At 37.3% G+C, this 44,628-nt stretch carries 31 protein-coding genes, 2 pseudogenes and 1 CRISPR repeat array; of the genes and pseudogenes, 12 read left to right on the forward strand and 21 right to left on the reverse strand.

The annotated features are described in order from the left end of the window. Window positions 1–226: 226 nt before the first annotated feature. From F6K40_RS04170 to F6K40_RS04180, 3 genes and pseudogenes are all read right to left on the reverse strand, one after another. Complete coding sequence (locus F6K40_RS04170) at window positions 227–442, reverse strand: ATP-binding protein (protein WP_293131798.1); 216 nt, start codon at window positions 440–442, stop codon at window positions 227–229. A 158-nt stretch (window positions 443–600) separates the two neighbouring features. After that, window positions 601–759: pseudogene (locus F6K40_RS04175) on the reverse strand (ATP-binding protein); the annotation flags it as partial. 375 nt (window positions 760–1,134) lie between these two features. Then, the gene (locus F6K40_RS04180; RefSeq protein WP_293131801.1) at window positions 1,135–3,630 is read right to left on the reverse strand and encodes an ATP-binding protein; all 2,496 of its coding nucleotides are present in this window, start codon (window positions 3,628–3,630) and stop codon (window positions 1,135–1,137) included. A gap of 394 nt (window positions 3,631–4,024) precedes the next feature. Between F6K40_RS04180 and F6K40_RS04185 the strand changes: the two genes are divergently transcribed. After that, on the forward strand, window positions 4,025–4,216 hold the full coding sequence (locus F6K40_RS04185) for a hypothetical protein (RefSeq protein ID WP_293131804.1): 192 nt from the start codon (window positions 4,025–4,027) through the stop codon (window positions 4,214–4,216). A gap of 18 nt (window positions 4,217–4,234) precedes the next feature. Here F6K40_RS04185 and F6K40_RS04190 read toward each other — a convergent pair whose 3' ends face one another. After that, entirely contained in the window at window positions 4,235–4,816 is a 582-nt protein-coding gene (locus F6K40_RS04190) for a thioredoxin family protein (protein WP_293131876.1), read from the reverse strand. Between the two features lie 948 nt (window positions 4,817–5,764). Here F6K40_RS04190 and F6K40_RS04195 point away from each other — a divergent pair. Both F6K40_RS04195 and F6K40_RS04200 read left to right on the forward strand, forming a co-directional pair. Continuing rightward, a complete protein-coding gene (locus F6K40_RS04195; RefSeq protein WP_293131807.1) occupies window positions 5,765–6,169 on the forward strand; it encodes an NIL domain-containing protein in 405 nt (134 codons plus the stop codon). Between the two features lie 6 nt (window positions 6,170–6,175). Further along, window positions 6,176–6,601, forward strand: a complete 426-nt coding sequence (locus F6K40_RS04200; protein ID WP_293131810.1) for a hypothetical protein — start codon at window positions 6,176–6,178, stop codon at window positions 6,599–6,601. 659 nt (window positions 6,602–7,260) lie between these two features. Here the strand turns inward: F6K40_RS04200 and F6K40_RS04205 are convergent. The 5 genes from F6K40_RS04205 to F6K40_RS04225 all read right to left on the reverse strand — a co-directional run bounded on the left by F6K40_RS04205 (window position 7,261) and on the right by F6K40_RS04225 (window position 11,849). Continuing rightward, window positions 7,261–7,815 (reverse strand): shikimate kinase, encoded by a 555-nt coding sequence (locus F6K40_RS04205; RefSeq protein ID WP_293131813.1) that lies wholly within the window; start codon window positions 7,813–7,815, stop codon window positions 7,261–7,263. 408 nt (window positions 7,816–8,223) lie between these two features. Beyond that, window positions 8,224–9,498: an RNA-guided endonuclease IscB gene (gene iscB, locus F6K40_RS04210; protein ID WP_293131816.1), complete on the reverse strand. Its 1,275-nt coding sequence runs from the start codon at window positions 9,496–9,498 to the stop codon at window positions 8,224–8,226. 517 nt (window positions 9,499–10,015) lie between these two features. Then, window positions 10,016–10,720, reverse strand: coding sequence for a hypothetical protein (locus F6K40_RS04215; RefSeq protein ID WP_293131818.1), 705 nt, complete (start codon window positions 10,718–10,720; stop codon window positions 10,016–10,018). After that, a complete protein-coding gene (locus F6K40_RS04220; RefSeq protein WP_375340545.1) occupies window positions 10,713–11,345 on the reverse strand; it encodes a flavin prenyltransferase UbiX in 633 nt (210 codons plus the stop codon). The genes F6K40_RS04215 and F6K40_RS04220 overlap by 8 nt, the downstream gene beginning before the upstream one ends. 282 nt (window positions 11,346–11,627) lie before the next feature. Then, window positions 11,628–11,849, reverse strand: coding sequence for a four helix bundle protein (locus F6K40_RS04225; protein WP_365670126.1), 222 nt, complete (start codon window positions 11,847–11,849; stop codon window positions 11,628–11,630). Window positions 11,850–12,038: 189 nt separating this feature from the next. Between F6K40_RS04225 and F6K40_RS04230 the strand changes: the two genes are divergently transcribed. The 7 genes from F6K40_RS04230 to F6K40_RS04260 all read left to right on the forward strand — a co-directional run bounded on the left by F6K40_RS04230 (window position 12,039) and on the right by F6K40_RS04260 (window position 25,321). Beyond that, on the forward strand, window positions 12,039–12,317 hold the full coding sequence (locus tag F6K40_RS04230; protein WP_293131821.1) for a hypothetical protein: 279 nt from the start codon (window positions 12,039–12,041) through the stop codon (window positions 12,315–12,317). A gap of 124 nt (window positions 12,318–12,441) precedes the next feature. Continuing rightward, a complete protein-coding gene (locus F6K40_RS04235; RefSeq protein WP_293131824.1) occupies window positions 12,442–17,697 on the forward strand; it encodes an AAA family ATPase in 5,256 nt (1,751 codons plus the stop codon). A 243-nt stretch (window positions 17,698–17,940) separates the two neighbouring features. Further along, the gene (locus F6K40_RS04240) at window positions 17,941–23,202 is read left to right on the forward strand and encodes an AAA family ATPase (protein WP_293131827.1); all 5,262 of its coding nucleotides are present in this window, start codon (window positions 17,941–17,943) and stop codon (window positions 23,200–23,202) included. A gap of 60 nt (window positions 23,203–23,262) precedes the next feature. After that, the gene (locus F6K40_RS04245) at window positions 23,263–24,156 is read left to right on the forward strand and encodes a TauD/TfdA family dioxygenase (protein ID WP_293131830.1); all 894 of its coding nucleotides are present in this window, start codon (window positions 23,263–23,265) and stop codon (window positions 24,154–24,156) included. Between the two features lie 210 nt (window positions 24,157–24,366). After that, window positions 24,367–24,561, forward strand: a complete 195-nt coding sequence (locus F6K40_RS04250; RefSeq protein WP_293131833.1) for a hypothetical protein — start codon at window positions 24,367–24,369, stop codon at window positions 24,559–24,561. 11 nt (window positions 24,562–24,572) lie between these two features. Beyond that, entirely contained in the window at window positions 24,573–24,866 is a 294-nt protein-coding gene (locus F6K40_RS04255) for a hypothetical protein (RefSeq protein WP_293131836.1), read from the forward strand. Window positions 24,867–25,015: 149 nt separating this feature from the next. Continuing rightward, complete coding sequence (locus tag F6K40_RS04260) at window positions 25,016–25,321, forward strand: type II toxin-antitoxin system PemK/MazF family toxin (protein ID WP_293131839.1); 306 nt, start codon at window positions 25,016–25,018, stop codon at window positions 25,319–25,321. A 289-nt stretch (window positions 25,322–25,610) separates the two neighbouring features. Here F6K40_RS04260 and F6K40_RS04265 read toward each other — a convergent pair whose 3' ends face one another. Continuing rightward, window positions 25,611–25,847 (reverse strand): type II toxin-antitoxin system Phd/YefM family antitoxin, encoded by a 237-nt coding sequence (locus F6K40_RS04265; RefSeq protein ID WP_293131842.1) that lies wholly within the window; start codon window positions 25,845–25,847, stop codon window positions 25,611–25,613. A 21-nt stretch (window positions 25,848–25,868) separates the two neighbouring features. After that, window positions 25,869–27,080: a CRISPR direct-repeat array (repeat unit 36 nt; unit sequence GTTTCAATCCCTAAATAGGGATTAGGGTTTGCAAAG). A gap of 927 nt (window positions 27,081–28,007) precedes the next feature. Then, window positions 28,008–30,152, reverse strand: a complete 2,145-nt coding sequence (gene glgX / locus F6K40_RS04270) for a glycogen debranching protein GlgX (protein ID WP_293131845.1) — start codon at window positions 30,150–30,152, stop codon at window positions 28,008–28,010. Window positions 30,153–30,673: 521 nt separating this feature from the next. Here glgX and F6K40_RS04275 point away from each other — a divergent pair. Next, on the forward strand, window positions 30,674–31,141 hold the full coding sequence (locus F6K40_RS04275) for a universal stress protein (protein ID WP_293131848.1): 468 nt from the start codon (window positions 30,674–30,676) through the stop codon (window positions 31,139–31,141). A gap of 459 nt (window positions 31,142–31,600) precedes the next feature. Here F6K40_RS04275 and F6K40_RS04280 read toward each other — a convergent pair whose 3' ends face one another. The 9 genes and pseudogenes from F6K40_RS04280 to F6K40_RS04320 form a co-directional block, all read right to left on the reverse strand. Next, window positions 31,601–32,380: a Uma2 family endonuclease gene (locus F6K40_RS04280; RefSeq protein WP_293131851.1), complete on the reverse strand. Its 780-nt coding sequence runs from the start codon at window positions 32,378–32,380 to the stop codon at window positions 31,601–31,603. A 385-nt stretch (window positions 32,381–32,765) separates the two neighbouring features. Next, entirely contained in the window at window positions 32,766–33,509 is a 744-nt protein-coding gene (locus F6K40_RS04285; RefSeq protein ID WP_293131854.1) for a Uma2 family endonuclease, read from the reverse strand. Between the two features lie 273 nt (window positions 33,510–33,782). Next, window positions 33,783–34,520 (reverse strand): Uma2 family endonuclease, encoded by a 738-nt coding sequence (locus F6K40_RS04290; protein ID WP_293131857.1) that lies wholly within the window; start codon window positions 34,518–34,520, stop codon window positions 33,783–33,785. A gap of 216 nt (window positions 34,521–34,736) precedes the next feature. Further along, window positions 34,737–34,931 (reverse strand): annotated as a pseudogene (locus tag F6K40_RS04295) (DUF5615 family PIN-like protein); the annotation flags it as partial. 34 nt (window positions 34,932–34,965) lie between these two features. Further along, a complete protein-coding gene (locus tag F6K40_RS04300; RefSeq protein WP_293131859.1) occupies window positions 34,966–35,283 on the reverse strand; it encodes a DUF433 domain-containing protein in 318 nt (105 codons plus the stop codon). 88 nt (window positions 35,284–35,371) lie between these two features. Then, window positions 35,372–35,599 carry a type II toxin-antitoxin system HicA family toxin gene (locus tag F6K40_RS04305; protein WP_293131861.1) on the reverse strand — a complete coding sequence of 76 codons (228 nt, stop codon included), beginning with the start codon at window positions 35,597–35,599 and terminating at the stop codon, window positions 35,372–35,374. Further along, the gene (locus F6K40_RS04310) at window positions 35,592–35,804 is read right to left on the reverse strand and encodes a type II toxin-antitoxin system HicB family antitoxin (protein WP_293131863.1); all 213 of its coding nucleotides are present in this window, start codon (window positions 35,802–35,804) and stop codon (window positions 35,592–35,594) included. Before F6K40_RS04310 ends, F6K40_RS04305 begins: the two co-directional genes overlap by 8 nt. Window positions 35,805–36,336: 532 nt before the next feature. Beyond that, on the reverse strand, window positions 36,337–38,343 hold the full coding sequence (locus F6K40_RS04315) for a tetratricopeptide repeat protein (RefSeq protein WP_293131865.1): 2,007 nt from the start codon (window positions 38,341–38,343) through the stop codon (window positions 36,337–36,339). A 158-nt stretch (window positions 38,344–38,501) separates the two neighbouring features. Further along, complete coding sequence (locus F6K40_RS04320; RefSeq protein ID WP_293131867.1) at window positions 38,502–39,944, reverse strand: NB-ARC domain-containing protein; 1,443 nt, start codon at window positions 39,942–39,944, stop codon at window positions 38,502–38,504. Between the two features lie 861 nt (window positions 39,945–40,805). Between F6K40_RS04320 and F6K40_RS04325 the strand changes: the two genes are divergently transcribed. Next, window positions 40,806–41,084 (forward strand): hypothetical protein, encoded by a 279-nt coding sequence (locus F6K40_RS04325; protein WP_293131870.1) that lies wholly within the window; start codon window positions 40,806–40,808, stop codon window positions 41,082–41,084. A 157-nt stretch (window positions 41,085–41,241) separates the two neighbouring features. On the opposite strand, the gene F6K40_RS04330 is transcribed toward F6K40_RS04325, so the two are convergent. Beyond that, on the reverse strand, window positions 41,242–43,863 hold the full coding sequence (locus tag F6K40_RS04330; RefSeq protein ID WP_293131873.1) for a DNA gyrase/topoisomerase IV subunit A: 2,622 nt from the start codon (window positions 43,861–43,863) through the stop codon (window positions 41,242–41,244). Window positions 43,864–44,628 lie beyond the last annotated feature (765 nt).

Below are 44,628 nucleotides of genomic sequence, written 5' to 3' on the forward strand. Positions count from 1 at the left end.
AAATAAATTAGAGTTAACTTTTTCACTAATTCTTCCCCCATTGTCTACTATCAAAATTTATATTTAATTGTTTTCTATTACTTAAGTTTTCAAGGGAACACTTAATAGGAAACAGGGAACAGTTGGAAAAACATTTCCGGGATTTTGATTGAGTATCAGTAATTTTAAAATGCTAATTCTTTCTGAGCTATAGCATCTGAAATGGTAAAAAATTTGTCATAGTTATCTAATTCAAGTTCATCGGAATTTTAATTATAAATTCTGTACCTTTTCCGAGCTGAGAATAACATTCTAGTTTTCCTTGATCTTGTTCCACAATAATTTGATAACTAATCGAAATTCCTAATCCAGTTCCTTTTCCAATAGGTTTGATTTTCAAGAAAAGTTCAAATAAATTCGACCTAACTTTTTCACTAATTCCTCCCCCATTGTCTAATATCAAAATTTATATTTAATTATCTTCTATTACTTGAGTTTTCAAGGGAACAGGGAACAGTTACAAAAAAATTTCCGGGATTTTGATTGCTCATCAGTAATTTTAAAATCCCAATTATTTCTGAGCTATAGCATCCGAAATGGTCGAAAATTTGTAATAGTTATCTAATTCAAGTTTATCGGAGTTTTAATTATAAATTCTGTACCTTTTCCCAACTCAGAATAGCATTCTAATTTTCCTTGATGTTGCTCCAAAATAATTTGGCAACTAATCGAAAGTCCTAATCCAGTTCCTTTTCCAATAGGTTTTGTTGTCAAGAAAAATTCAAATACAGCGCTTTTCAGTTGAGTAGACCACTAAATTCATTGTTAGGAGTCAGGAGTCAGGAGTCAGGAGTCAGGAGTTAGGAGTCAGGAGTTAGGGGTTAGGAGTCAGGAGGCACGGAGTTAGGAGTCAGTATCATTGTGGTTTATTCATATGAAAACCGCTGTAAATTAGAGTTAACTTTTCACTAATTTATACCCCATTGTCTACTATCAAAATTTATATTTAATTATCTTCTATTACTTGAGTTTTCCAGGGAACAAGAAACAGTTGGAAAAAAAATTCCGGGATTTTGATTGCTCATCAGTAATTTTAAAAGGCAAATTTTTTTTGAGTTATAGTATCCGAAATGGTCGAAAATTTGTAATAGTTATCTAATTCAAATTCATCGGAATTTTAATTATAAATTCTGTACCTTTTCCCAACTCAGAATAGCATTCTAGTTTTCCTTGATGTTGTTCCACAATAATTTGGTAACTAATCGAAAGTCCTAATCCAGTTCCTTTTCCAACAGGTTTTGTAGTAAAGAAAGGTTCAAATAAATTCGACCTAACTTTTTCGCTAATTCCTCCCCCATTGTCTGCTATTAAAATTTCTACCCAATTGTCTTTTATTACTTGAGTTTTAATCCAAATACAATCAGCGTCACACTGTTTTTCTTGAGAAGATTGAGCATTTTCAATTGCATCAATGGCATTACCGATAATATTCATAAATACTTGATTAAGCTGTCCTGCATAACAGTTAATACTAGGAAGTTGACTATATTCTTTAATCACTTCAATACCAAGAAATCCTGGTTTAGGTTTGAAGCGATTTTGTAAAATCATTAAAGTGCTATCAATTCCTTCATGGATATCGACTTCTTTAATTTCTGCTTCATCCAAACGGGAAAAAATTCGTAGTGATTTGACAATTTCTATAATCCGCTCTGTTCCACTTTTCATAGATTTTAGCATTTTTTTGATATCTTCTTGGAGGAAATTTAATTCAATAGCTTCAATTTCTTCCTCAATTTCTGGATGGGGATGGGGATAATAATTTTGATAGAGTTGAAGTAAATTGAATAAGTCTTGAGTATAACTTGTTGCATAAATAATATTTCCATGAATAAAGTTAACCGGATTATTAATTTCATGGGCAACCCCGGCAACCATTTGACCTAAACTCGACATTTTTTCACTTTGAATGATCTGAGTTTGAGCCCATTTCAGTTCTTGTAAAGTTTGCTGTAGTTCTTGTTTTTGTATTCTTAATTGAGCTTCTGATTTTCGTAGAGCATTCTCGGCAAGTTGGCGATCGCTAGCTTCAATTGTTAGAGAAACTAGGTTAGCAATTGAACGGACAAAAAATTCATCTTCAAGAGTCCAATATTTGATTTGACTGCACTTTTCTATACAAATAACACCCACTACTTCTCCACGAATCAAAATCCCAGCGTCAAGCATAGAAAAAATATCTAAAGGTTTGAGGTAATTCTCAGAAAATTCCTTGGTTCTAGGATCGTTGCGAGCATCATTAGCTGCAATAATATTATTATCTTGTAGTGAGCTAATCGCTTGAAAATAACTAGGATAATCCTTGAAATTAAGATTTATTTCTCTAATGTGTTCATTGAGTTTGTTTTGGTACAAATCTAGAGATTTTAAATAATTTTTCGAGTCGTCATACAGCCAAATTCCCACTCGCTCAACCTCTAATATTTTGGCTGTAGCTTCTGTAATTGCTTCTATACCTGTTGACAAATATCCTTGATTTACAGCTCTATTTTGAGCAAGTTCTATTAATATTTTATTCTGATTTTGTAGCCTAGTTTGGCTTTGTTTTCGATCGCGAATTTCCACAAGTAACTGATGTTGAGTATATTTTAACTCCTGTAAAGCCTGATTTTTTTCTTCTAGTTGTTGCTCCAGTTCATCAGTTTGAATAATTACTCGATCAGTTAATGGATGTAGTAGTAGAATCATTCCACAAGTACCCAAAAGACTTAAGAATATTATGACAATTCCAATAGTAATAACCTGACGATTCACTGGAGCATATAATTCCTGACGTTCGATGGCGATCGCGAGTCCCCAATTTACATTGGATACAGGTTCAAAAGCAATTATTTGACCATAAATCCCATACTTAGATTTAACAACTATTACTCCAGACTCTTGAGAAAATAATGTTTTTTCCAAGGCTTTAGCAATTGATTCAGATAAATTTTTGCTTTCATTTTTAGAAGATAAAAATAATTTTAACTGTTGTTTTTCTAAAGTTCCTAAAAAGACTTCTCCAGTTTTACCTAGCCCCGCATTATCTGTAATAATTTTTTCTAAACCCTGGATTTTAAACAACACCAAATCTGTACCTACTTGTTGTTTTTTTGAGTTAATAATTGGTTGGCTAATAATGATATAAGATTCATTCTTTAGGCGAATTTGATTGCTAATTTTAGGTTTTTGAATAGGCAATTTCCAAAATTTTTGAGGGATAGGTAAACCTAGTTGAACCACCAATTGATTATCTCGATCTAAGCGAGTAATTCCAACTACATCTTCAGTCTGATTAAGAGCATCAGTGAGAATCCGAGTCAGATTAGAAACAGCAGAATTGCGATTATTTGGACTACGGTTATAAACTTCTAATTCCCGTTTTGCTTGAGTACGACTAGAAATTTGTGCAGCAATATCCTTAGCTCTTGAAACAAATTGTTCCACTGCTAAACTTCTACTTTGTAACGTTGACTGTAAGTTGCTTTCTTCATTTATTCTGAGTTGTTTATCAAGGGGGAATATACTTATTATTGCTACTAATACACTGATAATAAATATTCCTAAGGCAGAATAAAATATTAACAACCGTTGTAATTGTTTAGAGTTCATTCTTTTACTAAAAAATTGGGAGATAACTTACCAAAGTAGAGGAGTGGGGGAGATGAGGAAATAGCAAATTGCAAGTGTATTGGAGTACTTTTCAACCTTGTTCTCCTATTACCTAATTTCCGTAGATGATTCCTGACTCAAAAATTTAATCGCTGGCATTGATACAAAATGGCTTTTATTAACTATGTTCGGTTAAGATAAATCTAAATGCTGGCTGAAAAACCTATATTTTCCTTGAAAAATCTTTGGCATTCCAAATTCAAAACAGGAGCATTGATTTTCAACTATCATGTATTGAGAAAATACTGATTATTAAGGCAATTTGAATCTCTCCTCCCCTTGCCGAGGGTCAATTTATTGTCACCAGAGAAAAAAGTTAAGAGAAGGTGGGGAGGTGTTGGAGGCGTGGGAAGTGTGGTCCGTGTGGGGAGGATGGGAAGTGTGGTCCGTGTGGTCTGTGTGGTCCGTGTGGCACAAAAGTCCACTTTTATTCATGCAGCTTACGTATCCCCATCCTCCCCATCCTCCCCATCCTCCCCATCCTCCCCATCCTCCCCATCCTCCCCATCCTCCCCATCCTCATTAAATTGGTTTAGCCACTCAACTATTGTACTTGACTACCGTGAACCCGAGGATCTGCTTGACTTGCTTTAATTGGTGCTACTGGAGCATTAAATTCAGAACCTTGACCAACTGTACCATTATATGGTAATAAACTTCCGGCAACTAAAGCTTCTATATTTGCTGCCATAACAGACTTCGGCACTTCTCCAATAGTCTGACCAACTTCAGTCCCTTCTCGATCCATAAACACAAAGTGGGGAATACCATCTACCCGATATTTAACCAATTCTGGTAACCACTTGCTATTATCCACATTCAACATTACAAAGTTGGCATTCCCAGCATACTGTTGCCTAATTTCCTCCAACTCAGGAGCCATAGCTTGACAAGTCGTACACCAATTAGCATAAAATTCAACTATGCTAGGCTTATTATTAGTTAATGCTATATCTAGAGGTGTTGAAGTTTCAGCCATTTCATTTAGGGAAACGGAGACCGTCTCAGTTCGTAATCCGATAAAAATGGTTACTGATAAAGCGATCGCGACCGACACAATAATAAAATTTCTCCAGCGCACCGCCAAAGAGGAAATATTTTTAGGGTCAGATGGATTTACATTCATTGTCATAAAATTAAATAATTATTACAATTACTGAAAAAGGGTTGAGAGCAATGTCTCTTTTAGAGCTGAGATGAAAACAAGGTAATTGTTAAACCCAGACAACTAAAGTCATCTTCCTATATAAATTTTAGTTGCTCAAACTTTAGATAGCTAAAGCACATAGTAAAAATATAACTTTTTTAGGGACGCTCGATAGAACGTCCCTGCTGTATTCTAATTACAATAAAAATTGTTGTAATACCAAGTGCGATAAATGTTTGCTACAAATATTTAGGCTATTTATTAAGAGTCAGGTAGGATAAGCGTCTGCTTGGCGACTACAGAAGTCAGTAGTCAGAATCAATAGCTTAAATAATCAGGACTTACACAATACCACTATATATAGTGTAAATTTGGTCATAGTTCCTAACATCACCACTATAATTAGTGCCGTTGCGTAAGTCCTGATAATATAGCGTTTCTCAGCAATCGTGAGGTACACCTATCTTTATTTGTTCCTATTTCCTATTCCCTGTTTCCTATTCCCTATTCCCTATTCCCTGTTCCCAGTTAAGTGTTCCCTGTTCCCTAAAACCAAGGAATTTTGTACCTCACGCTTCTTGGGAATTGCTATATTTCTGAGTGAGAAACTTCTCTTTTTAGTCAAAGGTACATTTAACTCAATTGTTTCAATTATTCTGATTATTTGTAACATTCTTTATTTTGAATACGGTATGACTAAATAATTATGGCAATTTTAATACTTGTGAGGAGAAAAATTCGTTTGTTTTAGGGAGTAGAGAGTAAGTTGGAGGTAGGGACTAACCATGCTTAGTCTGTACAAAGTAGTAATTTGCTAAACAGGGAATCGAAAAGAAAAAAAACAACTGTACCTCAGTAACTTGAGAAACCCTATAAATAAATGATGAAAAAATCAGTTTTATAATTAAGAATATAGAGGATTAACCCGTGAAAAAACGAGTGACGTTAACATTTCCACAACGGTCAATTCATATGCCAATTACCTATAAATTAGCAAAAGATTTTAATGTTGCTGCTAATATTATTCGTGCTCAAGTAGCACCAAATCAAATAGGTAAATTAGTGCTGGAATTATCAGGAGATATTGATGAGTTAGAAGCTGCAATAGAGTGGATGAGACTCCAAAATATAGATGTATCTCTCAGTAGCAGAGAAATTTTAATCAATGAAAATAGCTGCGTAGACTGTGGTTTATGCACTGGTGTATGTCCTACAGAAGCTCTAACTTTACAACCTGATACCTTTCGTCTCAATTTTTTCAGATCCCGTTGCATTGTATGTGAACAATGTATTCCTGCCTGCCCAGTTAAAGCAATTTCTACTAACCTATAAAATAATGTGAAACCAATACCTTTACTTTCTTCGACTCTACTTTTAATAACTTATGGCATTTTTGGCTGGAGTCTAGCTAATGCTCAAGCTTCTGTGTTTTTATATTTAGTTGTTATAGCGGGTATTTTTTTATTAGATGCAATTTTAACTTTTCGTTTCCTGAATTTGAAAACAATAATTCCCTGGTTTAACTCTGAACTTTATACTTTTATTTCTGCAATTGTTACTGCTTTTTTCTTTGTAGTTATAATTAGGTGGATTAACATTTTTACCCATAGTTTAGTGTTAATCTCTGCCGGGATATTAGTAAGATTAGATACTCAAATTTATGGTCTAAAAAACTGGCATTCTTTTGGAATTTTACTCATTATTTCAGAGGGGGGTTTGGGTCTGGGAGTTGGACTTTACTTATTGCTCAAAAATCATACATAGAAATTCTATTTCTTCCTGTTTTAATATTTTATATAATATCAAATCCGCTTGGCAACGGAAGTGTTATAAGAAACCGGGTCTATGGCAGGTATATTTTAGTCTGGAGAAGCATTTAATATAGACCTGGTTTCTCTGCTTTTTTTACATCAATATTTATTAAAAAGCTGAAAGCTGACAGCTAATAGCTGAATGCTTACCATAACTTTTATATTACAATTAGCAATTGAACTTAGGAATTCGTAACAAGATCAAGTATAGTTGCAATAAACGTTTAAAAAATTGTCACAAATAAATCTAACAAAAATACTTAATTTATGAGATAATATGAAAAATAAGCGTTTAACTGTCCTTGACCCCTGCCTCTCCATGGAGGGGTTTTTTATTGACTTAAAATTTATAGTACCTAAATTCAAAAATCTCAAATATTCTGAAATTATTACTAATGTTTCATTTTGCTCAACTACCGTGTTTTTTTCAAAGATATTAATTCATACTCTTTTAATCCTTAAATATTGGGATGAATAGTTTAATAACGAATAGACAGAGGCGTGAAAATCAAAACTAAAATTAATTCTTATCCAGAAATTATCAATTACTTCTTCCTGTTCCCTGTTCTCTGTTCCCTATTTTTTGGAGATGTCTAATCAATAATTAAACGACTACCGATAAGATGACTTTACCACCTTTTTAATTTCTTCCAGCACCAACATTGTTACTTGTTCAGGGGTATCTTGACTATTAACATTAATATGAACATCTGCATTTGCGTAAAGCGGTCTTCTTTCCTCCAAGATAGCCTGAAGTTTATCCAAAGGCTTACTATTCTGAAGTAAAGGTCTAGTCATATCCCCTTCCAAGCGACTATATAAAACTTCTGCTGGCACATCTAACCAAACCACTATGCCATGGTGCAAATAACTCCAGTTAAATTGACTCACAACAATACCACCACCTGTAGCAATAGTCAAATTTTTGTAACTAGATACTTCTGACAATACATTTGTTTCCAATGCCCGAAAAACTGCTTCACCCTCAGTAGCAAAAATTTCGTTAATTGACTTGCCTGCAGCTTGAGAAATTAAATTATCTGTATCGAGAAAACTATATCCTAAGCGTTGTGCAAGTAAATGTCCCACAGTTGTTTTACCAGCACCCATCATCCCGACTAGATAAAGATTTACTCCCTGTAATAATTGCCTATTACTAATATCCATACTAATGAGTTATGCCAAATCTCAATAAGTTGACTACATATCGTGAAAAAAGGTTTTATATCAAGTCTGATTAATTAGCCATAATAAAAATCTTCTTTTCTTACGCGCCAGAATATTTTTCGCTCCTTCCCCTTATTCCCTACTACCTACTTTGTACAGACGTTGCATGAACGTCCCTACCTAAATTTTTTATAGTGGTTATTCACGCAAGACATAATATTAGGCGGCATAAGGTTTTGGAAAAATACCCTTGGTATAAACAAGTAATTGTCACTACTTAGGGACTAGCAAAAAAATAGACTACCATTTAATTGTATAGAGTAGAGATTGCTACTCTGCGATAAGGCTTTCCTTAAGGAATGCTATCGCAAACGCCTACGGCTGACTTGATTCTTAGAAAAAATCTACTCAAAACGAGTAATTGTATCCATCTCGTCTGTGAACGGGTTGGATATGGTTTCGAGAAACAGACAAAATTTCATCTTGATGTCGGATATCAAAATTGCCTTTACTTCTTACAGTTTTAATCCTGACTCCTTTTAGTCCAATATTTTGGCCTTTTACGACATTGATAATATCTCCAGTTTTCCAACCAGGGACAGGTTTTGTAGCCTTATAACCTTTGCGGGGAAAACCATATTTATCCATTTGTACCATCTGCCTGCAACCGTGTCCCATTGCTGTAACAATCAATGGTTGAGCCGTAAGAATTGTTAATTTTTCTACTTCCCCAACGCACGCTGCATCTATCCAATGTTCTTTTGGTAAATCCAATCGACGACGATTGTACTTGGTTTGCGCACCACTCCCGGTAACAACGGGTAGTTCTGTCTTTTTTAAAGTTTCAAAGATTTTCCAACGAGTTGCATTAACTGCTGCTGCATCTTTTAATGGCGTTTTGGCTTGTTTCAAAACTCGTTCCAAAAGAGATGGTTTATCCTTCAAAAATTCTCTAATATCCATAGCACCCTTATCTTTGTTGCATTGATGACAAGCAATAACTAGATTCGACACCCTATTGCTTCCACCTTTTGAACGGGGAGTTGTATGCTCAATTTCTAAGCGAGTATCTTTTGCGCCGCAATAAACACATTTGCGATTAAACTTTAAGAGCAAATATTCGCGAAGATCGTATCCCGATAAAGTTCCTTGCTGGTATTCAATTCCAGAGATTTCGGGATTTTCAACTTTTTGGGTATCGAACTTTACTAATTCCATTGCTAGGGAATTAATGGGTGCTAAGAAGCATAATTTGTTAACCCAAGCTTCTACAGTTAAAACTCTGTGCATTAAACTTGGTGGCAGCCATCCTTTTTTACGCTTTCTGTTAAGAAAACGCGGTTGTCGATAGCGGGTTTTTCGACGGCGGCGACCTCGCCGAAGATTTCGCCGCCTAAGCATAGCGTTTTTTATTTGTTGACCTCGATGGATTAAGACCATCGCCCAAATAACTTCCCCTTCTTGAGTTACTAAAGCAAAACCTGTTTGCTTAGACCCAGGGTCAATTTTTAGCTGTAAATCCTGATGTTTTTCTGCTACCAATTTATTGAGAATTATGCTGAATGGATAGCGCCTAAAAACCTTGGCTTTACCTGCTTTTAATAATGACCTTGCCATTCCTGCCTTGCATGGTGCTAAAGGCTTTTTATTTGCATCAAGTACAAATACATAATTGGTGGACATTGTTGCGTCCCTCCTATAGAAATGTAAAGTTGGCCTCGCCCGGTTATTTTGGCTTGTTAGGCTCGACACACTAGCTTTTCAAGTCTCTTTGCCTGTTTAATGCCGAGCAATAGAGGTCGGAACTGGCCGCGCATTCCGACGTATTGTGACCAAAATAACGTTTACCTTAAAAAAGTAGGCTGGACTAACCATTTAAACACAAATAAGCGTTTTGATTAGATTTGTGGTTAGTCTTTATTATTGAGGTTGAGTCTAAGATTGCCGCCTTGCTTCGGACAGGTACGGGGATTTTTCCCCATGAATAATTGGTACTTTATTAACGTGCAAATCTCTTACAATACAAAAACACTATCAAATTTCAGTACACTTATTTGAGTTACTAATTGCCTGATTGATTTATCAAACAGGATTGGGTCTAAAACCCCGCCTTGATTATTGGCGAAATATTTTTGGAGCGTTGCTCTAATCCCTGTTACAAAAACAACTTCTGACCTCTGAATTCTGACTTCTGACTTCGTTAATGTTCTGGAGGAACCTCCTCATCATCTTTTTCTTGAGTAGGTGTAGATTGATCTTGAGGTGGCGGTGGGGTAATCACCCGATAATCAGCATCATAGACAGATTCAGTTTGACCAACCCCTGAACCACTAGGTTCGCGATAACCATAAGAATAAACCGAACCAGACCAAGACTCTGTTTTTGGTTCTTTTTCCACTTCATAACTTTTCTCTGTAGAATCTTGACTAACAGACTCTTGTGACTCTTCAATATCTTGTTCTCTTGTACTACCGTCCCAAGAAGGACTAACTTTAGGAGGTCCTTGTTTCCAGTCATCAAAGTTTTCATCTTCCTCCCTTGGTTCCGAATCTTTATTTAGGTTAAAAGAGCTTTGGGAATTTGATATTCCTTGAGACTGTGAAGCTCTATCCCTACCTTGCCCAGCTTGATTTTGATGCTGAGATTGTCTAGGGCGAGGTCTGGAAGGTTGTAAATTTTGTTTAAACAGGTAATTTGAAAGTTCAAAAATACCATAGATCGACAAGTAAGTAATTACACCTGCAACAAGAGCAGCTAAAATCCATATAGAAACAGGTAGAGGTATAGACTTTAACCCTAGAAAAGTTAAGTCCAAACTGGGGGACCAATTTTGCCAAGTAAATAAGGCAAGCCCACCGAGGACTACAATTAAAACTATTAATAGTAAATTCCGACTTCTATTCATGGCCTATCCACCGTTTAATAGGAACACAATCTAGACCAAATTGATCTAAAGCACGAGCTACTACAAAGTCTACCAAATCCTCTATAGTTTGGGGATTATGATACCAGGCCGGGATGGCCGGGACAATTCTTGCTCCTGCTTCTGCTAGAGTAGTCAAATTTCGTAAATGAATCAAGCTAAAAGGTGTTTCCCGAGGTACTAATATTAGTTTACCTCCTTCTTTTAATTGTACATCTGCAGCCCGTTCTAGTAAATCTGAACTAAATCCAGCGGCTAATTTACTTACTGTTCCCATACTACAGGGAATAATTATCATACCCTGAGTTCGATAGGAACCACTTGCAATATTTGCTCCTACATCTTGCCAAGGATGACAATGGAGTTTGCCTTTGTTTTCTTCTCCAGCTTTCTCTCGCCAGAATACTTCTTGTTTAGTTGGTTCAGCAGGCATTCTAATATTTTGCTCTGCTTGCCAGACTGAATATGTAGCTTTTGATGCTACTAAGTCAATGGTGTAATTAGCTGCCAGTAAATATTTAATGCTTCTGACAGCGTAAATTAGTCCTGATGCTCCTGTAACTCCAATAACTATCGGTAGTTGAGGAGTAGATATAAAATTAGTCACGTTTTTTTCACTTATCAGCCTTTTCAGTTATCAGTTATCAGCCTTTTCAGTTATCAGCTTTTTTAGTTTTTTCAGTTTTTTTTTATAATGGAAAATAAGATTTTGCTAATCTCATCTGCATCCTGATGGATACTTTCAAAGGCTTTTTATTCCATATAGTTAGTATCTTTTTTCAGTGAACAGTGAACAGTTATCAGTTATCAGTTTTTTCTGTTTTTTAATTATGGAGAACAAAATTTTACCTACCTAATCTACATCTTCATCAATACTCTCAACAGCTTTTTATTCAAGATAAAAAGCTAAGAATTGATTTAGTTTTGTTGTAGAAATATAAACTATCAACCTGTTACTGATAACTGATAACTGAATAGATGTTCCACTTCTTAACAGTTCTTTAGATAATACATACTCCTTTTTTTCCTCTGCTAAGTATTTGTAAGCTTTGACTACTCTAATGGCAAATTGATCAGCTTTTTGATAAACAATACTGTTATTTATATCTATAAACTTCTGAAAAAGCTAAAAACTAATAACTATAAGATATGATAACTGATAACTGTTCACTTCATACTTTCGAGTGCGAACTTTAGGTAGAAAAAACATAATGAGTGTTTATACTTATTTTTATTTAACTTCTTTTATGTTATCTTTTTTTAAACACCTAACTATTGGTCAACAGTTAAGGAGGAAATCATGCGTACTAGAGAAGCGTCTTTTTTATTAGGTATCTCTCGTCAACGTTTATTAGTCTTACTCGCTCAAGGAAGAGTCAAAGGAGCCGACAAAAAAGGTAGATTCTGGGAAATTCCAGCATCTCCGAGCGGTATGCCTGTAATAATTCCCGCTCGGCGCGGTCCGAAAGGTATCTGGCACAAGCAAGAAACCAAGGTACCTCAAATGATTCACGTTAATCAACACAACATTAGAGATAATATAGGTAAGCCTCCAGAGGAAATGCGGAGTAAGGAGTAAGGAGTAAGGAGTAATATCAAATCCGGTTGAATACAAGAGTGTATTGTTGGGGGAGATGGTCCGATTGTCCGATTTAATAATGAACATATACTATATAACCGGATTCTATATTATCTATTATATTATGGTAACTCTTGCCGGATACAACAATTTTTACCCCATTCACAATAGTACCAACTCTCAAGTTTATCGTGCCCGACGAGTTGATGATCATCAACCTGTCATCCTCAAATTTCTTAACCAAAACTATCCTACCTCAGAACAAATTAGACGCTATAAACAGGAATATTATCTGACTTGCCAGTTAAAATCTCCAGGTATTATCAAAGCTTATGATTTGCTAGAATGGCAAAGGAGTTATGTAATAGTCCTCGAAGACTTTGAAGGAATTTCCCTCCAAGAATTCTTGCAAGGACGAGAAAAACTCACCCTAAAAGAGTTTTTGTTTTTGGCGATCGCCATCGTTGAAAGTTTGGGAGAAATTCATAACCAACATATTATTCATAAAGATATCAATCCAGCAAATATCGTTTTTAATCCCCAAACTCAAGAACTAAAAATTATTGATTTTGGCATTTCTACCCAACTAAGTCGAGAAAATCCTACTCTCAAAAATCCTAATGTTTTAGAAGGGACTTTAGCTTATATTTCCCCAGAACAAACTGGGAGAATGAACCGTAGTTTAGACTATCGGACAGATTTTTATTCCTTAGGGGTAACATTCTATGAAATGTTAACCAAACAACTGCCTTTTACTACAGAAGATGCCTTAGAATTAGTTCACTCTCATATTGCTAAAAAGCCAATTTTACCCTCAGAAATTGACAGTTCGATTCCCTGGATAATCTCACAGATAATAATGAAATTAATGGCGAAAAATGCCGAAGAGCGCTATCAAAGTGCCTGGGGATTAAAAGCGGATTTAGAAAATTGTTCTGAGCAATTAGAATTAGTGGGAAATATTGAAGTTTTCCCTTTAGCAACTCAAGATATTTCAGAGCGCTTCTCTATTCCTCAAAAACTCTACGGACGAGAAGCAGAAATTGCCACTTTACTTTCCACATTTGAGCGAGTTGCAAAAAGTGGAAAAGTCGAACTGATGATGGTGGCAGGTTATTCTGGGATTGGCAAATCATCTCTGGTACAAGAACTTTATAAACCCATTACTGCCCGTCGGGGTTATTTTATTTCTGGGAAATTCGACCAATTTCAAAGGAATATTCCTTATAGTGCGATCGTGTCTGCTTTTGGAGGATTAATTAGGCAATTATTGGGAGAGACTAAAGCGGGGTTAGGAATCTGGCGAGAAAAATTATTAAAAGCTTTGGGAAATAACGGACAAGTTATTATTGATGTAATTCCTGAAGTGGAACTGATTATTGGCAAACAACCACCAGTTCCAATATTAGGAGCGAACGAAACGCAAAATCGTTTTAATCTTGTCATTAGTAATTTTATTTATGCTTTTTGCACTGAAGAGCATCCTTTAACTTTATTTCTCGATGATTTGCAATGGGTAGATTTGGCAACTTTAAAACTAATGGAACGGATGTTAGTTGAAAAGCAAACTGAATATTTGTTGCTCTTAGGTGCTTATCGCGATAATGAAGTAAATGTCGGTCATTCTTTGGCAATTTCTCTGGAAAAACTTAGACAAAATAACAATGCAATTAATCAAATTAGCTTAAAAAATCTATCTTTAAATCAAATTACTTGTTTAATTACCGATACCTTTAGTCAGACTAAACAAGTTTCCCATTTAGCTCAGTTAGTCTGGGAAAAAACCGGAGGAAATCCTTTTTTTGTTAATGAATTCTTACAGACATTATATGACAAAAAAATGTTGGAATTTGATCGTCAAGAGAGAACTTGGCAATGGGATATTGAAGCGATCGCTGCTAGGAATTTCACCGAAAATGTAGTGGAATTAATGATAGAAAAACTGCAACAATTGCCAGAATGCAGTCAAAAAACTTTATCCCTTGCTGCTTGTTTAGGAGCCGAATTTGACTTAAAGATACTAACATGGATTGAAGAAAAATTGCCGTCAGAGATTTTTGAATTATTGAAAATCCCTCTAGAATTGGGTTTTATTTTTCCCCTATCAGAAATGGATGAAAATCTACTGATTCAGTCCTATAAATTCGGGCACGATCGTATTCAACAAGCTGCTTACGCTCTAATTCCTGACGACGAAAAAGCAACACTCCATTACCAGATAGGAAAAGTATTGCTGCAAAAGCTCTCAGAAGAAGCAAGAGTCGAGAACATTTTCGATTTAGTCCGTCAATTAAATTACGGTATAGAGCTAATTACCGAACAAAAAGAACGAGACGAACTTGCCCAACTCAATCTTATTGCCTGTCGCAAAGCTAGAAATACTAGTGCATATCAGGCTGCTCGCGAATATGCTGATATGGGATTATCTATACTTGGAGAAAACTCTTGGCAGCGGCAATATGAAATGAGTCTAGAATTACATGAATTAAAGGCTGAGTTAGCATGGTTATGTGGCGACTTTGAGGAAATGGAGCAGTTTATTGAGATCGTTATTGCCAAAGCACAATCTTTACTAGAACAGGTTAACGTTTGCAAAATTAAAATTATCTCAAATTACTCCCAGAATAAACTAACTGAAGCGATCGCTACTGCCCTAGAATTTTTACAAAAGCTAGGAGTCTCCTTTCCCGAAGCGCCAACCGACAGCGATATTCAATCCAGTATTGCAGAAATTGGCGAATTGATAGGAGATACAGAAATAGAGGATTTAGCGGATTTACCCATAATGACAGATCGGGAAAAAATTGCCATTCTCCAAATTTTTAATAGCGTTATACAGGCACTATACATCCTTGGTTCTTCTTTATGGCCTTTGCTAGTGGCTTTGTCAGTAAAATTATCCATTCAATACGGAAATTCAGAAGCTTCCGGTGTCGCTTATGTTCTTTATGCTATTATTACTTGTGATTTTTTAAAAGATGTCGATACAGGAGTTAAATTCGGTCAACTGGCACTTAAGGTTGTCTCCAAACTGGATGCTAAAACTGTGAAATCCCAAGTATTACATTTGGCTGGGATGTTTCTCTTGCACCGTCAATATCACTATAAAAGAGTGCTACCGCTCTGGGAAGAAGCTTATGCAGTCGGACTGGAAGTAGGAAATTTAGAACCCCTCGGACCTATTGCCGCTGGTTTTTGTGGTGTTTCTCTTTGGAGTGGTCGGTTTCTTACTACTTTGGAGCAGGAGACTCGCCTCTACTGTAATAGATTAATACAACTGAATCAATTGACAGGACTAAATTGGAATCGTCTTCATTGGCAACTTATGTTAAATTTACTCGGAGCAAGTGCAGAGCATCCAAGTATTTTATCTGGGGAAGCGTTCCAAGAAACTGAATTACTTCCACAACTCTTGTCTGCTCGCGATCTTGTAGGGTTGTACCTTTTTTACCTATATAAGCTGATGCTTTGCTACTTATTTGGAGAAATCAAATCTGCTAACAGTCATGCAGCAAAGTGTAAAGGCAATTCAACAGTTAACATGGGAAGTCCAGGAGAAGCTATATATTACCTTTATGATTCTTTGACTGCTTTAGCGCTCTTGAGTTTGCAACCAGACAAAACATCAGAGTTATTTCAACGAGTGGAAGAAAACCAAGGGAAATTACAGCAAAGATTGGCAGACTATGCTCCAATGAATTACCAACATAAGGTAGATTTAGTAGAAGCTGAAAAATGTAGATTCTTGGGGAAAAAGGCAGAAGCTATTGAGTTATACAACAAAGCGATCGCTCTCGCTCAAGAAAACGAATACATCCAAGAAGAAGCTCTAGCTAACGAACTCGCTGCCAAATTTTATCTCGACTGGGGTCAGGAAAAACTTGCCGGCTTTTACATGACAGACGCACATTACTGTTATTCTCTTTGGGGTGCAATAGCAAAGGTAAGGCACTTAGAAGAAAACTATCCTCAATTATTTCAGTCCCAAACCACAAAAAAACGTGTTCCAAAAACCCTGAAGACTCCCACTACAAACAATTATACTGATGGTACAGAATTAGATTTAGCCACGGTTATTAAATCCACTAATGCTATTTCTAGCGAAATCGTTTTAGATAATTTGCTGGCAACTTTAATGGATATTCTGGTAAAAAATGCTGGAGCGCAACGAGGCATTCTGATTTTGCCCAGGGGCGAAAGTTTATTCATCGAAGCTACCAAAGAAGCAGAGTTGTCAGCAGTTTCAGTCTTGCAGTCTCTGCCCCTAAATAAGTTTGAAAAGCTATCAGAAAAGATTGTCCGTTATGTTGCCCGCACTCGTGAAACTGTAGTTCTCAACAATGCCTCAACTGAAGGTGACTTTACCGAGGATGCCTACATTCAAGAGTATCAATGTCAGTCTATCGCTTGCACTCCTCTGATTAATCAAAATCAACTCCAAGGTATTATCTATTTGGAAAATAATCTGAGCGCGGGAGCTTTTACCCAAGAGCGCATGGCACTCTTGCGTACCCTCGCTGCTCAAGGTGCGATTTCTTTGGAAAATGCTCGACTATACGATGCTTGTCAGCGTTTTGTACCGGAACAGTTTCTCAGTTTCTTAGAAAAAAAGAGCATTATTGATGTGGAATTAGGAGAGCAAGTGGAACGGGAAATGACGGTGCTGTTTTCCGATATCCGAGGTTTTACCACCATCTCGGAACAGATGACACCGGGAGAGAACTTTGCTTTTATTAATGAGTATCTCGGTTACATGGAACCTCAAATTCAAAAACATGGCGGTTTTATTGATAAATATATAGGTGATGCAATTATGGCGCTGTTTCCTAATTCTGCTGATGATGCTCTTAAGGGAGCGATCGCTATGTTGGAGGAGTTGAAAAAATACAATTTATCTCGACAGCAAAAGAATATCAACCCCCTGCGTATTGGTATTGGTTTGCATACAGGGAAGTTAATTTTAGGAACTGTGGGCGGTTTGAGACGCATGGATGGAACTGTGATTGGGGATGCGGTTAACCTGTCTTCGCGCGTGGAGGGGTTGACTAAAACTTATGGGGTTTCTCTGTTAATTACTCATCAAACTTTGGCACGTTTGAATAATCCTGTGGAATATGACTTGCGGTTTATTGAGCAAGTGAAAGCTAAAGGAAAAGCTAAAGCGGTTGGTTTATTTGAGGTGTTTGCTGCTGATGTGCCTGAATTGCGAGCAGCAAAGAACGCTACTAAGGAAAAGTTTGAAAAGGCAGTTATTTTATATCATCAGAAGTCTTTTGTGGAAGCAGGGCGTTTATTTGAAGAATGTGTGGCGGAGAATGGTGGCGATCATACTGCTTCTAGTTATCTCGAACGGTGTGGGAGTATGGAAGTGGGACAGTAGTGGAATAGGGGAAGGGTGGGAAGATGGAACATTTTTTGTAGCAAATTAAGGGGATTTGATCTGACTCGTCAAAACTCAGGAATTAATGCATGAGTAAGTTTGAGCATTTATCAATGTCAGCGCCATATTTGTGTAGTGCTATAATTGTAAAAATAAATAAGGGTAAAATTATACTAAAATATTTCTATTTTAGTTACAAGGACAAAATCTCTTGTCCATTACCTATTATCTATTATTTTTTTTATGGTAACTCTTGCCGGATACAACAATTTTTACCCCATTCACAATAGCGCTAACTCTCAAGTTTATCGTGCTCGACGAGTTGATAATAATGAATCTGTCATTCTCAAATTTCTTAATCAAGACTATCCTACCTCAGAACAAATTAGACGCTATAAACAGGAATATCATCTGACTTGCCAGTTAAAATCTGCAGGTATTGTCAAAGCTTACAGTTTGGTAGAATGGCAAAGGAGTTATGTAATTGTCTTAGAAGACTTTGGAGCAATTTCTCTCCAAGAATTCTTGCTTGAACTTGAAAAACTATCTCTGGAAGAGTTTTTGTTTTTGGCGATCGCCATCATCGAAAGTTTGAGAGAAATTCACACCCAACGCATTATTCACAAAGATATCAATCCAGCAAATATCGTTTTTAACCCCCAAACCAAAGAACTAAAAATTATTGATTTTGGCATTTCTACACAACTAAGTCGAGAAAATCCTACCCTGAAAAATCCCAATGTTTTAGAAGGTACTTTAGCTTATATTTCCCCAGAACAAACTGGGAGAATGAACCGTAGTTTAGACTACCGGACAGATTTTTATTCCTTGGGGGTAACATTCTATGAAATGTTAACCAAACAACTGCCTTTTACTACAGAAGATGCCTTGGAATTAGTTCATTCTCATATTGCCAAAAAGCCAATTTTACCCTCAGAAATTGACAGTTCAATTCCCTGGATAATCTCACAGATAATAATGAAATTAATGGCGAAAAATGCCGAAGAGCGCTATCAAAGTCTCTGGGGATTAAAAACGGATTTAGAAAATTGCTCTGAGCAATTAAAATTAGTGGGAAATATTGAAGTTTTCCCTTTAGCAACTCAAGATATTTCAGAGCGCTTTTCTATTCCTCAAAAACTCTACGGACGAGAATCAGAAATTGCCACTTTACTTCAAGCATTCGAGCGAGTTGCAAAAAGTGGAAAAGTTGAATTGATGATGGTGGCGGGTTATTCTGGCATTGGTAAATCATCTCTGGTACAAGAACTTTACAAACCCATTACTGCTCGTCGTGGTTATTTTATTTCTGGGAAATTCGACCAATTTCAAAGGAATATTCCTTATTCAGCTATTGTTGCTGCTTTTGGAGGATTAATTAGGCAATTATTGGGAGAGACTAAAGCGGGGTTAGGAATCTGGCGAGAAAAATTATTAAAAGCTTTGGGAAATAACGGACAAGTTATTATTGATGTGATTCCCGAAGTAGAACTGATTATTGGTAAACAACCTCCAGTTCCAATATTAGGAGCAAACGAAACACAAAATCGTTTTAATCTGGTGATTAGTAATTTTATTCGTGCTTTTGGCAGAAAAGAGCATCCTTTAACTTTATTTATCGACGATTTACAATGGGTAGACTTAGCTAGTTTACAACTGATAGAACGGATATTAATCGAAGAAAAAACCGAGTATTTATTGCTGTTGGGTGCTTATAGAGATAATGAAGTTTCAGCGGGTCATCCTTGGGCTATTTCTCTAGAAAAACTCCGGCAAAATAACAACGCAATTAACCAAATTACTTTAAATGCTTTACCTGTTGAAGAAATTGCTTATTTAATCGGTGATACCCTGAATAAGACTCCAGAAGCAGTTCTTAATTTAGCTCAATTAGTCAAGGGAAAAACTGGAGGTAATCCGTTTTTTGTCGAGCAATTTTTACAAGCATTGTATGGAGAAAAATTGCTACAATTTAATTTTCAGTCGCGAAGTTGGCAATGGAATTTAGCAGCAATTAAAGCCAGAGGTTTTACCGATAATGTGGTGGAATTAATGGTGGAAAAATTGCAAAAATTACCGCCATCGGTACAAGAAATTTTATTTAAGGCTGCTTGTTTGGGAGCAGAATTTGAATTACAAATTTTGCAGTGGGTGGAAAAAAAACCTGAACAAGAAATCTTTCAATTATTAAAAATAGCTATTTCTCGCAACTTGATCATTCCTCTCTCCGAACTAGACGAAAACCTGCTAATTCAATCCTATAAGTTTGGACACGATCGCATCCAACAAGCTGCTTATACTCTAATTCCGGAAGAGGAAAGAGCTATTAAACACCTAGAAATAGGACGAACTCTCCTCAAAGAGATTCACGAAAGTGAGCAAGAAGATAAGTTATTCGATATTGTCGAACAATTGAATCGCAGTCTGGAACTCGTAAGCGATTCAGGCGAACGGGAAAAATTAGCTCGTTTAAATTTGCAAGCGGGACGCAAAGCTATTGACGCCAATGCTTATGCCGCAGCGATCGCTTACTTCGATGCGGGAATGTCTCTGCTGGATGCAGGCGGTTGGCAGACTCAATACGAATTAACTCTCAGTTTGTATCAAGAAGCCACTAAAGCCGCTTATCTGAACACAGAAATCAAGCGGATGGAACAATTAGCAGGGATAATCGCCAAGGAAGCGAAAACACCTCTCAATCGCCTCGAACTGGGGAAAATTCAAGTTGATGCTTATAGCAATCAAGAACGATTTGTCGAAGCCCTAACTGCTGGTTTGGATAGTCTTGCCTCCTGTGGTATCGAATTTCCTGAAGAAGTATCTCAGGCAGATTTTGCAGTTGCCTTGCTCAACATCAAAACCCTCATAGGCGATCGCCAACCTACCGAACTTGCTAACTTACCTCAAATGCAAGACCCTCTCATCCACCAAGTTTTAGCCCTTTTAGTCCAACTTGTTTCCGTGACATATGTAGGAGAACCAACCTTATGTAGCCTGATTATTTTAAAACAAATCGAACTCTCCCTCGATTATGGAAATGCACCAGCATCTGCTTTTAGCTATGCAACTTACGGGATGATTCTTTGTGGTGCTGGGGAATTCCGACTCGCTTACGAATACGGTCAACTAGCTTTAACTCTCCTTTACCAGTTTAACGACAGACAGTTTGAAACGGCTATTTTGACGGTGGTTTATGCCTTTATTAATCTTTCCAATGCTCACCCGAGAGAGTCACTAAAACCATTACAACAAGCATTTCTATTGGGTTTAGAAACAGGAGATTTTACCTACGCAGGTGGTGCTAGCAACAATTATTGTGGTTGCTTGTATTTCAGAGGCGAGGAGCTTTCTGAGGTGGCGCGAGAAATAGAAAGTCATAATAAAATCCTAGAGACGATAGGTCACAAACACATAATCAACTATAACCGACCTTTGTTGCAAGTAGCTTTAAACTTGCAGGGACGATCGGAGCAACCAGATCGGCTAGTGGGGACAGTAATGGATGAGGAATCCTTAATTCTCTATTTTGAGAAAAACCAAAATCACCCCGGATTATGGATGATTTATATTTTAAAAGCAATGCTTTACTATATTTTTGAAAAATTTGATGAGTCCCTTGTTGCCAGCACCGCAGCCGAAAAATATTCAGCCACTGTAAGGGGCGGTTCTTGGTTCATACCCTTAAGGCATTTTTACAGTTCCTTGGCACGGTTGGCTCGGGTAAAACATAATGTAATTGAAAGCGAAGAATTGTTAGTGAGCGAAAGTCTAATTCAACAAGTACGAGAAAACCAAGAAAAAATCAAGCATTGGGTGGATTGTGCACCCATGAATTATTTGCATAAGTTTTATCTTGTGGAAGCCGAATATTATCGAGCTATAGGAGAAAAGTCAAGGGCGATTGAATTTTATAACTTGGCAATTGCAGGAGCAAAAGAAAACAAATATATCCAAGAAGAAGCCCTGGCCAACGAACTCACCGCAAAATTTTATCTCAACTGGAACATGGAAACAGCAGCCCGTGCTTACATGATAGAGGCCCATTACTGTTATTCTCTGTGGGGGGCAACTGCAAAAGTTAAGCACCTGGAAGAAAACTATCCTCAATTGTTCCAGTCCCCAACCACATTAAGTTCTAGTTCCACAATCTTGAATACCCGCACCACGAGCAATTCTACGGATGGTGCAGAATTAGATTTAGCTACTGTCATCAAATCCACTAATGCTATTTCCAGCGAAATTGTTTTGGAGAATTTGTTGGCAACTTTAATGGATATTCTGGTAGAAAATGCCGGAGCGCAACGAGGCATTCTGATTTTGCCCAGAGGCGAAAGTTTATTCATAGAAGCTATCAAGGAAGCAGAGTTGGAGGAAGTCTCGGTTTTGCAGTCTGTTCCCTTAGAGCAGTTTGAACAGCTCTCGGAAAAGATCGTCCGTTATGTCGCGCGCACTCGTGAAACTGTAGTTTTCAACAATGCTGTAACTGAAGGTGACTTTACCGAGGATGCCTACATTCAAGAGTATCAATGTCAGTCTATCGCTTGCACTCCTCTGATTAATCAAAATCAACTCCAAGGTATTATCTATTTGGAAAATAATCTGAGCGCGGGAGCTTTTACCAAAAATCGCATGGCACTCTTGCGTACCCTCGCTGCTCAAGGTGCGATTTCTTTGGAAAATGCTCGACTATACGATGCTTGTCAGCGTTTTGTTCCGGAACAGTTTCTCAGTTTCTTAGAGAAAAAGAGCATTATTGATGTGAAATTAGGAGAGCAAGTGGAACGGGAAATGACGGTGCTGTTTTCCGATATCCGGGGTTTTACTACCATCTCGGAACAGATGACACCGGGAGAGAACTTTGCTTTTATTAATGAGTATCTCGGTTACATGGAACCTCAAATTCAAAAATATGGCGGTTTTATTGATAAATATATAGGTGATGCAATTATGGCACTGTTTCCTAATTCTCCTGATGATGCTCTCAAAGGAGCGATCGCTATGTTGGAGGAGTTGAAAAAATACAATTTATCTCGACAGCAAAAGAATATAAATCCCCTGCGTATTGGTATTGGTTTGCATACAGGGAAGTTAATTTTAGGAACTGTAGGCGGAATGGGGCGTATGGATGGAACTGTGATTGGGGATGCGGTGAACCTGTCTTCGCGCGTGGAGGGGTTGACTAAAACCTATGGGGTTTCTCTGTTAATTACTCATCAAACTTTAGCGCGTTTGAATAATCCTTTGGAATATGACTTGCGTTTTATTGAGCAAGTGAAAGCTAAAGGAAAGGCTAAAGCGGTTGGTTTATTTGAAGTATTTTCTGCTGATGTGCCTGAATTGCGAGCAGCAAAGAATGCTACTAAGGAAAAGTTTGAAAAGGCAGTTATTTTATATCATCAGAAGTCTTTTGTGGAAGCAGGGCGTTTATTTGAAGAATGTGTGGCAGAGGGTTGTGGCGATCGTACTGCTTCTTTTTATCTTGAGCGGTGTCAGAGTAGGGATTAGGATTGGGTTTGACAAATTTAAAAAAGTCTGATATCTTGTCCGGTAGAATAGGAGATAAATATGTTTACAAAAACAAAGATAGAAATACAACCCTTCTCTGAAAATTTAGGTAGAAAAATTATTAATACAGAGAATACAAGTCTTTTAGACATCGACAAAGAAGAGATAATTAATCTGTTTAAGTATTATAGTTTCTTACTATTTAGAGGTTTTGAAACTAATGTTGATACTTTTGCAAAATTTAGTAATTCACTGAGTAAAGATTTTATGGATTACACTGGAGGTGTGATAAATCGGAGAATAATTAATGAGGATGGAACTATATTAACTGTTAATGACTTTAAGGATGAAATGAAACTACATGGAGAAATGTACTATATCAACAAACCTCCCCAGATAGTTTGGTTTTTTTGTGCTAATCCACCTTTAAAAGATGGAGAAACAACAGTATGTGATGGTCGGCAATTCTTCAATGAACTTAGTAATTCAATGCAAGATTTATTGAGTAGGAAGAAATTAAAATTTCCTGGTCATTTAAAAAAAGAAGATTGGCAGAAAAAATACAAAACTAATGATTTGAATGTCGCCAAAGAGATATGTAAAAGTCAAGGCAAGGAAGTTCAAGTTAACGAAGATGAATCAATTAATTTTAAATTCATTTGTTCAGCAATACATAAAAGTAGAACTGAAAAAGATGATGTTTTTATTAATAGTTTATTACAGGCAAAAAAGGTAAACCCAAAAAGCGTATGCTTTGAGGATGATTCAGAAATAACTGATGAGATAATGTCAGAACTAAATGAGATTGCTGAGAGAATAACTATAGAAATAAGCTGGCAAAAGGGGGATATTCTGATGATTGATAATACGAGAATTATGCATGGTAGAAGAGCCTTTTATGATGACCAACGAGATATTTATACTCGGATGTGTTTTCCAGCATTTCCATTTTAAAGTTTCAAAAGCTGAATTATATCAAATCCTTTAACATTGGCATAATTAGATAATTGATTAGGGAGTCAGGAGTCAGGAGTCAGGAGTCAGGAGGGAAGAGAATTTAGGAGGACTTGTGAATTGCTGAAGATCAAACATTTTTTTATACCGATAAGAGCGGATTTGATATTATTTAGGGGTAAGAATTATTAAGCTTATTGTTACAGAAAAATGGTATTAATTCTGAAACAGTCCTACCCCTCTTGGGCGACAGCAGGAAATACTAATGAGCGATCGCTCTTCCAAAACCAACCAGGTTTGAGGAGCGATCGCTCATTTTTTAATCAATGGTTGACAAAAACTTTCTGTCTCTGCTACCCTGATGATATTAACCAACATAATTATCAATTATCAATTATTAATTAATGAAAGTGATTATGAAACAAACACACTATTTAACGACAAAAGTTTTAACAGGTAATCGAATTGATATTTGCCTCTCTAATTTACCTGTAGGAGAAACTATAGAAGTTATTTTAATTGTACCTGAAGCTGCATCAAAAGCTGCATCAAATATGTCAATTAAACGCCAAGCTTTTCGACAACTTCCCATAGAGGAACGTCATCGTATTTTAACTGAACAAGCAGAAACAATGAAAGAATATTATCAAGAAGACAAAGATTGGAAAGATTGGATAAGCTTTGATAACAGAGAAATTTATGAAGATTAATCCTAAGCGGGGTGAAATTTGGCTGATTAACTTAGACCCAACAATTGGTGCTTCAATAATTAACAATTAATAATTAATAATTAATAATTACCTCTTCTTAAAAAGGAAATTTTTTTCTTTTTTCTCCTTTACAGGAGAGACTTTAAACCTTGATTTTTCGGGAAATTAAAAAAACTCGACCAGCAGTAATCGTTAATTCAGATTATATTGGTAAACTTCCTCTGAAGTTAGTTGTACCAATTACCAACTGGCAATCATCTTTTTCTAGTAATCTCTGTCATATTTATCTAACACCAACCTCAGACAATGGGTTAAGTAAACTATCATCTGCTGACGCATTACAGTTAAGAAGCGTTGATCTAGAAAGATTTATTCGTAAATTAGGATTTTTATCAACCTCTGAATTAGAAGAAATAATAACAGCAATTGCCATTATAATAGAAAGCGATCGCTGACGAGAGGTTGGAAATCTCAATTGAGAGGTTTCTAACTCCAACCGAGAAGTTAATTTACTAATTTTGCCATCAAAACAACAACAGATCGCGGCTCAACCCGATACCTCACACCAATAACCTCGATCGCTGCATCCAAATTATTGCAGCGCTTTTCAGATTGATGAACCACATCGACACAACAAAAACCTTGTAGGGACGTTCCATGGAACGTCCCTACTGTGATCTACTGAAATGAAAACTGCTGTAAAATCTCTAGTCCACTACTGGACTACTAATAAATATAAATAACTCATTTTGACAACTCAATATCATCTAAGGGTAATAATCCTTCATCTATATCTGGAAAGTCTTCATCTAAAGGTTCAAGGTTAGAAAGAGTTTGCAGGAGGGATTTTTTCTTGACAGGGGAAATAATAGCAAAGGGAATACCATTTTCGATGATAGTTAAGGGTTCACCTGTCTTTTGTGCTTGGTTAATTAGGTTTTTTATGGATTCGGGAAATTCTGCAAGGGGTATCTGTTTCATTGATTAGTTATGGGGTTGGACGTTTCAATCCCTAAATAGGGATTAGGGTTTGCAAAGTTAAAGCTATCAACATAGCAAAAGTTGATTATCTGAAGTTTCAATCCCTAAATAGGGATTAGGGTTTGCAAAGTGGTGATTTAGTACGAGATTCTTGGGGGTGCATTACTGTTTCAATCCCTAAATAGGGATTAGGGTTTGCAAAGTTATACTGGTGAACTTATTGACCTTACTCAGCATCGTGTTTCAATCCCTAAATAGGGATTAGGGTTTGCAAAGGTACTCTAGTGGTTTAGCAAATTTTGCTTGCCACCTTAGAGTTTCAATCCCTAAATAGGGATTAGGGTTTGCAAAGGTTGAAACTCCTGTAATTGAAGAATTCCTACCAGATGTTTCAATCCCTAAATAGGGATTAGGGTTTGCAAAGCAATGCCAACCAAAACTTCATTGGTTTAACTGAAAGTTTCAATCCCTAAATAGGGATTAGGGTTTGCAAAGGTTTGCGATGTGGAATACAACCATTTGGAAGGACAATGGAAGTTTCAATCCCTAAATAGGGATTAGGGTTTGCAAAGTTTTTGAGTTGCTTAACAAAAAGCATCTGAAAGCAATGTTTCAATCCCTAAATAGGGATTAGGGTTTGCAAAGACTTTCCGCTGGTCAGGCGAGTTCTGCAGCTTTCTGTTTCAATCCCTAAATAGGGATTAGGGTTTGCAAAGATGGGAGCACACATTCCCAACTACAGGTAATCAAACTACGTTTCAATCCCTAAATAGGGATTAGGGTTTGCAAAGGAAACCACCAACAAATTGGAGGAGGGATCCCGAAAGGTTTCAATCCCTAAATAGGGATTAGGGTTTGCAAAGCGTCAAGCAAGCCCGGAAGTCATTGAAGGTAAAAAGTTTCAATCCCTAAATAGGGATTAGGGTTTGCAAAGGTGAATGCTCAGAAAGCAAAAGAAGATGCTAAGCATCAAGCCTGTTTCAATCCCTAAATAGGGATTAGGGTTTGCAAAGAAAAGAACGAACAGTTTGATTTCGGGTTTATAGAGAGCGTTTCAATCCCTAAATAGGGATTAGGGTTTGCAAAGTTAAGTTATTTGCTGAACAATTGTTACCTAAACGCTGTTTCAATCCCTAAATAGGGATTAGGGTTTGCAAAGTGCTAAAATTGGTTACTATTACCTGTCAACTGATGAACGTTTCAATCCCTAAATAGGGATTAGGGTTTGCAAAGAGCTACGATCTAGAACCCAGACATAGCAAGGGTTTCAAATACCCAAATCGACGCGCCCCTTTGATTTTATCATCAACAAGGCTAATTTTGCCAAAATGACGACCCTCAAACCCGCTCCTGGCATGGCATCGACGGGGGTCAACGAGAGAATCAGTGTTTCAGCGATTCTCTGACCCGCGTCGATGGGGGTCCATGCAAACATGAAAAACCACCTGTTAGTCACCCTTAATAACTAAGAAATGACCAAAAACCTATTACTATTTATTTTTCGAGGTTCTTAACTGTAAATATACTAACTTTTACCTTTCATTCCTGTCAAGTGGACGAAAAAATCAATTTTTGATAGTCTTTTTATAAAAAATATTTTCAGTTATCCATTTTTATTTTTTATTTTCAATAGCACTCTGGATTTCACGGATATCTAACACCAATAACTTTTGTTGCTGTATCCAGATCGTTGACATACTCCCGACGTTGCCCTTACGGGACAACGCGGGATTCTTCAGTCTGGGAAACCCTGACCGCTGTTTAGACAGAGGTGATGTCCTCCCCCTGTGTTGACATTGATAATAACAAAATTCTCCTAGCTTGTCAAGGGCATATAAACGTTTAGCTTATGAAGGTATCCGAATCCTGGCCCTGGCTTTCATCCCGACGCTCCCCTCCCCCCTTCCAAAGGGGGGTTAGGGGGGATGGAGAGCGCGGGACTTCCCGCCAGGAAAGTTAAAATCTCTAGTCCAGTAGTGGACTACTCTGCAGACGCGGATTTGGCCACGGATACACGGATGGATGTGGTTGAGATCCTAGGATTAAGTCGCGATTAAGGCAGACGCGGATTTGGCCACGGATACACGGATGGATGTAGTAGTAGTGGACTGTTTCATCTACTCGACTCCTCAACCCAACCTACAGCTTTTGACTTCACACCTATTTTGCCATCAAAACAACAACAGATCGCGGTTCAACCCGATACCTAACACCAATAACCTCGATCGCTGCATCAAAATTATTAAAATCTCTAGGAGAAGCAAAAGCAGTATTAACAATCAAATACCAACTTTCCCCTTTTGGCAAAAGTGGTAACTCAAACATTAGAGGTTTCCAATAACCATTCAACATAATATGAAAATATTCACCTTTTTTCTCCTCTGACGAAATAGCAGCAGGTAGCTCTGGATGCCTTAAACTAAAAGCTAAAGTCCGAGAATCTTCCCACCAATCAGGTTTACCTAAACTTACTCCATGCCAACTAATATTAGGTACTTCATTCGGATTAATTTGCTCTTCATCTGTAGCTAAAGACGATTCTGGAGTCCCCGCTCCCACAGTAGCTAAAACCTTATCTACCTGCATAATTTCTAACTCTTGGGTAAAATTAATAATCCCTCTGACAAATCGTAATAGATCCGTTTGTTTCTCAATTTGACTCCAATCAAACCAACTAAGTTCATTATTCTGACAATAACCATTATTATTACCCAGTTGAGTGCGCCTGACTTCATCTCCCATCAAAATCATTGGGGTACCCTGGGAAAAAAACAATATGGTGAAAAAATTCTTGATTTGTCGCAGTCTTAATACTTCAATTTCCCGCCGATCCGTAACTCCTTCAACTCCACAATTCCAACTCAAATTATCATTAGCACCATCGCGACTATCTTCACAATTTGCCTCATTATGTTTCTCATTGTAAGAAACCAGATCGTTCATAGTAAAACCATCATGGCAAGTAATAAAATTAATACTATGATTCGGTTCCCTGTCTGGTTGAGGATAAATATCAGGACTACCCATAATTCTTGCTGCCAACTTATCAATTATTTTGGGGTCACTTTTGACAAATTGACGCACATCATCCCGATAATGTCCGTTCCATTCAGCAAAGCGATCGCCAATAAACGAACCCACCTGATAAAGTCCTGCTGCATCCCAAGCTTCAGCAATAATCTTAGTTCCCGCCAAAACCGGATCAGACTCAATTGCCCACAAAACCGGAGGATCTTCCAAAGGATCGCCAGTCATACTGCGAGACATAACAGATGCCAAGTCAAACCGGAACCCATCAACGTGCATCTCTCTCACCCAGTAACCAAGACAGTCAACAATTAAGCGATGTACAAAAGGATTATTCGTATTGAAAGTATTTCCACAACCACTATAGTTAGTGTAGCAACTAGAATCATCAGCTTCCAGAATGTAGTAAGCAGAATTTTCCAAGCCCCGGAAAGAAACAGTTGGTCCGTTTTCATTCCCCTCCGCAGTGTGATTGAACACCACATCCAAAATTACCTCTATTCCCGATCTATGCAAAGCTTTAACCATATCTCGAAACTCATCCATCGGTCCGAAAATATCTTGGCGAGAACTATAACCGTGGTGAGGAGCAAAAAAAGCGATCGGACTATAACCCCAATAATTAATTAGAGGTTCGCGCACATCTTGTTCGTCAAATTGTTGTACGGGTAATAATTCCACCGCAGTAATTCCCAATTCTTTGAGATAAGGAATTTTTTCTATTAATCCAGCAAAAGTACCGCGTTTTTCAGGCGGTACTCCAGAGTTCGGATTACGAGTAAATCCACCAACGTGCATTTCATAGATAACTGTGGTAGCGTAGGGAGTTTCTAGGGGTTTGTCATCTTCCCAGTCATAAGTAGTTGGATCAGCTACTACCCCTTTGAGAGCGTAAGCACAGTTATCAGTATTACCCGTAGCAGCTTCACGACTATATTTTTCTTGTCCCACTACGACTCTAGCATAAGGATCGAGTAAAACTTTTTTACCATCAAATCGGTGACCTTTTTCTGGATTAAAAGGTCCATAAACTCGATAAGCATATATTTGTCCCGCTCCAATACCAGAAATAAAAATGTGCCAGTAATGATGAGTTCTGTGTTGTTTTGGATCAAGTAAAATTACTCGTTCTGGTTTAGCTGCCAATGGTTCATCAAATAGTAGTAATTCTATTGCCGTAGCATTTTTGGAGTAGATAGAGAAATTTACTCCTTTGGGGTTTTGAGAGACAGTGGCACCAATCGGAAAACTATTACCGGGTAAAATATTAAGATTCATAATTTTTAACTTATTAATTGTTAGATAACTTAAGTAATTTTATACACAGGACTTACGCAAAATTCCAAATCATACACCTTATGTAGGGGCGAATGGCATTCGCCCTTTACTAGATATGGTGGTTCTGCGTAAGTCCTGATACAATAAAAATAGATATATAGTGATTTTCACCAAACGTGAGGTACATTAACAATCCCCCTAAATCCCCCTTTGTAAGGGGGACTTCCGGTTCCCCCCTTTTTCAAGGGGGGTTAGGGGGGATCTACAGCAGTGTATCTTACTAGCCTGAGAAATGCTATATAGCAGGGAATAGGGAACAGGGAATAGTTGGAAAAACGTTTCCTAGTCTAAGATTTATTATCAGTCTATGTCCTTACCAGTTCTTTTTTAGCTGTATCAGGACTTACGCAAATTCTTAGACAATAAGCTATCTATAGAGGGCGAATGCCATTCGCCCCTACTAGATATGGTGGTTCTGCGTAAGTCCTGTGTATATTAAAAAAATTTGGGAATATTAACCTATGTATGAAAAAATTTTAGTTGCTATTGATACATCTGCCATAGGCGATCGCGTCTTTAATACAGCCTTACAGTTAGCAAAACTTGGTAACTCAAATCTGATGTTAGTTCATATTCTGTCGGAGGAAGCACAAGAAAGTCCTATCAGTAACCTTTGGCCAATGAGTGTTGGTTACGATCCACAGATAATGAAAGAATATCATCAGATTTGGGAACAGTTTGAGAAAGAATGTTTACAGATGCTGCAATCAAAAACAAGTGCAGGAAGAGACGCTGGTTTTCCAACAGAATTTACTCAAGTAAGAGGTAATCCTGGTCGGGAAATCTGTAAAATAGCACAAGAATGGAGTGCTGATTTAATTGTTATGGGACGTCGTGGACATTCTGTTTTGAGTGAACTGGTATTAGGTAGTGTAAGTAATTATGTTATCCACCGCGCTCATTGTTCTGTTCATATTGTACAAGATTAGATTTTCAGTTATCAGTTATCAGTCAGGACTTACGCAGAAACCGGGTTTCTTATAACCAGCACTTACGCAAAACCATCATATCTAGTAGGGGCGAATGGCATTCGCCCCCTGCGGATAGCGTGTTGTCTAAGAGTTTGCGTAAGTCCGGATAATATAACTCACCATCCGTATATCCGTGGCCAAATCTGTGTCTTGCCCCCAACTTCTCCCGCTGATATAGAATCCCCATAATTACTATCGCTAAGTCATTGCGACTTACACTCCTGGAAGAAAGCAATCTCCTCAACATAAGAGATTGCTTCCTATCGTCGCAATGACGACTGTTCAACCGGACTTTATAAGAGACGTTTCCTGCCTCAACTTTTGAATTCCGTTTGCAAACGTTCTTACTTTTGAATTCTGTTTGCAGACATTCTTACTTTTGAATTTTGAATTTTGAATTTTGAATTTTAACTCTAGCTACAACTGTTCTGGATCGATACCAAGGGAACGCAACATTTGTTCAAGTTGTTCAGCACGTTGCCGTTCCTGTTGAACTTCTTCTTCAAGTTGTTCAGCACGTCGTTCTTGCTGTTCAGCACGTTGTCGCTCCTGTTGAACTCGTTGTCGTTCCTGAAGTTCTCGCTCTTCTGGGGTCATAAACCTGTTCCCCTCAGAGTCATACCAATACAACCACTCTTGTTCGGAATGGTAATGGTTACCAACTTCAGTTCCTATCCCGAGACCAATTTCTGGCATCCACACGGGATTTCCTTGTAAACGTTGGTATGCTCCATTTAACAAACGATACACCTCAAAACGCTCATGTTTGTCTCGCTTGGAATAATCTGGGTTATAAATCACATAATACAAGACTCCCAACCGAGCATAATCAATCATTTTTTTATCGTATTCGTTGCCATAAGTTTGAGAAACAATTTCCAATACGAATATGGGAACAATATAATTTTCCTCCCAAAGAACATAAGAGAGTCGCAATTTATCATTTTTGAGTCGTGTAACTCCCAAACTGAGAAAACCATCAGGAACTATAGGAACTCTAGGACTTGAACCGGTGGTGTGGAAAATTCCCATATCCACGCCAAAAAACCAATCATAGCGATCGCTCCATAACCGATCTAAAATTAGCAGTAGCAAGTTAGGAATTAGGTTTTGTATTTCATTATCCACGGGTTTGTCGTCTGAACTGGGTAATTCGTCACTTGATGGTAGGTTGAGTAATTCGTTGTAGTTTACCATAATAATTTGGTTGTGACATTTGAACTATTTAATTTTAGCAAATAAATGATATAGTAGGAAATGGCTAAATTTCAAAATAAATGGATAGTCTATGTTTACTTACCGAAAAATTTTGGTTTAAAGCCTCCCCTTTTAAGGGGATAATAAATAAAAATTTTCATGATTAGTCAATCCTCTTCTTTTCAAGGAGAGGTAATTATTCATTATTCATTATTCATTATTCATTTTTGAAGAGCAGGTACTAAATGAAGTACATAATCTTTCCTATACAGATCGACTGAGATTACTAGAAGCATTGCAAAAGATGCTTAATGATGAGGTGAAAGTATCGGTATAACACTTCCATTGTCAGCAAATTCGATCTGACTTGCGTATAGCACTATAGCTACAACTGTTCTGGATCGACACCAAGGGAACGCAACATTTGTTCAAGTTGTTCAGCACGTTGCCGTTCCTGTTGAACTTCTTGTTCAAGTTGTTCAGCACGTTGTCGCTCCTGAAGTTCTCGCTCTTCTGGGGTCATAAACCTGTTCCCCTCAGAGTCATACCAATACAACAACTCTCGTTGATAACGGTAATAATTACCAACTTCAGTTCCTATCCCCAGACCAATTTCTGGCATCCAGACGGGATTTCCTTGTAAACGTTGGTATGCTCCATTTAACAAACGATACACCTCAAAACGCTCATGTTTGTCTCGCTTGGTATAATCTGGATCTGGACTATAGATCGCATAATACAAGACTCCCAACCGAGCGTAATCAATCATTTTTTCATCGTATTCACCCCTATAGGGTTCAGCAACAATTTCCAATACGAATACCGGAACAATATAATTTTCCTCCCAAAGAACATAAGAAGGTCGCAATTTATTATTTTTGCAACTTGGAACTCCCAAACTGAGGAAACAATCAGGAACTATGGGAATTCTAACGTTAGAGCCGGTAGTGTGATAAATTCCCATGTTTACGCCAAAAAACCAATTAGAGCGATCGCCCCACACTCGATTTAAAATCTCTCTTAGCAGGAAAGCAACGAGGATATGCATTTCACTATCTACAGGTTCGCCGTCTGAATCAGGTAATTCCTCACTTGATGGGAGATTAAGTTGTTCGTTGTAGTTAACCATAATATTTGGATTGTGATATTTTGTTTGATTTTAGCAAGTAATTTGATCAGGACTTACGCAAAATACGAAATTATACACCACCTGTAGGGGCGAATGCCATTCGCCCTTACTATATATAGTGGCTCTGCGTAAGTCCTGTTGATGATTATAGCATTTTTTCGGTGAAAGGGAAATGAGTCGCGATAGAACGACCTTCCGCGCTCCGCGAACGCGACTCAAATCAAGAAATTGTCATCAAGTTTTTGTATGTTTAACTTTTAACTTGAGCGATAGCTACAACTGTTCTGGATCGATACCAAGGGAACGCAACATTTGTTCAAGTTGTTCAGCACGTCGTTCTTGCTGTTCAGCACGTTGTCGCTCCTGTTGAAATCGTTGTCGTTCCTGAAGTTCTCGCTCTTCTGGGGTCATAAACCTGTTCCCCTCAGAGTCATACCAATACAACAACTCTCGTTGATAACGGTAATAATTACGAACTTCAGTTCCTATCCCCAGACCAATTTCTGGCATCCACACGGGATTTCCTTGTAAACGTTGATATGCTCCATTTAACAAACGATACACCTCAAAACGCTCATGTTGATCTCGCTTGAAATAGTCTGGGTTATAAATAACATAATACAATACTCCCAACCGAGCGTAATCAGTCATTTTTTGATCATATTCGTCGCCATAAGTTTTAGAAACAATCTCTAACACGAATATCGGAACAATATAATTTTCCTCCCAAAGAATATAGGAAGAGCGCAACTTATCATCTTTCAGTTTTGGAACTCCTAAACTGAGGAAAGCATCAGGAACTATAGCAACTCTAGGACTTGATCCGGTGGTGTGGAAAATTCCCATATTTATGCCAAAAAACCAATCCGAGCGATCGCCCCATAACTGATTTAAAATTAGCCATAGCAGGTTAGGAATTAGGATTTGTATTTCGTGATCCACGGGTTTGTCGTCTGAGTCTGGTAATTCGTCACTTGATGGTAGGTTGAGTAATTCGTTGTAGTTTACCATAATAATTTGGTTGTGACATTTGAGTTGTTTTATTTTAGCAAATAAAAGGTACTAAATAGTCAATAGAAAATTCATTGGATGATGCAAGTCTTTATAAGTCATTACTGAATTTACTATGAGCTACAAAAACTCAATATTATTGTACATATATTCAGGTTATAAACATTCCCAAACTAAGACTAAATCGCTAATAATTTTTCCTATTGACTGACGTTGTTAACGAGTATAAATAATTCCAAAATGTTCGATACCTGTGGCAGCTAAACTGAGAAAATCATTATCAAAGGTAAAAATGACTCGTTCTTCAGATAAAGCATAAGCTAATTGTTGTTGATCAGATGCACCAATGAGCAACGCTTCTGCTGAGGTTGTAACATCAATGCCTCGTATTCTCAAACCATTTGCTATGGCATTACTAACATTTTAATCTAGATGAAATTTAATTTTATTTGACATTTTCATCCTTGATAATTTTTTGAATTAAAGATGGTTTGTTGCCTTGTAATTGTTTGGCAAAAGCTTCTCCTGACTCAATTTGTTGCCTAATTTCTGCTCGATGATCATGGTAATAAGCTAAAGCTGCATAAACATCTGCTAAGGTAATAGTAGGATGGTGATAAATAATTTCATCTGGAGACATTCCCATTCTTTCATGCCAAATCACAATATCTTGAACTTTAATTCGATGTCCGGCAATACGGGGTTTTCCGCCACAGATACCTTCTGTAATTTCTATGTGTTGTGAGATAATTGAAGAAGACATAATTGTTTACTTTTAATATCGCTCAATTTTGATAATTATAGCATTTTTTTCTAGAAAGGGAAGTGGGGAGCGATCGCTTATCTACCCATCATAAATTAGCGATAAACTCATCCGGGGTAATTTTCGTTTGTTTGAGAATGCTGCTAAGAGTACCAATTTTTAATTCGTTATGCGGTGGCACGACACAAACAATTGTTCCATCTGGCAAGGGTTTTTTGAGAACAACATGACTACCTGTTTGCCTGACTTGCTGAAAACCCAGACGCTCTAGGGTGCGAATTGCTTCTTTGCTTGAAATTCTTGGAAGTCTAGGCATAACTAACCTCAATATTCGTAACAAATCTTGGGGTTATATTATCCGGTGGGGGGCACTCTTCCAGATAGAGTCTTGTTGCTTCTTTTAGATTTATCAGTGCTTCTTCTATTGTAGCACCTTGATCAACTGTACCAATTTCAGGACATTCAGCTATATACATATCCTCTTCTCGGTAAACGATGGCAGTAAAGCTTTTTGTTTTCATGGGTATTGTTTGGGAAGTGGTTTTCTCTATATTAGGATACTTCAAAGGAGCAGTTTTGGCAAGGGAGGAAATGAGTGGCGATCGCTTTTCTGTGCAGAGGAATCTTTTTTGGAGAATAAGATTTTACCATTAATGTTGGGAAAAGTAGTCCAGTAGGGTGCGTTAATGATAATGTAATGCACCGAAACATTTTGGGCGGTGCGTTACGCTTTCCTGCGGAATGCTGCGCAAACGCTAACACACCCTACTGAACTTTTAAATTCCGTTTGCAGACATTCTTAACTTTTGAATTTTGACTTTTGAATTTTGAATTTCCTCATCCGTGCATCTGTGGCAAAATCTGTGTCTTGTCCCCAACTTTTAAATTCCGTTTGCAGACATTCTTACTTTTGAATTTTGACTTTTGAATTTCCTCATCCGTGCATCCGTGGCAAAATCTGTGTCTTGCCCTCAACTTTTGAATTTTGAATTTCCTCATCCGTGCATCCGTGGCAAAATCTGTGTCTTGCCCTCAACTTTTGAATTTTGAATTTTAACTCTTTTGACTTTTGAATTTTGACTTTTGAATTTCCTCCTGCAATTCCTGACATTCTTTCAATTCTGGCACTCCTAATTCTGTGAAAATAGCCAACGCCTCATCGCAATACTGTCGTGCTGCATCTAAATTTCCTAAGTGTTGATGGGTTTCTGCTATATTCTGGAGAGCTATTGCTTGGTGATGAGGGTTTCCTATCTGCTGAAATATCTCTAATGCTGCTTGTGAATATTCCAGAGATTCGGGATATTTTTCTAACTTGAGCAGAGTTTCTCCCCAGTCACCCAAAGCACTACCTTCCCCAGAGCGATCGCCTATTTCCCTGGCTATTTGCAAACCCTGCTGATGATACTCGATGGCTTTGTCATATTCTCCTAGGGAATAGTAAGCACTACCCAAATTCCTCAAAGCAATACCCTCCCCAGAACGATCGCCTATTTCCCGTGCTATTTGTAAACCCTGCTGAAGATACTCAACAGCTTTGTCATATTCTCCTAGGGAATAGTAAGCATTACCCAAATTCCCCAAAGCAGAACCCTCCCCAGAACGGTTGCCTATTTCCCTGGCTATTTGTAAATACTGCTGATAATACTCCATAGCTTTGTTATATTCTCCTAGGGAATAGTAAGCACTACCCAAATTCCCCAAAGCATAACCCTCCCCAGAGCGATCGCCTATTTCCCTTTTTATTTGTAAATACTGCAGATCATACTCAATGGCTTTGTTATATTCTCCTAGGGAATAGTAAGCACTACCCAAATTCCCCAAAGCATAACCCTCCCCAGAGCGATGGCCTATTTCCCGTGCTATTTGTAAATGCTGCTGATGATACTCAATGGCTTTGTGATATTCTCCTAGGAATTTGTAAGCATTACCCAAATTCCTCAAAGCATAACCCTCCTCAAAACAGTCGCCTATTTCCCTTGCTATTTGTAAATGCTGCTGATGATACTCAATTGCTTTGTGGTATTCTTCTAGGACAAAGTAAGCACTACCCAAATTCCTCAAAGCAATACCCTCCCCAGAACGATCGCCTATTTCCCGTGCTATTTGTAAATGCTGCAGAGCATACTCAATGGCTTTGTGATTTTCTCCTAGGCAAAGGTAAGCACTACCCAAATTCCCCAAAGCAGTACTCTCCCCAGAGCGATCGCCTATTTCCCTTGCTATTTGTAAATGCTGCAGATCATACTCAATTGCTTTGCGATCTTCTCCTAGGACAAAGTAAGCACTACCCAAATTCCCCAAAGCAGTACTCTCCCCAGAGCGATCGCCTATTTCCCGTGCTATTTGTAAATGCTGCTGATGATACTCAATAGCCTTGTGATATTCTCCTAGGGAATAGCAAGCATTACCCAAATTCATCAAAGCAGTACTCTCCCCAGAGCGATCGCCTATTTCCCTTGCTATTTGTAAATGCTGCAGATCATACTCAATTGCTTTGTGGTATTCTTCTAGGACAAAGTAAGCATTACGCAAACGATTTAAACAAATACCATCCCAATGTTGGTCTAATTTACCTAACAGTTTACTGTAGAGTTGAATATATTCCTCATAGTAACCCCAGTTCCATAGTTGAACATCTAAATTTTCACCAACTGGCGTAGAAATAATTTGACTTGCTTTTTCCCACTCTCCCATTTTGCCAAAATGACGGAAAGCTTGCAGATATCCTTTGACTTTTTCCAAGTTAGATCCACCCGGTTCTGGTTGATAGATTTTTAACCAATAATAGGCGAGGCGGAGGTTAGCTTTTTCTCTGTGCGTTAAACTTTTTTCTGGTTGAGGTAAATGGTTATTGTCTGATGGATCAAGGTTATTTTGGGAAGAGTTGGCCATAGTTAATTTGGAAGTTTGTTTTTGCCTGGCATAGTTAAGGACAATATTTTCATTTTTTTGGGGTGTGATAGTAATTAATTGACCGGAATTGTCATAGCAAACTTTACTCAATTGAGTGATGGATAAGTATTGTATTTTTTTGATTGTTTGATATTTTTGATTCATGGTGAAATTTGATCATCTATATTTATAGCTTGAAGCATTTAGCTATCAGCTCAAGCTAACCTGTACTGTTTCACTAAAGTCAGAGGTCAAAAGTCAGAAGTTACATTTTCCTGACTTTAAACCTCCTGATTGCTTACTGCTGAGTGTTTACTGCTTCTTTAATCTTCCTCAATATAACCCAAATTATCCTCAAGAGCAACATTTTGAATTAAATTATGGAGACGATAAAGAACCTTATTGTGAGGTTTTTCCCATTCCAACAAAAACCTTTTTTTCAAAGTTGCAAAAGCCAAATCCTGTTCTTTTTCCGGCGCATCACACACAACCGTCAACCAGGCTAATTTTTCAGCAAAACATTCTAATTCTGCTCCCATAGATAACATTAAATAAGCATATTGGTGAGAAGAGTATAAACGTTTTAAAGTATCCTCAACTCTACTTCTAACCTTCTCAATAATATACTTACTTCTCACATTTTCACCATTCCGAATCTGACGTTCCATAGCTTCAAAATGAGGTTTATTCTCTTCCCAAAAAGCCTCAATATCTCCCTGATAAGGTTCATTAAGAATATCGCCAGCAATCAACTTTAAAGCCAGAGGATGCCCCTCATAAATTTTAATTATTCTGGTTAAAAAATCCTCCGTTTGACTATTCTCAATGCTGACATTCCAACGTTCAAAAAGTCGCAAAGACTCCTCCTGATTTAAACCCTCAAGTCGCTCTTCCCAGATTCGTTCATCATATCTACCTTGTGCCAAAACAGGTAAACTATATTGAGAAGTAAGTATGACTCGCGACGGCATATTTTCAGCTAGTATTATTCTCTCTAAAAAATCTCCAAAAATAGACTCTCCCTCTTGCCAAAAATGACTACCTTTCCCATCAGAAATTAACACCGCCTCCAACATATCAATAATTAATAGAATCGGACGAACTTGCAACTCATTAATCATTGCCTGCAACAAAGCTTTTCGATCCTGTTGTAACTGAGGTTGTGCAGACAACTTTTCCGCCAAAACTTGTTGCGCCACCAGATCAAAAGTTTTAGTCGGAGCATCATAAAACCTCACCCAAGAGGGAGTCAGGAAATTTGAAATCTGCTCATCAACAGAAAGTCGTGTTGCCAGAGAAGTCTTACCAATACCAGTGATGCCAACAATAGAAATTATGCGCAACTCACCCGATAGTTTTTGCCTCAAGTCAAAAATTAATTCTGCGCGTCCTACCCAACGTAAATTAGAATCTTCTATATCTGTATCAGCAGTGTCAGGAGAAGAGAGAGTTTTTTGTTCGGCAGTATTAGGAAGATCATCTTTATGGATATAGTCAATATTATCCTCAAATTTTAAATCAAAAGTTTCAGCTACCGCTTTAATATATTTTGTGTCAGCATTTTCTTCACGCTTCCAGATTTTTTTGAAAGTATCTAAGCTAAAGTCTCCTTGCTTCTCAATAATTAGACTTAAGATTTGTTCAAACTCTTTATCTGTAGGTTGAATACCAAAAAATGGAAACTTCTTATTGACAGCATTCTTGAGTTTATCGAACCCTTTATCTGTCAGAATACGACCTCGTTTGCGTGTTTTCTTTTCATTCATAAGCTCAATTCAACAATTAATAATTAATAATGAATAATTAATAATTACCTCTCCTTGAAAATAAGAAGATTGACTCAAAGGAAAATTTTTATTTATTATCCCCTTAAAAGGGAAAGCTTTAAACCAAAATTTATCGGTAAAAATTAAATGTCCCCAGTGCGAGCATCTTGCTCGCTTCGGGGTGTACCTCATCAAGGTAGAACCCACTGTATTTAAAAATTTGCTGACTCAATTTTAACCCAACTTAAGGTTATTATCCAGGGGAGTTATGGCAGTTAAGGCGATAAATATCTCAGCAGTTTAGTAGGGTGCGTTAATGAAATGTAACGCACCGCATATCCCAAGTGCTTCGGTGCTCAAAATGTAGGTTGGGTTGAACGACAGTGAAACCCAACAAAACCTTACTAATTTTGGACTAATGTTGGGTTTCGTTCCTCAACCCAACCTACGCTTATTGCTTAAAGTTATTATCCAGAGAAGTTATGGCACTTAAGGCTATAAATATCTCGGCAGTCTTCTAGTGGACTGATACACCTAAAAATGTAGGTTGGGTTGAACGACAGTGAAACCCAACAAAACCTTACTAATTTTGGACTAATGTTGGGTTTCGTTCCTCAACCCAACCTACGCTTATTGCTTAAAGTTATTATCCAGAGAAGTTATGGCACTTAAGGCTATAAATATCTCAGCATTTAAGACAGATAAAGCCATCAAAAAGCTCGTTAAAAAAAATTTCTTAAGTGCCATAAAAGCTCTAGATATCTTCTATTCAAAACTGATATGTTGCCAATATAAAAATTGAAATCCCGGCCAACAAAGCCATCAATTTTGATAAGGATAAATTTCGTAAAAGGAAAAAAAATGCTAGTAGAATTTACAGCCAATAAATTAGCTATAGTTGCCATAATAATCCCAAATATTCTTGGCAAATTACCCACTATTTTAATAGGAATTAGTGCTATAGCAACTATTATTATCCAAATACTTGATTCAGTAGTTGAACAAAAAAAGAATCACGCTAAAGCTTCTTACAAATTTTGGGAAAACAATAGCTCCAAAATTAAATTTTTGGTCGTATTTATATCAAATATAAGTATCCTAGTGAGAAGCATCCAAGTTATATTTTCTTCGAGTTTCTAATTGATAGAAACCAGGAAGTAATCTTTTAAGGTGCATTTTGCTGCGTAACATGAAAATGAAATGTAACGCACCGCATACCCCAAATATTTCGGTGCGTTACACTGTCTTCATATACTTGGAATCTGCTGTAACTGATAACTGATAACTGATAACTGAATTAATAACCAAGCACCTTAATAATTCTTTCCTTTGCACCCAACTTCAGTAAGCGATCGCCTTTATCATCTTGCCCATAAACTTTTACCCGATCGCTAATCATCCCAAACACCCTACCATCAGTTGTCAACATCTGAACCAAAACATTTGAATCACCAACAACCATCCCTGCCAAAACATCATTTTCTTTAGTAAACTGAAAAACATTTTGCCCAATACCACCGCGATTAGCTAGTCGCAAACCAGCAACAGGAATTTGCTTACCATAACTCTGTTGAGAAACTAACAATAAATTACTTTCTCCACTTAAACTCACACAACCAATTAACTCTTCTTGTTTCCTTAATCTTGTTGCTTGAGAACCTTGAGCAGTACGCCCCATTAATGGTAATTGTTCGTCATCTATTTCTAATCTTAATAATCGCCCACCAGAAGTTGCTAAAACTACTTGTTCTCCCATTTTACCCAGATTAGCATAACGTAATTCATCATCTTCTTTGAGTTTAATTACTGTCATACCACGATTTGTTAAATCGCTCAAATCAGACAAAGATAAACGTTTAATTTTGCCATTTTGAGTCAACATGATTAAGTCTTTATTCTCTTCTGCTTCATTTAAAACAAATTGAGCAACAATAATTTCTCTAGGGGAATTCGTTATTTCTTTTGTTGCTGATGGTGGTAGTAACGTTACTAAAGGCACCCCTTTATTTTCATTTCTTGTTGTCGAACGGTTAGAAGCAGCAGGAATATCATTTACTTTTAAAGGATATGCTTTACCAGTACGAGTTAATAATACTAAAGTTTTGTCGGTAGTTACTTCAATTATATTAGTCGTAAAATCCTCACTATTGTTGATAGTAATATCGGATTTTTTATCGATTTGATGTTTATCAAATCCTTTGGCAGAAACTCTTTTTACATATCCTCGGTGGGTAAATTCTATGATAACTTTTTCTGTAGGTGGCGGTGTAGCTTCCAAAGTCAAAATTTGTGATTCGACTGTTGTATTTTTTGATTTTCTACTTCTACCTTTGGTTTGTCTATCTATTTCTTTGTTACCAGTTTCTAGATCACTTTTTTGTTGAGAAATAGATGCAACATTCTCGGCATTTTTAGATTCTGCTTGCTCAATAATTCGAGTCCGTCTGGGATCGCTATATTTCCGTTTTAGGGTTCGCAATTCTTTTTTCAGCGCTTTGAGGAGTTGATTGCGATCGCTCAATAAATTTTCTAATTCTTGTATTTTTGCTATTAGTTGCTCATATTCTTCTTCTAATTTTTGTTTCTCCAAACCAGTCAGTCTACGCATTGGCATTCCTAAAATAGCATCAGCTTGATTTTCACTTAAACCCAAATTTTCTTGGAAGCTAACTTTAGCAGTGCTGCCATCAGGTGCATTTCTGAGAATATCAATTACTGTATCCAATTCTGTTAAAGCAGTCAGCAAACCCTCGACAATATGACATCTAGCTTGAGCTATTTCTAACTCATAGGTGTAGCGACGAGTGAGAGTCTGTTCCCGAAAACTGAGAAATTCTTGTAAAAGTTCTCGCAAAGATAATTGCCGTGGTTGCCCATCAACCAAAGCTAGCATAATTGCATTAAACTTAGAAAGTAAGTCAGTCTGTTGATAGAGATGGTGCAATACAACACTGGGATCTGTTTCACGTTTTAGCTCAATGACAACCCTAATTCCAGAGCGATCGCTTTCATCCCGCAGATCGGCAATACCTTCTATCTTGCCAGCATTAACTAAGTCTGCTGTTTTTTCGATCCAACCTGCTTTATTAACCTGGAAAGGCAACTCTGTCACCACAATCGCCGTTTTTGTGCGTCGTCCACGACTTGTGGGAACTTGCTCAATAGTTGCCACACCCCTGATCGGGATACTACCTCTACCCTTAGTATAAACATCAATAATTCCATCTGTACTGACAATTTCTCCTCCAGTGGGAAAATCCGGCCCAGGAATTAATTGAAATAACTTTTGATCGGAAACATTAGGATTATCAATTAGGGCGATAAGGCCATCCACTACTTCAGCTAAATTATGTGGTGGAATATTAGTCGCCATCCCTACAGCAATTCCAGAAGAACCATTCAGTAATAAAAATGGTAATTGTGCAGGTAATACTTTAGGTTCTTGTTGGGAACCATCAAAGTTGTTGGTAAAGTCAACTGTAGCTTCACCAATTTGTGTCAATAAACCTTCATTGCCAATTGATGCCAAGCGACTTTCTGTGTAACGCATGGCAGCAGCGGGGTCATTATCAATAGAGCCAAAGTTGCCGTGGCCATCTAGCAATGGATAACGAGTGGAAAAACTTTGAATCATCCGCACCATAGCATCATAAACAGCTTGATCGCCATGGGGATGATATTTTCCGAGAACATCTCCAACTACCCTGGCGCATTTCCGAAAAGGTCTATCTGGAGTGAGACCAAGTTCGTGCATAGCGTATAGTATTCGGCGATGAACTGGTTTTTGTCCATCTCTAACATCTGGCAAAGCGCGGCCAACAATCACACTCATGGCATATTCAAGATATGATTGCTGCATTTCGATATGGAGTGGTGTAGTAATAACTTGTCCCGAAAGTAAATTTAATTGTTTGGCCATGAGTTAGTATTTAGATAAGTAATAGGGAATATAAATTAGTATTAAACTGTAGCTCATCACCCTAAAAATTGCTGTAATATAATTAATTTGGAGAATTTTAGAGATCTTGTTAGGAATTTAGCAAAAGTAAATTTAATATCCTATAGCGCTACGCGCAAGTCAAAAGTTAAAAGTATCTTTGAGCAATTTTTCGATGTCCAAATGCCCCAATCAGAGAATTTACTAATTCCCGCGCCCTAAATATAGTGCTATATTTAATTCAAGCTAACTTGTTAGATTCTCAAATAAACAGGAGTTAGATCATGTCTCTTTGAATAACCACAATAAAAAATTTAGGGAGCAGGGAGCAGTGAGTAGGAAACAAAGGGAAAGAGCGAAAAATATTATCTTGAGAGAGAAGAACATTTTTATTATGGCTAATTAAACTGTTACCAACATCACCACTAAATTATTGAAATAATATATTTTAAGTCTTATTGGATTTCAATAAAAATATAGACATTTATAGACATTTACGGACAATTATGTTATTCTTTTCATAGTTGAGGATATATTCTATTTCTTTTAGTGCCGGAATATATGGACGACCTAGAGCGATAAAGAAAAGAAGAGAAACACTCTCTCAGGGGTGAGATGCTGAAACTGATTGAAAAACATATAATTAAGCCGAATCATTCTAATTATCAAGAAATAGATAAGTTATGCTTTTTGTCAAAAAATTTATTTAATGCAGTGAATTATATTGTTAGACAAGAATTTATCTTT

Origin of the sequence: Okeania sp. SIO3I5, from assembly GCF_010672085.1 — a bacterium.
GTDB lineage: Bacteria > Cyanobacteriota > Cyanobacteriia > Cyanobacteriales > Microcoleaceae > Trichodesmium.

What these genes read in the sequence shown, in the direction of transcription:
- F6K40_RS04180 (WP_293131801.1), bottom strand. Translation starts at nt 3,630, where the DNA reads ATGAACTCTAAACAATTACAACGGTTGTTAATATTTTATTCTGCCTTA.
- F6K40_RS04190 (WP_293131876.1), bottom strand. Translation starts at nt 4,816, where the DNA reads ATGAATGTAAATCCATCTGACCCTAAAAATATTTCCTCTTTGGCGGTG.
- F6K40_RS04205 (WP_293131813.1), bottom strand. Translation starts at nt 7,815, where the DNA reads ATGGATATTAGTAATAGGCAATTATTACAGGGAGTAAATCTTTATCTA.
- iscB (WP_293131816.1), bottom strand. Translation starts at nt 9,498, where the DNA reads ATGTCCACCAATTATGTATTTGTACTTGATGCAAATAAAAAGCCTTTA.
- F6K40_RS04215 (WP_293131818.1), bottom strand. Translation starts at nt 10,720, where the DNA reads ATGAATAGAAGTCGGAATTTACTATTAATAGTTTTAATTGTAGTCCTC.
- F6K40_RS04230 (WP_293131821.1), top strand. Translation starts at nt 12,039, where the DNA reads ATGCGTACTAGAGAAGCGTCTTTTTTATTAGGTATCTCTCGTCAACGT.
- F6K40_RS04235 (WP_293131824.1), top strand. Translation starts at nt 12,442, where the DNA reads ATGGTAACTCTTGCCGGATACAACAATTTTTACCCCATTCACAATAGT.
- F6K40_RS04240 (WP_293131827.1), top strand. Translation starts at nt 17,941, where the DNA reads ATGGTAACTCTTGCCGGATACAACAATTTTTACCCCATTCACAATAGC.
- F6K40_RS04245 (WP_293131830.1), top strand. Translation starts at nt 23,263, where the DNA reads ATGTTTACAAAAACAAAGATAGAAATACAACCCTTCTCTGAAAATTTA.
- F6K40_RS04250 (WP_293131833.1), top strand. Translation starts at nt 24,367, where the DNA reads ATGGTATTAATTCTGAAACAGTCCTACCCCTCTTGGGCGACAGCAGGA.
- F6K40_RS04255 (WP_293131836.1), top strand. Translation starts at nt 24,573, where the DNA reads ATGAAACAAACACACTATTTAACGACAAAAGTTTTAACAGGTAATCGA.
- F6K40_RS04265 (WP_293131842.1), bottom strand. Translation starts at nt 25,847, where the DNA reads ATGAAACAGATACCCCTTGCAGAATTTCCCGAATCCATAAAAAACCTA.
- glgX (WP_293131845.1), bottom strand. Translation starts at nt 30,152, where the DNA reads ATGAATCTTAATATTTTACCCGGTAATAGTTTTCCGATTGGTGCCACT.
- F6K40_RS04275 (WP_293131848.1), top strand. Translation starts at nt 30,674, where the DNA reads ATGTATGAAAAAATTTTAGTTGCTATTGATACATCTGCCATAGGCGAT.
- F6K40_RS04280 (WP_293131851.1), bottom strand. Translation starts at nt 32,380, where the DNA reads ATGGTAAACTACAACGAATTACTCAACCTACCATCAAGTGACGAATTA.
- F6K40_RS04285 (WP_293131854.1), bottom strand. Translation starts at nt 33,509, where the DNA reads ATGGTTAACTACAACGAACAACTTAATCTCCCATCAAGTGAGGAATTA.
- F6K40_RS04290 (WP_293131857.1), bottom strand. Translation starts at nt 34,520, where the DNA reads ATGGTAAACTACAACGAATTACTCAACCTACCATCAAGTGACGAATTA.
- F6K40_RS04300 (WP_293131859.1), bottom strand. Translation starts at nt 35,283, where the DNA reads ATGTCTTCTTCAATTATCTCACAACACATAGAAATTACAGAAGGTATC.
- F6K40_RS04305 (WP_293131861.1), bottom strand. Translation starts at nt 35,599, where the DNA reads ATGCCTAGACTTCCAAGAATTTCAAGCAAAGAAGCAATTCGCACCCTA.
- F6K40_RS04310 (WP_293131863.1), bottom strand. Translation starts at nt 35,804, where the DNA reads ATGAAAACAAAAAGCTTTACTGCCATCGTTTACCGAGAAGAGGATATG.
- F6K40_RS04315 (WP_293131865.1), bottom strand. Translation starts at nt 38,343, where the DNA reads ATGAATCAAAAATATCAAACAATCAAAAAAATACAATACTTATCCATC.
- F6K40_RS04320 (WP_293131867.1), bottom strand. Translation starts at nt 39,944, where the DNA reads ATGAATGAAAAGAAAACACGCAAACGAGGTCGTATTCTGACAGATAAA.
- F6K40_RS04325 (WP_293131870.1), top strand. Translation starts at nt 40,806, where the DNA reads ATGCTAGTAGAATTTACAGCCAATAAATTAGCTATAGTTGCCATAATA.
- F6K40_RS04330 (WP_293131873.1), bottom strand. Translation starts at nt 43,863, where the DNA reads ATGGCCAAACAATTAAATTTACTTTCGGGACAAGTTATTACTACACCA.